Annotated in this window: 57 protein-coding genes, 1 tRNA gene and 2 pseudogenes (1 of these 60 only partly in view); 27 read left to right on the top strand and 33 right to left on the bottom strand. The window is 68.3% G+C overall.

Annotated elements, in window-relative coordinates:
* Positions 1–740, bottom strand: the 5' portion of a protein-coding gene (gene metX, locus U1703_RS12345; RefSeq protein WP_320453568.1) for a homoserine O-acetyltransferase MetX. It extends 421 nt beyond the left edge of the window; only the first 740 of its 1,161 coding nucleotides appear in the window; it begins with the start codon at positions 738–740; the stop codon falls past the left edge of the window.
* A gap of 64 nt (positions 741–804) precedes the next feature.
* Between metX and hisC the strand changes: the two genes are divergently transcribed.
* Together hisC and U1703_RS12335 are read left to right on the top strand one after the other, a co-directional pair.
* Positions 805–1,923 carry a histidinol-phosphate transaminase gene (gene hisC / locus U1703_RS12340; RefSeq protein ID WP_332785933.1) on the top strand — a complete coding sequence of 373 codons (1,119 nt, stop codon included), beginning with the start codon at positions 805–807 and terminating at the stop codon, positions 1,921–1,923.
* The gene (locus U1703_RS12335) at positions 1,923–2,834 is read left to right on the top strand and encodes a prephenate/arogenate dehydrogenase family protein (RefSeq protein ID WP_320453566.1); all 912 of its coding nucleotides are present in this window, start codon (positions 1,923–1,925) and stop codon (positions 2,832–2,834) included. Before hisC ends, U1703_RS12335 begins: the two co-directional genes overlap by 1 nt.
* Before the next feature lie 102 nt (positions 2,835–2,936).
* On the opposite strand, the gene U1703_RS12330 is transcribed toward U1703_RS12335, so the two are convergent.
* From U1703_RS12330 to ftsE, 4 genes are read right to left on the bottom strand one after another with little or no spacing between them, the layout of a single operon-like run.
* Complete coding sequence (locus U1703_RS12330) at positions 2,937–3,647, bottom strand: lysophospholipid acyltransferase family protein (RefSeq protein WP_332785932.1); 711 nt, start codon at positions 3,645–3,647, stop codon at positions 2,937–2,939.
* Positions 3,644–4,180 (bottom strand): YdcF family protein, encoded by a 537-nt coding sequence (locus tag U1703_RS12325; protein WP_332786012.1) that lies wholly within the window; start codon positions 4,178–4,180, stop codon positions 3,644–3,646. Before U1703_RS12325 ends, U1703_RS12330 begins: the two co-directional genes overlap by 4 nt.
* Positions 4,177–5,073, bottom strand: a complete 897-nt coding sequence (locus U1703_RS12320; RefSeq protein ID WP_332785931.1) for a cell division protein FtsX — start codon at positions 5,071–5,073, stop codon at positions 4,177–4,179. Before U1703_RS12320 ends, U1703_RS12325 begins: the two co-directional genes overlap by 4 nt.
* On the bottom strand, positions 5,070–5,816 hold the full coding sequence (gene ftsE / locus U1703_RS12315) for a cell division ATP-binding protein FtsE (RefSeq protein ID WP_332785930.1): 747 nt from the start codon (positions 5,814–5,816) through the stop codon (positions 5,070–5,072). Before ftsE ends, U1703_RS12320 begins: the two co-directional genes overlap by 4 nt.
* Before the next feature lie 200 nt (positions 5,817–6,016).
* Here ftsE and U1703_RS12310 point away from each other — a divergent pair, with 200 nt between their 5' ends.
* Positions 6,017–6,757 (top strand): MJ0042-type zinc finger domain-containing protein, encoded by a 741-nt coding sequence (locus U1703_RS12310; protein ID WP_332785929.1) that lies wholly within the window; start codon positions 6,017–6,019, stop codon positions 6,755–6,757.
* A gap of 26 nt (positions 6,758–6,783) precedes the next feature.
* Here U1703_RS12310 and U1703_RS12305 read toward each other — a convergent pair whose 3' ends face one another.
* Positions 6,784–8,178: an MATE family efflux transporter gene (locus U1703_RS12305; RefSeq protein WP_443025806.1), complete on the bottom strand. Its 1,395-nt coding sequence runs from the start codon at positions 8,176–8,178 to the stop codon at positions 6,784–6,786.
* A gap of 113 nt (positions 8,179–8,291) precedes the next feature.
* Here U1703_RS12305 and U1703_RS12300 point away from each other — a divergent pair.
* Together U1703_RS12300 and U1703_RS12295 are read left to right on the top strand one after the other, a co-directional pair.
* Positions 8,292–8,378, top strand: a tRNA-Leu gene (locus U1703_RS12300).
* Positions 8,379–8,524: 146 nt separating this feature from the next.
* A complete protein-coding gene (locus U1703_RS12295; protein ID WP_320453561.1) occupies positions 8,525–8,650 on the top strand; it encodes a hypothetical protein in 126 nt (41 codons plus the stop codon).
* A gap of 30 nt (positions 8,651–8,680) precedes the next feature.
* Here U1703_RS12295 and U1703_RS12290 read toward each other — a convergent pair whose 3' ends face one another.
* Positions 8,681–9,271 carry a PilZ domain-containing protein gene (locus U1703_RS12290; RefSeq protein WP_320453560.1) on the bottom strand — a complete coding sequence of 197 codons (591 nt, stop codon included), beginning with the start codon at positions 9,269–9,271 and terminating at the stop codon, positions 8,681–8,683.
* 183 nt (positions 9,272–9,454) lie between these two features.
* Here U1703_RS12290 and U1703_RS12285 point away from each other — a divergent pair, with 183 nt between their 5' ends.
* Positions 9,455–11,671 carry a transglycosylase domain-containing protein gene (locus U1703_RS12285; RefSeq protein WP_332785928.1) on the top strand — a complete coding sequence of 739 codons (2,217 nt, stop codon included), beginning with the start codon at positions 9,455–9,457 and terminating at the stop codon, positions 11,669–11,671.
* Here the strand turns inward: U1703_RS12285 and U1703_RS12280 are convergent.
* Genes U1703_RS12280 through U1703_RS12270 form a run of 3 tightly spaced genes read right to left on the bottom strand, consistent with a single transcriptional unit; the run spans position 11,647 to position 13,345 of the window.
* A complete protein-coding gene (locus tag U1703_RS12280; protein ID WP_320453558.1) occupies positions 11,647–12,315 on the bottom strand; it encodes a M48 family metallopeptidase in 669 nt (222 codons plus the stop codon). The two genes, U1703_RS12285 and U1703_RS12280, sit on opposite strands and share 25 nt — an antisense overlap.
* Positions 12,312–12,740 carry a YcgN family cysteine cluster protein gene (locus U1703_RS12275; protein ID WP_320453667.1) on the bottom strand — a complete coding sequence of 143 codons (429 nt, stop codon included), beginning with the start codon at positions 12,738–12,740 and terminating at the stop codon, positions 12,312–12,314. The genes U1703_RS12280 and U1703_RS12275 overlap by 4 nt, the downstream gene beginning before the upstream one ends.
* Positions 12,740–13,345: an SCO family protein gene (locus U1703_RS12270; RefSeq protein WP_332785927.1), complete on the bottom strand. Its 606-nt coding sequence runs from the start codon at positions 13,343–13,345 to the stop codon at positions 12,740–12,742. The genes U1703_RS12275 and U1703_RS12270 overlap by 1 nt, the downstream gene beginning before the upstream one ends.
* A gap of 93 nt (positions 13,346–13,438) precedes the next feature.
* On the opposite strand from U1703_RS12270, the gene U1703_RS12265 reads away from it, so the two are divergent.
* Entirely contained in the window at positions 13,439–14,053 is a 615-nt protein-coding gene (locus tag U1703_RS12265) for an ankyrin repeat domain-containing protein (RefSeq protein WP_332785926.1), read from the top strand.
* Between the two features lie 47 nt (positions 14,054–14,100).
* Here U1703_RS12265 and U1703_RS12260 read toward each other — a convergent pair whose 3' ends face one another.
* On the bottom strand, positions 14,101–14,505 hold the full coding sequence (locus U1703_RS12260; protein WP_320453555.1) for a DUF1489 family protein: 405 nt from the start codon (positions 14,503–14,505) through the stop codon (positions 14,101–14,103).
* Between the two features lie 87 nt (positions 14,506–14,592).
* On the opposite strand from U1703_RS12260, the gene U1703_RS12255 reads away from it, so the two are divergent.
* The 4 genes from U1703_RS12255 to U1703_RS12240 all read left to right on the top strand — a co-directional run bounded on the left by U1703_RS12255 (position 14,593) and on the right by U1703_RS12240 (position 18,263).
* Positions 14,593–14,892 (top strand): PadR family transcriptional regulator, encoded by a 300-nt coding sequence (locus U1703_RS12255; RefSeq protein WP_320453554.1) that lies wholly within the window; start codon positions 14,593–14,595, stop codon positions 14,890–14,892.
* Complete coding sequence (locus U1703_RS12250; RefSeq protein WP_332785925.1) at positions 14,889–15,521, top strand: hypothetical protein; 633 nt, start codon at positions 14,889–14,891, stop codon at positions 15,519–15,521. The genes U1703_RS12255 and U1703_RS12250 overlap by 4 nt, the downstream gene beginning before the upstream one ends.
* Before the next feature lie 23 nt (positions 15,522–15,544).
* Positions 15,545–15,991, top strand: coding sequence for a nuclear transport factor 2 family protein (locus tag U1703_RS12245; RefSeq protein ID WP_332785924.1), 447 nt, complete (start codon positions 15,545–15,547; stop codon positions 15,989–15,991).
* A 130-nt stretch (positions 15,992–16,121) separates the two neighbouring features.
* Positions 16,122–18,263 carry a TonB-dependent siderophore receptor gene (locus tag U1703_RS12240; RefSeq protein ID WP_332785923.1) on the top strand — a complete coding sequence of 714 codons (2,142 nt, stop codon included), beginning with the start codon at positions 16,122–16,124 and terminating at the stop codon, positions 18,261–18,263.
* A 218-nt stretch (positions 18,264–18,481) separates the two neighbouring features.
* Here the strand turns inward: U1703_RS12240 and rplT are convergent, their stop codons facing one another.
* Together rplT and rpmI are read right to left on the bottom strand one after the other, a co-directional pair.
* On the bottom strand, positions 18,482–18,847 hold the full coding sequence (gene rplT / locus U1703_RS12235) for a 50S ribosomal protein L20 (RefSeq protein ID WP_320453550.1): 366 nt from the start codon (positions 18,845–18,847) through the stop codon (positions 18,482–18,484).
* Positions 18,848–18,868: 21 nt separating this feature from the next.
* Complete coding sequence (gene rpmI / locus U1703_RS12230; RefSeq protein WP_007406658.1) at positions 18,869–19,072, bottom strand: 50S ribosomal protein L35; 204 nt, start codon at positions 19,070–19,072, stop codon at positions 18,869–18,871.
* A 176-nt stretch (positions 19,073–19,248) separates the two neighbouring features.
* Here rpmI and U1703_RS12225 point away from each other — a divergent pair, with 176 nt between their 5' ends.
* Complete coding sequence (locus U1703_RS12225) at positions 19,249–21,366, top strand: AsmA family protein (RefSeq protein WP_332785922.1); 2,118 nt, start codon at positions 19,249–19,251, stop codon at positions 21,364–21,366.
* Here the strand turns inward: U1703_RS12225 and U1703_RS12220 are convergent.
* Both U1703_RS12220 and U1703_RS12215 read right to left on the bottom strand, forming a co-directional pair.
* On the bottom strand, positions 21,363–21,848 hold the full coding sequence (locus tag U1703_RS12220) for a hypothetical protein (RefSeq protein ID WP_332785921.1): 486 nt from the start codon (positions 21,846–21,848) through the stop codon (positions 21,363–21,365). The two genes, U1703_RS12225 and U1703_RS12220, sit on opposite strands and share 4 nt — an antisense overlap.
* Before the next feature lie 45 nt (positions 21,849–21,893).
* The gene (locus U1703_RS12215) at positions 21,894–22,715 is read right to left on the bottom strand and encodes an inositol monophosphatase family protein (protein WP_332785920.1); all 822 of its coding nucleotides are present in this window, start codon (positions 22,713–22,715) and stop codon (positions 21,894–21,896) included.
* A 96-nt stretch (positions 22,716–22,811) separates the two neighbouring features.
* Between U1703_RS12215 and U1703_RS12210 the strand changes: the two genes are divergently transcribed.
* Together U1703_RS12210 and U1703_RS12205 are read left to right on the top strand one after the other, a co-directional pair.
* Positions 22,812–23,348, top strand: a complete 537-nt coding sequence (locus U1703_RS12210) for a peroxiredoxin (RefSeq protein WP_320453546.1) — start codon at positions 22,812–22,814, stop codon at positions 23,346–23,348.
* Positions 23,349–23,400: 52 nt separating this feature from the next.
* Positions 23,401–24,453, top strand: coding sequence for a GGDEF domain-containing protein (locus U1703_RS12205; RefSeq protein ID WP_332785919.1), 1,053 nt, complete (start codon positions 23,401–23,403; stop codon positions 24,451–24,453).
* A 364-nt stretch (positions 24,454–24,817) separates the two neighbouring features.
* Here U1703_RS12205 and U1703_RS12200 read toward each other — a convergent pair whose 3' ends face one another.
* Both U1703_RS12200 and U1703_RS12195 read right to left on the bottom strand, forming a co-directional pair.
* Entirely contained in the window at positions 24,818–25,438 is a 621-nt protein-coding gene (locus U1703_RS12200) for a YbhB/YbcL family Raf kinase inhibitor-like protein (RefSeq protein WP_332785918.1), read from the bottom strand.
* A gap of 11 nt (positions 25,439–25,449) precedes the next feature.
* Positions 25,450–26,451: a DUF1176 domain-containing protein gene (locus tag U1703_RS12195; protein ID WP_332785917.1), complete on the bottom strand. Its 1,002-nt coding sequence runs from the start codon at positions 26,449–26,451 to the stop codon at positions 25,450–25,452.
* Between the two features lie 118 nt (positions 26,452–26,569).
* Between U1703_RS12195 and U1703_RS12190 the strand changes: the two genes are divergently transcribed.
* Entirely contained in the window at positions 26,570–27,451 is an 882-nt protein-coding gene (locus U1703_RS12190; RefSeq protein WP_332785916.1) for a 3-hydroxyacyl-CoA dehydrogenase NAD-binding domain-containing protein, read from the top strand.
* Positions 27,452–27,590: 139 nt separating this feature from the next.
* On the opposite strand, the pseudogene U1703_RS12185 reads toward U1703_RS12190, so the two are convergent.
* The 7 genes and pseudogenes from U1703_RS12185 to U1703_RS12155 all read right to left on the bottom strand — a co-directional run bounded on the left by U1703_RS12185 (position 27,591) and on the right by U1703_RS12155 (position 32,883).
* A pseudogene (locus U1703_RS12185) lies at positions 27,591–28,657 on the bottom strand (carbohydrate porin).
* A 261-nt stretch (positions 28,658–28,918) separates the two neighbouring features.
* Complete coding sequence (locus tag U1703_RS12180) at positions 28,919–29,065, bottom strand: hypothetical protein (RefSeq protein WP_320453540.1); 147 nt, start codon at positions 29,063–29,065, stop codon at positions 28,919–28,921.
* A 289-nt stretch (positions 29,066–29,354) separates the two neighbouring features.
* Positions 29,355–30,614, bottom strand: coding sequence for a NupC/NupG family nucleoside CNT transporter (locus tag U1703_RS12175; protein ID WP_320453539.1), 1,260 nt, complete (start codon positions 30,612–30,614; stop codon positions 29,355–29,357).
* 149 nt (positions 30,615–30,763) lie between these two features.
* Positions 30,764–31,387, bottom strand: a complete 624-nt coding sequence (locus U1703_RS12170; protein ID WP_320453538.1) for a MarC family protein — start codon at positions 31,385–31,387, stop codon at positions 30,764–30,766.
* A 4-nt stretch (positions 31,388–31,391) separates the two neighbouring features.
* Positions 31,392–32,273, bottom strand: a complete 882-nt coding sequence (gene folD, locus U1703_RS12165; RefSeq protein ID WP_332785915.1) for a bifunctional methylenetetrahydrofolate dehydrogenase/methenyltetrahydrofolate cyclohydrolase FolD — start codon at positions 32,271–32,273, stop codon at positions 31,392–31,394.
* Positions 32,270–32,572, bottom strand: coding sequence for a DUF167 domain-containing protein (locus U1703_RS12160; RefSeq protein ID WP_332785914.1), 303 nt, complete (start codon positions 32,570–32,572; stop codon positions 32,270–32,272). The genes folD and U1703_RS12160 overlap by 4 nt, the downstream gene beginning before the upstream one ends.
* The gene (locus tag U1703_RS12155; RefSeq protein WP_056438920.1) at positions 32,572–32,883 is read right to left on the bottom strand and encodes a YggT family protein; all 312 of its coding nucleotides are present in this window, start codon (positions 32,881–32,883) and stop codon (positions 32,572–32,574) included. Before U1703_RS12155 ends, U1703_RS12160 begins: the two co-directional genes overlap by 1 nt.
* Positions 32,884–33,040: 157 nt before the next feature.
* Between U1703_RS12155 and U1703_RS12150 the strand changes: the two genes are divergently transcribed.
* Positions 33,041–34,849 (top strand): AsmA family protein, encoded by a 1,809-nt coding sequence (locus tag U1703_RS12150; RefSeq protein ID WP_332785913.1) that lies wholly within the window; start codon positions 33,041–33,043, stop codon positions 34,847–34,849.
* A gap of 89 nt (positions 34,850–34,938) precedes the next feature.
* On the opposite strand, the gene U1703_RS12145 is transcribed toward U1703_RS12150, so the two are convergent.
* Together U1703_RS12145 and tsaD are read right to left on the bottom strand one after the other, a co-directional pair.
* Positions 34,939–35,916, bottom strand: coding sequence for an NAD(P)H-dependent glycerol-3-phosphate dehydrogenase (locus tag U1703_RS12145; RefSeq protein WP_332785912.1), 978 nt, complete (start codon positions 35,914–35,916; stop codon positions 34,939–34,941).
* Entirely contained in the window at positions 35,913–36,938 is a 1,026-nt protein-coding gene (tsaD, locus tag U1703_RS12140; RefSeq protein ID WP_320453533.1) for a tRNA (adenosine(37)-N6)-threonylcarbamoyltransferase complex transferase subunit TsaD, read from the bottom strand. The genes U1703_RS12145 and tsaD overlap by 4 nt, the downstream gene beginning before the upstream one ends.
* 66 nt (positions 36,939–37,004) lie before the next feature.
* On the opposite strand from tsaD, the gene hemC reads away from it, so the two are divergent.
* The 6 genes from hemC (at position 37,005) to U1703_RS12110 (ending at position 42,843) form a co-directional block, all read left to right on the top strand.
* On the top strand, positions 37,005–37,916 hold the full coding sequence (gene hemC, locus U1703_RS12135; protein WP_320453532.1) for a hydroxymethylbilane synthase: 912 nt from the start codon (positions 37,005–37,007) through the stop codon (positions 37,914–37,916).
* A 5-nt stretch (positions 37,917–37,921) separates the two neighbouring features.
* Positions 37,922–38,605 (top strand): uroporphyrinogen-III synthase, encoded by a 684-nt coding sequence (locus tag U1703_RS12130; protein ID WP_332785911.1) that lies wholly within the window; start codon positions 37,922–37,924, stop codon positions 38,603–38,605.
* A complete protein-coding gene (locus tag U1703_RS12125) occupies positions 38,602–39,561 on the top strand; it encodes a hypothetical protein (RefSeq protein WP_332785910.1) in 960 nt (319 codons plus the stop codon). Before U1703_RS12130 ends, U1703_RS12125 begins: the two co-directional genes overlap by 4 nt.
* Positions 39,562–39,712: 151 nt before the next feature.
* Entirely contained in the window at positions 39,713–41,374 is a 1,662-nt protein-coding gene (locus U1703_RS12120; protein ID WP_332785909.1) for a sensor histidine kinase, read from the top strand.
* Complete coding sequence (locus tag U1703_RS12115; protein ID WP_332785908.1) at positions 41,374–41,979, top strand: response regulator transcription factor; 606 nt, start codon at positions 41,374–41,376, stop codon at positions 41,977–41,979. The genes U1703_RS12120 and U1703_RS12115 overlap by 1 nt, the downstream gene beginning before the upstream one ends.
* An 84-nt stretch (positions 41,980–42,063) precedes the next feature.
* Positions 42,064–42,843: a hypothetical protein gene (locus U1703_RS12110; protein WP_332785907.1), complete on the top strand. Its 780-nt coding sequence runs from the start codon at positions 42,064–42,066 to the stop codon at positions 42,841–42,843.
* A gap of 487 nt (positions 42,844–43,330) precedes the next feature.
* Here U1703_RS12110 and U1703_RS12105 read toward each other — a convergent pair whose 3' ends face one another.
* Positions 43,331–45,646: a DNA translocase FtsK gene (locus tag U1703_RS12105; RefSeq protein ID WP_320453526.1), complete on the bottom strand. Its 2,316-nt coding sequence runs from the start codon at positions 45,644–45,646 to the stop codon at positions 43,331–43,333.
* A 150-nt stretch (positions 45,647–45,796) separates the two neighbouring features.
* Between U1703_RS12105 and U1703_RS12100 the strand changes: the two genes are divergently transcribed.
* On the top strand, positions 45,797–47,011 hold the full coding sequence (locus tag U1703_RS12100; RefSeq protein ID WP_332785906.1) for a UbiH/UbiF/VisC/COQ6 family ubiquinone biosynthesis hydroxylase: 1,215 nt from the start codon (positions 45,797–45,799) through the stop codon (positions 47,009–47,011).
* A 285-nt stretch (positions 47,012–47,296) separates the two neighbouring features.
* Complete coding sequence (locus U1703_RS12095) at positions 47,297–47,779, top strand: MAPEG family protein (protein ID WP_332785905.1); 483 nt, start codon at positions 47,297–47,299, stop codon at positions 47,777–47,779.
* Between the two features lie 23 nt (positions 47,780–47,802).
* Here the strand turns inward: U1703_RS12095 and U1703_RS12090 are convergent, their stop codons facing one another.
* The 4 genes from U1703_RS12090 to gltX all read right to left on the bottom strand — a co-directional run bounded on the left by U1703_RS12090 (position 47,803) and on the right by gltX (position 50,887).
* Positions 47,803–47,970: a Trm112 family protein gene (locus tag U1703_RS12090; RefSeq protein ID WP_332785904.1), complete on the bottom strand. Its 168-nt coding sequence runs from the start codon at positions 47,968–47,970 to the stop codon at positions 47,803–47,805.
* Positions 47,967–48,572 carry an LON peptidase substrate-binding domain-containing protein gene (locus U1703_RS12085; RefSeq protein WP_332785903.1) on the bottom strand — a complete coding sequence of 202 codons (606 nt, stop codon included), beginning with the start codon at positions 48,570–48,572 and terminating at the stop codon, positions 47,967–47,969. Before U1703_RS12085 ends, U1703_RS12090 begins: the two co-directional genes overlap by 4 nt.
* 6 nt (positions 48,573–48,578) lie before the next feature.
* Positions 48,579–49,475, bottom strand: a complete 897-nt coding sequence (locus tag U1703_RS12080; protein ID WP_332786010.1) for a tetratricopeptide repeat protein — start codon at positions 49,473–49,475, stop codon at positions 48,579–48,581.
* An 86-nt stretch (positions 49,476–49,561) separates the two neighbouring features.
* The gene (gltX, locus tag U1703_RS12075) at positions 49,562–50,887 is read right to left on the bottom strand and encodes a glutamate--tRNA ligase (protein WP_332785902.1); all 1,326 of its coding nucleotides are present in this window, start codon (positions 50,885–50,887) and stop codon (positions 49,562–49,564) included.
* Between the two features lie 96 nt (positions 50,888–50,983).
* On the opposite strand from gltX, the gene U1703_RS12070 reads away from it, so the two are divergent.
* Positions 50,984–51,919 (top strand): ribose-phosphate pyrophosphokinase, encoded by a 936-nt coding sequence (locus tag U1703_RS12070; RefSeq protein WP_042487036.1) that lies wholly within the window; start codon positions 50,984–50,986, stop codon positions 51,917–51,919.
* Between the two features lie 182 nt (positions 51,920–52,101).
* On the opposite strand, the gene U1703_RS12065 is transcribed toward U1703_RS12070, so the two are convergent.
* On the bottom strand, positions 52,102–52,434 hold the full coding sequence (locus U1703_RS12065; RefSeq protein ID WP_320453521.1) for a pilus assembly protein PilZ: 333 nt from the start codon (positions 52,432–52,434) through the stop codon (positions 52,102–52,104).
* Positions 52,435–52,461: 27 nt separating this feature from the next.
* Entirely contained in the window at positions 52,462–53,010 is a 549-nt protein-coding gene (locus tag U1703_RS12060) for a sterol desaturase family protein (protein WP_332785901.1), read from the bottom strand.
* Between the two features lie 177 nt (positions 53,011–53,187).
* Here U1703_RS12060 and sucC point away from each other — a divergent pair, with 177 nt between their 5' ends.
* Positions 53,188–54,387 (top strand): ADP-forming succinate--CoA ligase subunit beta, encoded by a 1,200-nt coding sequence (gene sucC, locus U1703_RS12055; protein ID WP_332785900.1) that lies wholly within the window; start codon positions 53,188–53,190, stop codon positions 54,385–54,387.
* 153 nt (positions 54,388–54,540) lie between these two features.
* A pseudogene (locus tag U1703_RS12050) lies at positions 54,541–54,657 on the top strand (electron transfer flavoprotein subunit beta/FixA family protein); the annotation flags it as partial.

The raw sequence follows: 54,657 nt of genomic DNA, 5'->3' as shown, positions 1-54,657 counted from the left end.
AACTTCTCGGTCAGCCCCGCCTCGGACAGATAGGTGATGTGCGCCGCCATCCGCGCGACCGCCAGGCCGGCAGCGGGGGGATCGTTCGATTCGTAATAGGCCCCGCTGCGCCACTTCGGATCGGCCATGATCGCCTGTCGCCCGACCTCGTGAAAGGCGATGTTCTGCGCCGAATGCCGCGCGGTCGAGGCGACCATGACGCACGCGCGCACCCGCTCCGGATAGGTCGCGGCCCAGCTGATCGCCTGCATGCCGCCCATCGAGCCGCCGACCACGGCCTTCAACGGCCCGACGCCCAGATGGTCGAGCAGCATGGCCTGCGCGCGCACCATGTCGCGGATGGTGATGACCGGAAAGCGCATCGCCCAGGGCTCGGCGGTCGAGGGATCGATCGTCGCCGGGCCCGACGATCCCATGCAGCTGCCGATCACGTTCGAACAGATGATGAAGTGCCGCGCCGGGTCGATCGGCTTGCCCTCCCCCACCAGCCGGGTCCACCAGCCGGGCTTACCGGTGCGCGGATGGGGCGAGGCGACATGCTGGTCGCCGGTCAGCGCATGGCAGATCAGGATGGCGTTGGAGCCATCGGCGTTCAACGTGCCATAGGTTTCGTACCCGATCTCGACCGGGGACAGCAGCCCGCCGCCGTCGAGCCGAAGCGGCCCCGGCAGCACGACATGGCGCGACAGACCGAAACGCCGGTCGTCGCTATGAGATAAAGCGGAAACGGAAGCGGCCATGGAGGAATATCCGCTAGGCCGCGATGCTTGGCAACGCAAGGGCGGGGCCGCTATGGCGTTCGCCATGACCGAGCTCAAAGCCCCCGAACCAATCTCCTGGGTCAAGGCGATCGCGCCCTATGTCCCCGGCCGTGCGACGACCGATGACGGGCGCAAGGTCGTCAAACTCTCGGCCAACGAGAATCCGCTGGGCACCAGCGAAAAGGCGCGCGCCGCCTTCGCCGCCGCCGCCGCGCATCTGGAGCGCTATCCCGATCCGGGTGCGACCGCGCTGCGCGAGGCGATCGGCGCGGTCCATGGCCTGGACCCGGCACGGATCATCTACGGCACCGGCTCTGACGAGATCCTGCACCTGGCGGCGGGCGCGTTCGCGGGACCGGGGGACGAAATCATCCATGTCCGCTACGGCTTTGCGGTCTATGAGATCGCGACCCGCCGCGTCGGCGCGGAGCCGGTGGTGGTCGCCGACCATGACTATGCCACCGATGTCGACGCGATCCTGGCCGCCGTGACGGCCAAGACCAAGGTGGTGTTCGTCGCCAACCCCAACAACCCGACCGGCACCTATGCGGGCGCGGGCGAGATCGCGCGGCTCCATGCCGGGCTGCCTAGCCATGTCCTGCTGGTCCTCGACCAGGCCTATGCCGAGTATCTGGAGCCGGGCGAGGATGATGGCGGCCTCGCGCTGGCCGAGCGTGCGGGCAATGTGCTGGTGTCGCGGACCTTCTCGAAGATCCACGGCCTGGCCGCCGAGCGGATCGGATGGGGCTATGCCGCGGCCCCGATTATCGACGCGCTCCACCGTATCCGCGCGCCGTTCAACGTCACCATCGCCGGGCAGAATGCCGCGATCGAGGCGATCCGCGACCGCGCCTTCGTCGAGGCGTCGCGCGCGCACAATGCGAAATGGCTCGGCTGGTTCGAGGAGCAGATCGCGGGCCTGGGCAATGCGGGCCTGCGCTGCGTGCCGTCCAAGGCGAATTTCTCGCTGGTGCTGTTCGAGGGTGAGTTGACCGCCGAGTGCGCCTATCACGGGCTGATGGATGCGGGCTATATCGTCCGCTGGCTGCCCGGACAGGGTCTGGGCCAGGCTCTGCGCATCACCATCGGCGCCGAGGACGAGATGAAGGGCGTGGTTGCTGCGCTGCGTGCCATGGTCGGATCAGAGGGGAAGCGGGCATAATGCTGCCCTTCGCGCGGATCACCATCATCGGGCTCGGCCTGATCGGCTCCTCGGTCGCGCGCGCGACGCGCAAGGCGATGCCGACCGCGCGGATCACCGCCTATGATGCCGACCCGGAGGTGCGCGAGACGGTGCGCGCGCTCGACCTGGCCGACGACGTGGCGGACACGGCGGGGGCGAGCGTGATCGACGCCGACTTCGTCATCCTGTGCGTGCCGGTCGGCGCGATGGGCGCGGTCGCGGCCGAATTCGCCGACGACCTCCCCCAGGACGCGATCGTCTCCGACGTGGGCAGTTGCAAGGCCGCCGTCCTGACCGCGCTGGCCGAGGCGCTGCCCGGCACGACGATCATCCCCGCCCACCCCGTGGCGGGCACCGAGCGCAGCGGACCGGAGGCGGGCTTCGCCACGCTGTTCCAGAAGCGCTGGTGCATCGTCACCCCGCCCGAGGGCGCGGACGAACTGGCGGTCGAGCGGGTGGCGGAATACTGGCGACGGCTGGGCGCCGATGTCGAGCTGATGGCCCCCGACCATCACGACCGGGTGCTCGCCGTCACCAGCCATCTGCCGCACCTGATCGCCTATACGATCGTCGGCACCGCCAGCGACCTGGAGGAAGTGACCCAGTCCGAGGTCATCAAATATTCCGCCGGTGGTTTCCGCGACTTCACCCGCATCGCCGCATCGGACCCGACCATGTGGCGCGACGTGTTCCTGACCAATCGCGAGGCGGTGCTGGAGATGCTCCAGCGCTTCTCGGAGGATTTGAGCCAGCTGCAACGCGCGATCCGCTGGGGCAAGGGGGACGAGCTGTTCGAGTTGTTCAGCCGCACCCGCGCCATCCGCCGCTCGATCATCGACCAGGGCCAGGACGATGCCCGCGAGGATTTCGGGCGGAACCACGAGGGTTGAGATAATCCTCCCCTGCAAGGGGAGGGGGGCCGCCTCGAAGCGGTGGTGGAAGGGCGCCGCCGCGAGCGACGACCTGCATGGAAGCCCCCCCTCCGTCAGGGCTTACGCCCTGCCACCTCCCCGTGCCGGGGAGGATTCCAGCGCATTCATCGCCGCATGCACCTTCGCCTCCGCCTCCGCGCGCGGCAGGCCGGGGGGGATCACCTCACCGAAGCGCAGCGTCACCACGCCGGGCCGCTTGAGTCCTTTCCGCGGCCACACGATCCCCGAATCGGTCGCCACCGGCACCACCGGCATGTTCAGCATCCGATAAAGGCCTGCAAAGCCGGGCTTGAGCGGCGGCGTCTCGCCGGGCTTTACCCGTGTGCCCTCGGGAAAGATCATGATCGCGCGGCCCTGTTTCACCGCGCCCTGCGCATCGCGCATCATGCCGCGCATCGCCTTGGCCGAGGCGTTGCGATCGACGACGATCGCGCCGTATTTGCGGACCGTCCATCCCCAGACCGGGATATTGGCCAGTTCCCGCTTCAGCACCATTGCCGGGCCGTCCAGGATGCGTTGCAGCTCCATCGTCTCGAACATCGCCTGGTGCTTGGCGGGATACAGCGCCGGGGTCGTCGGCCGCGTCCCTTCCACCCTGACCCGGATACCCAGGATCCAGCGCGTGCACAGCCGATGGAATGTCGTCCAGGCCGTGGCCCAGTGCACCACCGCATGACGCCCGCCGACCGCGATCAGCGGCGACAGCAGCGCCATGACCGCCGACACCGGATAGAAGATCGCGACGAACATGATGTTGCGAAGAAGAATCACGCGCCAATCCCCGTCCAAAGCGCGATCCTGCGCAGGATCAGCTTGTTATATTCATTGACCAACGTGCCCATGCGCGGCTCCGACGGCACACCGTCGCCCAGCACCAGCACCTGCTTGTCGAGCGCGGCGATCAATTCCATCTTCGCGCGCGGCAGATGCCAGTCGGAGGTGACCAGCCGCACGGTGCGATAGCGATGCTGACGCACCCAGGTCGCCGTTTCCTCGGCATTGGAGCGGGTGTCGACCGCCTCGCCGCCCAGGTCGATGCAGCAGGCGAACAGCGACGGCGACGTGCGATAGGTCCGCGCCAGGTCGATCGGCCGCACGCCCGGCGCGACGCCGGTGACCAGCATCCGCTTGGCCTGATGCGCCTTGAGCAGCGCGATCCCGCGATCGATCCGCCCCGGCCCGCCGGTCGGCACCACGATCGCATCGGTGGTGTTGTTCTCCAGCGGGTGCGGCAGGGTCAGCATGAAGGCCGCGAAGCCCAGGCACCAGGCAAGCGCCGCCAGACCGATCAGCCGCAGCATCAGAGCATCCGCCGCATCTGGCGCAACACCGCCAGCCGCGCCGCGACAACCGCCAGCGCGACGAAGCCGAAGGGCAACGCGGTCAACATGCCCAGGTCGGCGACACCCAGTTGCAGGCCGCCGAGCAGTTCGGATTCGAGCGCGCCGACCTGCCGCGCGATCAGCAATATGGCCCCGCCCGCGATCACGCTGCCCGCCACCGCGCCGATCCCGGCATCGAGCGCGATCCGCCGCTGGAACAGCCGCGCCACCTGTCGGTCGGTCGCGCCCAGCATATGGATGACCTCGATCGTGGCGCGGTGCGCCTCCAGCCCGGCGCGCGCCGCCAGCATGACGACGGCCCCGGTCGCCACCAGCATCAGCAGGATGATCGCCCCGGCCAGCCAAGCGGCGGTGTCGAGCAGCCGCCCGACCGGCCCCAGCCAGGTCGCATGGGCATCGACCCGCGCCGCCGGGCTGGCCCGCGTCACCGCCGCCGTCACCCGCGCGATCGCGGCCGCATCGTCGCTGTTCAGGTCGACATCGACCAGGGCCGGGACGGGCAGGCCCGCCGCCTCGGCATCGGTGCCCAGCCAAGGCTCCAGCATCCGCGCCAGATCGGCCTGCGCCACCGGCGTCGCCCGCGCGACATCGGGCAGGGTACGCAGCACGCGCAGCACCTGCGCGGCGGCGGCGTCGCGGCGCTGCGCCTCGCCCTCGACGATCTGGACGGTCAGCCGCCCCGCCATCTGCCGGTCGAGCGCACCCGCCGCATGCGCGGTCGCCAGCCCCGCCGCGCCGGACAACAGCGTCAGGAACAGCATGATCGCGATGACCCAGCTCATGACATGCGCGCCGCCGCCATCGTCGAGCGCGCGCGCTTCCGCCCCGCCCCGCGTCGCTTTGGTCCGTGTCACAGGCCGCTCCGCACGATCGTCGAGCGCGGGGCCAGAGGGGCCGGGGGCGGAGCTGGTGTCGGCACCTCGGGCCATTCGGCGTCGACCAGGCGACCGCGTTCCAGATGCAGGTGGTGCGCACCCGGCACCCGTTCGATCAGGTGCCAGTCATGCGTCGCCATGACGACGGTGGTGCCCAGGCGGTGCAGCGAGCTGAACAGGTGAAGCAGCCGCTCGGCCATGGCGGGGTCGACATTGCCGGTGGGCTCGTCGGCGACCAGCAGTTCGGGCCGGGCGATGACCGCCCGCGCGATCGCCACCCGTTGCTGCTCACCGCCCGACAGGGTCGCGGGCCGCGCGCTCGCGCGTTCGGACAGGCCGATCCATGCCAGCATCTCGCGCACCGCGCGCGCAATCTCCGATTCGCTCATGCCCGCGACGCGCAGGGGGAGCGCGATATTGTCCGCCGCCGACAGATGCGGGACGAGCCGGAAATCCTGGAACACCACGCCGATCCGCCGCCGAAAGCCCGGCAGCCGGTCCCGCGGCAGGATCACCGCATCCTCGCCGAACAGGCGGATGATGCCCCGGCTGGGCCGCTGCGACAGATAGAGCAGGCGCAGGAGCGACGTCTTGCCCGCGCCGCTGGCGCCGGTCAGGAAGTGGAACTGGCCCGAGCGCAACGTGAAGCTGACGTCGCACAGGGTTTCCTCGCCCGCGCCGTACCGAAGGCCGACATTCTCGAACTGGACGATGTTCGCCATGCTCCCTCGGCCTTGGCATGGCCCGCCGCTCTCTTCAAGTTCCGCGCTTCATGCTTGCCACGGCTAGGGGCGGCGTGCTTACTGAATGGACGGGGGCCTGAACCGGATGGCCTCTCCGTCTGTGACCCGTCCTGTTCGTCCCCGTCCTGTTCGTCCCCGTCCTGTTCGTCCCCGTCCTGTTCGTCGAAGTGCCTGTCCGCATGATCCTGGAATGCCCTGAGTGCCGCACCCGCTATCTGGTGCCCGACAGCGCGATCGGGCTCGAAGGGCGGACCGTGCGCTGCGCGAATTGCCGACATAGCTGGTTCCAGTCGCCGCCCGAGCCGGAGGACGAGCCGCCCGTGATGGCGCCCCTGCCGCTGGGCGATGTCACGCACGAGCCCTTGGTCGAGCCGCCGGCCCCGCCCCCACCGCCGCCACCCGTGATCGCGCCGACGCCCGCGCCGCCGATCCTGGCGCAGGAGGATGCGGGCTTCGACGCCTTTGCCCATCGCCCGCCGTTCCGCGCCCGCCGCAACCCGGTGCGCCGCTGGACGATCGGTGCGGTCGCCGCCTGCCTGTTGCTGCTGCTTGCCACCGCCGCGATCATGTGGACGGGGATGCCGGGCATCGGCGGCTGGCTGGGCCTGGGCAAGACCGAGTCGGCGCTCGAATTGCGGTCCAATCCGATCGAACGGCGCGAGCTGGAAAACGGTTCGGAGCTGTTCGCGATCTCGGGTCAGATCATCAATCCCTCGGCCAGCGCCCAGCGGGTGCCCGACCTGCGCGCCGAGCTGAAGGATGCGCAGGGCCGCGTCGTCTTTTCCTGGGCGATCGCGCCGCAGCAGCGGACGCTGGGCCCCGGCGCCTCGATCGACTTCAACTCGGCCAAGCTGGACGTGCCGCCCAGCTCCAAGCGGCTGGACCTGAGCTTTGCCGGAGAGGGCCGCGCAACGAACTGATGCGGGTTGCCGGCGTGGGCTTCGGCCTACGCCGCCCGCAACCGCCGCGCGACGACCGCAAAGCGCGTCCCGTGCAGAACCGCCGCCACCAGCATCCCCAGACCCGATGCCCAGGCGAGCGCCGACGCCCCCCACCCGGCCGATACCAGCCACCAGCCCAGCCCGCCGGTCACCACGAAATAGGCGATGATGCTGTTGATCCCCGCCGCGACCTGATCGTTCAGCGAGCGCAGCGCGTAGACCAGCACGACCTGCACCCCGTCGAACACGATGAACGGCGCCCAGATCATCAGCATGGCGGCCGCGGCCCAGTGCGCGTCGGGCAGGGCCGGGAACAGGCCGACCACCGTCTGTGGTACGGTCCACAGCCCCAGGCTGCACAGGCCCATCGCCAGCGCCGCCATGCCGACCGCCAGCAGGCTGCGCGGCACGGCGGTGCGCGGCGCGCCCTCGCCCACCGCATTGCCCGCCCGCACACCTGCCGCCGATCCCAGCCCGATCGCCAGCGCGAAGGTGACGTTGTGCAGCGAGAAGACGATCTGGAAACCATGCGCGGTCGCATCACCCAGCCGCGTCGACAGCGCGATCAGGACAGCGAACCCGGCCAGCTCCAGCCCCGAGGCGATGGCGGGCACCGCGCCGAATCGCGCCAGCCCGGCCGCCCCGGCCAGCGTCGGGGCCCAGGCCGCCCGGTCCATCCGCCGCAGCCCTCGCGCCTGCGCACGCGGCAGGGTCACCGCGCTGGCCACCATCGCGACCGCCCCGATGGCCGAGGCGATGACCGTCGCCAGCGCCGCCCCCACCGCCCCGAGTGCGGGCAGTCCCACCTCGCCCCCCGCCAGCGCCCAGGCGAGCAGCGCATTGATCGGTAGGATCGACAAATTGACCATGGTCACGCGGCGCGGACGGCTGATCCCCTCCAGAAAATAGCTGGCGGCGATCATCACCATCTGGAACGGATAACCCAGCGCCATGACCACCACGACCCGCGCGCCCGGTGCGACCAGCGGCGGTGCCACCCCGATCCCGGCGAGCAAAGGTGCCGCCCCCAGCCCCAGGATCAGCATCGCCGCGACCCCCAGCATCAGTCCCAGCACCATGCCGTCGCGCATCGCCTGCCCCGTGGCGGGCAGGTCGCCCGCGCCGTCGGCCCGCGACGCGCGCACCAGCACCCCCGACAGCCAGGCCAGCCCGGTGACGATCGCGATATAGGTCAGCGAACGGCTCGCCGAGAGGGCGGCCACCTCATGCTCGCCCACCTGGCCGACCACGACCACATCGGTGACGTGCAGGATCGTCCAGTTCAGGCTGGTCAGCATCACCGGCCACGCCAGGCCGAGCAGATGGCGCACCTCTGTCCGGTAGGGGGTCCGATCGGGGGCCGGGGGCCGAACCCCATCGGGGCGGAGGTTTTGCGTCATGCCCCACACCTAGGAACGAAGAAGGTTGGACGAAAGGCATTGCGCAGTCCGTATCGCTTTGCTAGGGGCACCCGCCTACCAGCCCTCCGGCTTGCCGGTGGTGACTATCGAGTGCGGTCGTGGCGGAATTGGTAGACGCGCAACGTTGAGGTCGTTGTGGCCGAAAGGCCGTGGAAGTTCGAGTCTTCTCGACCGCACCAAATTTTCCAGAGCAGATAGGTTGATGGACGGCTCCGGCCGTCCTCCCCCCCTTTCCGGACGACCGGCGGAAGGATGATCCATGCCCTGTGCCGTCTGCGGCCGCGCGATTCCCGACAAGGCCCGTCGCTGCGTTCAATGCGGTGCCATGCAACCGGCGAACGATGGCGATGCGCCCGTACCGGTCAACCGGATCGGCCGCGCGATCGGCATCCTTCTGGCCGCCGCATTGATCCTGTTGGTCGTCCTTGGCCTGATGAACGCGCCGCGCTGACGCCGATCCCCTGCGGCTTGGCCTGGCGCATCAGTCCAGCGCGATGATCGCGGCGAGCGCGTCGATGCGCAGCGGCGAGACGAAGCGGAAGCCGAAGCGGCCATCCTTCACCCAGCAGATCGTGCCCGGGATCGCGGTACCCAGTGGGTGCACGACGATATGCCCGGCAAGCCCCGGCTGGACCGGGCCCGCCGCCTCCAGCTTGGCCCCGCCCGCCGATACGTCGATCATCGCGGCGGTGAATTTCCGATCGCCCAGGCGGACATCGGCGGTGCGCGCAACCGGGAAGCGCGGCGGGCGCGGGATGGTCCCGTCCTCATTCTCGTTCGAGAAAATCTGTTCATAGGGCTGGGGCGAATCGAACTGCACGCCCGCCTTCTGCCCCTTTACCCAGCGCACCGTGCCCGAGACGGGTGCCAGGCCGCGCACCTCGACGCAGATCGCATCGCCGACGGTCGGCACGTCGACGAACCGCGCCATCAGGCCATTGGCCGAGATATTGTGGACCAGGCACACGCCGGGCCGGTCGCCGCACAGCTTGCCCAACAGCAGGACCGCCGAATGCCGCCGGCCCGCCCGCCGCTCGGCAGACGTCCCTTGCTGCTGTTCGACCTGTTCCATGCCCGTCCTTTCGACCAGGATCGCCCCCGTGCGATTTCCGGTTTCGGGCCTGCTCTAACCCAACGGACCTAAAAAACCACCAACTTTGCGCGTCGCCCGCGCCGGTTCATCCTGCGCTCAGCCGCCCACGGGCATCGGCCGCTTGTGGTCATGTCCAAAGCCCTGTAATTCGCGAGCCATCCCATGCCTCGCGCGTCGTCCCCCCGGTCCTCCCGGCCCCGCTCCTCCAAGCCCCGCTCTCCCTGGCGGCGCCGGATCGTCGTAACCCTGCAGATCCTGATCGGCCTGGCCGTGCTGGCGGTCGGTGCGCTGGCGATCGCTGTCTTCGTCGCCAAGTCGCAGCTGCCCAGCTTCGACGAGCTGAAATCCTCGCCCAACGGCCAGATGATCCGCGTCCATGCCGCCGACGGGTCGGTGATCGTCTCGCTCGGGCCGAGCTATGGCGAGTGGCTGCCCTATGACCGCATCCCGCTGGTCATGCGCGACGCGACCATCGCGGTCGAGGATCGCCGTTTCCGCGAGCATCCCGGCGTCGACCCGATCGGCATCGCCCGGTCGGTCCAGGTCCGCCTGGAAAAGGGCCGGTGGAAGCAGGGCGGCTCGACCATCACCCAGCAGATCACGCGCACCATCTTCCTGAACAACCAGAAGAAGTTCGGGCGCAAGTTCCGCGAGGCGATCCTGGCGCTGGCGATGGAGCTGAAATTCTCGAAGAACCAGATCCTCGAGCTGTACCTGAACAAGGTCTATTATGGCGGCGGCGCGTACGGCATCGACGCGGCATCCCGCAAATTCTTCGGCCACGGCGCGGACCATCTGAACCTGTCGGAGGCGGCGGTGATCGCGGGCCTGGTCAAGGCGCCGTCCAACTATTCGCCGACCGCCGATGCCGAGGCCGCCGTGGGCCGCGCGGGCGTGGTGATCGAGCAGATGGAGCGCAACGGCTTCATCACCGCGGGGCAAGCCGCCGCCGCCGATCCGCAGGCGCTGAAGCTGGCCCCCGAGCCCAAGCAGAATTCGGTCCGCTACTTCACCGACTGGGCGCTGCCGCAACTCGACATGCTGATCGACGAGCAGACCGCGCCGCTCGACGTGTGGACCACGCTCGATCTGGGGATGCAGCGCGCCGCCGACAGCGCGATCCGCGCCGATGCGCCGCCGGGCACGCAAGGCGCGCTGGTCAGCCTGGACCGCGACGGCGCGGTGCGGGCGATGGTGGGCGGCCTCGACTACGTCTCGACCAATTACAACCGCGCGACGACGGCGGTCCGCCAACCGGGTTCGGCGTTCAAGCTGTTCGTCTATCTCGCCGCGCTGGAGGCGGGCCACAAGCCCGAGGACCAGGTGGTCGACGAGCCTGTCACCATCGACGGCTGGAGCCCGCGCAACGATTCGCGGCGCAATTCGGGCAACGTGTCCCTGCGCACCGCCTTTGCCTATTCGTTGAACACGGTCGCGGCCAAGCTGGGCCAGGAGGTCGGTTTCCAGACGGTCGCCGACATGGCGCGCCGCTTCGGTATCTCGACCCCGGTCAACACCCACCCATCGATGGTGCTCGGCACCTCGGAAGTGCGCGTGATCGACATGACCAGCGCCTTTGCCAGCGTCGCGAACAAGGGGGTGAAGGTCACGCCCTATGGCATCACCAAGGTGACCGCAAACGGCCAGACCATCTACACGCATGAGGTGGACCGCAGCCGGGTGCTGGTCGCGCCCTATGTCGCGGCGCAGATGACCGACCTGCTGCAGACCGCGGTCAACACCGGTACGGGGCGTGCCGCACAGATCGGGCGACCGGTTGCGGGCAAGACAGGCACGACGACCAGTTCGAAGGACGGCTGGTTCCTGGGCTTCTCCAGCGGGATCACCACCGGCGTGTGGATGGGCCGCGACAATGGCAAACCGGTCGCCGGGCTGCACGGCGGCACCGCGCCCGCCAAGGCCTTTGCCGACTATATGAAGATCGCCACCGCCAATCGCCCGATCGAGCAGTTCGAGACTCAGGTCACCCTGCCCGAATGGCAGCTGGAACCCGACGAGGAGAGCTATTTCGGACAGCCCGACGACGGTGTCCCGGCGGTCGATGCCGACGGCAACCCGCTGCCGCCGCCCACCGCGGCACAGCCCGACGACGGCAGCGAGGCGGTCGAGATCCCGACCCGCCGCGAACCCGGCAGCCCTGCGCCGATCCAGCAGCAGCCGGGTACGCCCGGCCAGCCGCAACCGGCCCCGGACCAGCAGCCCGCACCACAACAGCGGCTGGACCAGGCGTGGATCGACCGGGTGACCGGTCGCGGCAACGGGGCGGCCCCACGTGGTGACGGGCGCGACGGACGGATGCCCCCCGCGCCGCCGCGCGGTTCACCGCGTGAGCGTCAGGACGACCGACCGTACCAGTGAAGCCCCGCGCCATGCTGCCGCAACCAGGCGGTGGCGGGCGCCGGGTCCTCGCCCAGCAGCTCGGCGACAAGCGCGTGGAAGGCGGGGGCATGATTCATATGGACGCGGTGCGCGACCTCATGCGCCACCGTCGCGCGGCGTACCTGGTCGGGTGCCAGGATCAGCCGCCAGCTATACCGGATCGCGCCGGTCGAGGCACAGCTTCCCCAGCGCGCCTTGGGATCGGCGACGCTGACCTTGGACACCGCGACACCCGCGACGCGCGCGACCTCGGCCGTCTCGCGCGCCAGCACTTCCAGCGCCTGCCGCTTCAGCCAGGCCTCGACCCGACGGCTGAGCGTTTCCAGCGGGCCCGAGGCAATCAGCCGGTTGCCCTCGCGCTGGATCACGCGGGCGCGCCCCTCCGCCCATTCCAGGCGCAGCACGGCATCGCCGAACGGGATGTCCGATCCCGGCACGAACGGACGCGGCCGGGGCAGGCGCGCGCGCTGCTCGGCCAGCCAGTCCTTCTTCTCCTCCGCCCAGGCCAGCGCCTTGTTCAGCGCGGCGCGCTTGGGCACGACCAGACGCGCGGTGCCGGTGGCGGGATCGACGCTCAGGCGGATGGTCTTGGCGGTCGGATGACGGACGACTTCGTCGATCACAATTCGCGGTCCACGACATGGTTTTCGAAATCGCCCGCATCGTCCTCGCTGATCGTCCAGCCGCGCACCGACTGTCCGGCGCGGTGGACGGCCTCGCGGTCGCCGCAGACCAGGTAATGCCAGTCGGGCAAGGGCTCGTTCGCGGCGCGCAGGCGATAGGCGCAGGTGGTGGGCAACCAGTCGATCGAACGGACATTGCCCATGGTCAGCCGCACGCACTCGCTGACATAGGCGCGGCGATGGCGGTAATTGGAGCATTGCCCGCTGCGCCGGTCGAGCAGGCGGCACGCGACGTTGGTCGGGACCAGTTCGCCCGTATCCTCATCCTCCAGCTTGTGGATGCAGCATTTGCCGCAGCCGTCGCACAGCGCCTCCCACTGCGCGCGGTCGAGGCTTTCGATCGGCTTTTCCCAGAACCGCTCCATCAGCGCACCCACTGGTCCAGCGTCTTCGCCACCGCCTCGGGCCCTTCGTCCGCCGGGACCAGCGCCAGGGGCTTGTTGTCCGGGTCCATCAGATAGACCTGGCGGCTGTGGTTCACCAGATAGCCGCCGCCCGGCGCAGGGTCGCCCTTGGCCGACCAGATGGCATAGGCCTTTTTCACCGCGTCGATCTGGGTGGGCGAGCCGGTCAGCCCGACGATGCGCGGGTCGAAGGCGGCGGCGAAGCGGCCGACCACCGCCGCCGTGTCGCGCTCGGGATCGACGGTGACGAAGATCGGCACGATCGTCTTCGCCTTGGCCGGTGCGCGCTTGTCGAGCAGCTTCAGGCCTGCGGCGATCGCCTGCATGTCGGTGGGGCAGACATCGGGACAGAAGGTATAGCCGAAATACATGACGCGGTAGCGCCCGGCGAAATCGCGGTCGGTGACGGTTCTGCCCCGGCTATCGGTCAGCCGGAACGGCCCGCCGATCTTCGCGCCCGCAAGCGGCGCCCGCGCGTCGGGTTGCCCGCCGGAGGGATCGGAGGAGCCGCAGCCCGCGACCAGCAGGGTCAGTGATGCCAGGAGAGGCAGAAATAATCGGGTCATGACGCCGATAGCCTTGCTGTGATAAATCGCCCGTTGCAAGCCATGGGTCCTCATTCAGGCCCTCATTCGGGCCCCCTGTCAGGAATGCCGTTCATGCCCTTTCGCCCCCTGTTCGCCGCCGCGCTGTTGGCCAGTGCGCTTACCAGCGTTGTCGCCGCCCCCGCGTCGGCCCAGATGATGCAGTCGGAAAGCTACAAATTCCTTCAGGCGGTCCGCGAGGCCAAGGGCAATGACGTGACCAACATGCTGGACCGGCCGGGTGCCAGCATCATTAACACCCGTGACGTGACCAGCGGCGAAGGCGCGCTGCACATCGTCATCAAGCGCGGCGACGAGACGTATCTGCGCTTCCTCCTTCAGAAGGGCGCCGATCCGAACCTGCGCGACGGGCGCGGCAACACCCCGTTGCTGCTGGCGGTGGCGGGTGGCCAGCCCGACATGATCCGCGTCCTGACCGCGGCCAAGGCCAATCCCAATATCGGCAATTCGGGCGGCGAAACCCCGCTGATCCGCGCGGTCCAGCGCCACGATATCGGCATGGTCCGCGACCTGCTGGCCGCCGGGGCCGATCCCGACCAGTCCGACAATGTCGCCGGGCTGACCGCCCGCGACTATGCCCAGCAGGACGCGCGCAACACCGCGATCGCCAAGCTGTTCGCCGACACGCCCAAGAAGACGCGCGCGGCGGTGGCCGGGCCTAAGTTCTGACCCGAAACATCCTTCCCGGCACTCGGCACATCCGGTGCCGGGAGGGATCAGATCAGCCCCAGTTCCACCAGCTTGCCGACCAGCACCGGCGGCATCGTGTCGATCCCGCTCGCCGCGCCGTCCAGATCGGGCGGGGCGTCCGCCGCCTCCAGATAGCGCCAGCCCTGATGCGCACGGCGCGGCTGCGCCTGGACCAGCACCAGCGCGGGGTCGATATGGATCGCGCAGCGGCCGCCCTCCGCTTCGCCGAACGACAGGATCGGCGAGCGCGCGATCAGCTGATGCTTCAGGATCCAGAACAGCGAACCCTGCCCCGCCACCTCCTCGTGCCGCTTGGGCAAATAGCGCGTGGTCAGGAATAGCGGCCCTTCCTGCGCCCGCATCTTCAGCCGTTCCGCCAGATGATCGATACTGGTCGCCCCGAATGCGACCTTGGTCAGATGAAGCGCCATGTCGACGGGCGATGTGGGGACGGCGGCATCGAAACGCCAGACAAACCCGGCATTGACTCATAAATCTACATATGTGACCTTTCTTGGATGAAGCGAGCCCGCCGTCCATCCAAACAGATGCTGACCCTGATGGCGGCGCTGGCCGACCGGGGCGGGCAGTGGTGGCATGGTTATGACCTGATGAAGCAGACCGGGCTGCAATCGGGTACGCTCTACCCCCTGCTGATGCGCATGACCGAGCAGGGCCTGATCGAGGCCGAATGGCGCGCACCCGAACAGCCCGGTCGGCCGCCGCGCCATGCCTATCGCCTGACCGCCGCCGGGGTCGCCCATATCCGCGCGCACGCCGCGCCGATCGATGGCGCACTCGGGCTGGCCGGGGCATGAGGCGCGCGCCCGTCCGGATCGCGATGACCGCCGCCTTGGCGCTGATGCACGAGCGCGAGCGCGACTGGGCAGAGGCCATGGCGATCGAATTCGACCAGGCCGAACGCGACGGGCACGGCCTGGGCTTTGCACTGGGGTGCGTGACGGTCGCCTTGCGCCGCCTGGCGACCTCGTCCGCCGGGTGGCATGTGCTGACCCGCTATGGACTGGCGCTGGTGCTGCTGCTGCCCATGGCGCTGTTCCATCTGGGATGCGCGGTTCACGGCCTGCGGTACTGGCTGTTCGACACCGATCCCTTTCTGGCTATGCTGGAGGCCGGGAATGCGGGCCAGCGGATGATGGCCGTCGCCTATCGCAACTGGTCGCCGGTGATCATGGTCGGGCTGGTCACGCTGGGGACGCTCCATATCCTGATCGCCTGGTGGATCACCGCCTGCGACTGGCGGCGGGCGGGCCGGGCGATGATCCTGGCGATCGTCATCGTCGCCGGATTGATGTTCGCCATCGCCGCGATCCACCCGACCCCTGGGGGCATGGCGCTGCAAGGCATCGCGCTGATCGCCGAGATATTGGCCGTTCCGATCCTGATGGCATGGGATCGGCGGCAGACCCGCTCTCCCATCGGTTAGGCTTCTCAAACGGAGACGTTTTCATGAACCATCGTCATTTGACGGGATGGCTGTGCCTGGCGGCCGCCATCCTGCCGCTGTCGGCCGCCTCCGCGCGGACCGGTGATCCGCTGGCCCTGGTCGATCGATTCGAGACGGCGCGGCGCGACTTCGACCCCGTCGCCCTGGCCCGGACGCTGGCACCGGAATTCGTCGAGATTTCGCCGCGTGGCGAGGTCGATCCGCGCGACGCGGTACTGGATTTCTACACGCCCGACCAAAAGCATTCCGTCCCACCCATGGACAGCGACGAAGCCACCGTCCGGCTCACTGGCGACACCGCGCTGGTGACACGACGCCTGTCGATCATCCTGCCGGGCGCGGCCGGCAAGCGTTCGGTACGGGCGCTCTATGTCGCGCATCGCACCAAGGCCGGGTGGCAGCTCCTGTCGGCCCACTACACGCCGATACCGCCTGCCGTGTCGAAATAGGACGGTTAAGAGGGGGAGGCACCGGTCTTCCCCTAACCGCCCATAAAAACCCGATAGTTTCTGCTTTCGATACTGACTTGCAATAACACCACGCCGGTCATAGGAGGCCCCCATAACAGGGAGTTTCCGAATGCCGATCCTGATGCCGCTGATGGCCAGCGCCGCCGCCATCACCGCCCCGACGCCCGCTCCCGCGGCAACCGATCCGCAGGTCACCCGCGACGATATCGTCGTCACTGGCCAGCGTACCGAGGGCACGGACGACTATACGATCGAGGGGCAGACGACCGCGACGCGTATCCCGCTCACCCTGCGCGAGACGCCGCAGTCGGTCAGCATCGTCACCCGCCAGCAGATCACCGACTTCCAGCTGAACGACGTCAACCAACTGCTGACGACGGTGCCGGGCATCAACGTCCAGGCGAACGAGACCGACCGCGTCTATTACTCGGCGCGCGGTTTCGACATCCAGACCTTCCAGATCGACGGCATCGGCGTCCCCTTCGCCTTCGGTATCCAGACCGGATCGATCGACACCGCCATCTATGACCATATCGAGGTGGTCCGGGGCGCGCCCGGCCTGTTGTCGCCGACCGGCAACCCCTCGGCGGTCATCAACTTCGTCCGCAAGCGCCCGACCAAGGACCTGCAGGCCAGCGCCAGCGTGCAATATGGCTCGTTCAACAGCCTGCGCCTGGATGCGGACGTCAGCACCCCGCTGACCAAGGACGGCAGCGTGCGCGCGCGCGTCGTCGGCGTGCTGTCCGACGCCGACAGCTATCTGGATCGCTATTCCCTGCGTCGCTGGACCGGATACGGCGTGGTCGAGGCGGACCTTGGCCCCGATACCGTGCTCAGCGGCGGTTACGGCCATCAGGATCACCAGAGCCACGGTGCGATGTGGGGCGCGCTGCCGCTGACCTATACCGACGGCACCCGCATCGACATGCCGCGTTCGACCAATGTCGCGCCCGAATGGGCGGGCTGGAACGTGATCGACCGGCAGATCTTCGGCGACCTGACGCATCATTTCGCCGGTGGCTGGGTCGCGCGGATCAGCGCGGTGCGCCGCGCCACCAGCGAGGCGGACGAGCTGTTCTACGTCTATGGCAATCCGGTGCGCGGCGCGCCCAACGGCATCGCGCCCGACCCCGCCAATCCCGGCCAGTTCCTGGGCATCAAGAGCTATCCCGGTGCCTTCCGCGCGCAGACCCGCAACCTGACCATGGAGGCCTATGCCACCGGTCCTTTCTCGCTGTTCGGGCGCGAGCACCAGCTGATGTTCGGCGTCAACCGCAGTGCGCAGGATTACAAGCAGGGGTCGTCCTATGATTATTCCAAGGTCGGCCTGACCCTGCCCTTCCCGGACCTGTTCCAGGGCACGTTCCCCAAGGTCACGTTCCCGACACCCTTTTCGACCGACTATGCGTCCAGCCAGAACACCCAGACCCGTCGCGAGACCGCCTATGGCCTGGTCCGCTTCAACCTGGCCGATCCGCTGAAGCTGATGCTGGGCGGCAACGTCACCCATGCGCGCAGTGTCGGCTTTTCGTACGATGTCGACACCAATTACGACAATACGCGCTTCTCGCCGTTCGCGGGCGTCACCTATGACCTGAACCGGGCGCTGAGCGTCTATGCCAGCTATACGACGATCTTCAATCCGCAGGACGCCATCGGCCAGGACGGCCGTATCCTGGCGCCGATCAGCGGCAAGAATATCGAAGCGGGGATCAAGGGCGACTGGTTCGGCGGACGGCTGAACGCCAGCGCGGCGATCTTCCGCGTCCACCAGAACAATACCGCCGAGAGCATCGGCTTCGTCAATGGCCGCTTCGTGTCACGCGGGGTGAACGCCAAGTCGGAGGGCATCGAGCTGGAGGTCGGCGGACGGCTGGCCGAAGGGGTGCAGGTCACCGGCGGCTATACGTTGATGCGGGTCGAGGATCAGAATGGCGATGCGGCGCGCCTGTTCGTGCCGCGCAACACCGGGCGCCTGAACATCGTCTATTCGCCGCCCGCCCTGCCCGCGCTGAAGGTCGGCGCATCGGCTCAGTATCAGAGCGTGATCTATACCCAGACCCGCTCGGTACGGCAGGACGGCTATGCGCTGGTCGACCTGATGGCGAAGTACGACATCACCCGCCGCATCGCGCTGTCGGCGAACCTGCGCAACCTGACCAATGCCAAGTATCTGACCGCGTTGACCTTCGACGGCGGCTATTATGGTGCGCCGAGGTCGATCCTGGGGACGGTGACGGTCCGGTATTGAGGCACGGCCATTCCTCCCCGCACGGGGAGGTGGCAGGCCGACAGGCCTGACGGAGGGGGTTCGCCGCCAAGGGTGACCTATGTGGCGAGCCCCCTCCACCACCGCTTCGCGGCGGTCCCCTCCCCGTACCGGGGAGGATAATAGCAACAGAAAAAGGGCGCCGGTGGAAACCCACCGACGCCCTTTCCTGATTTCCGGCGCTAACCGTCAGTCGCGAATTACGCGGCCTGCGGCAGAGCGGACTTCGCCTGTGCGACGATCGCCTTGAAGGCTTCGCCCTCGTGCATGGCGATGTCGGCCAGGACCTTCCGGTCCAGTTCGACGCCCGCCAGCTTCAGGCCGTGCATGAACTGCGAATAGGTCAGGCCCTCGGCCCGGACACCCGCGTTGATGCGCTGGATCCACAGACCACGGAAGGTCCGCTTCTTAACCTTGCGGTCGCGATACGCATATTGACCGGCCTTTTCGACGGCCTGGCGAGCGATGCGGATGGTATTCTTGCGACGGCCATAATAGCCCTTCGCCTGTTCCAAAATCCGCTTATGCTTCGCCTTGGTGGTCGTGCCCCGCTTGACGCGTGCCATATCTTTCTACCCTTCCAGAAATCAGTTCAGGCCGTAAGGCGCCCAGGCCTTCACGGTCTTGGTGTCGGCATCGGACAGGACCGAGGTGCCGCGGTTCTGGCGGATATACTTGCCGTTATGGCTGATCAGGCGGTGGCGCTTGCCGGCGACGCCGTGCTTGAGCTTGCCGGTCGCGGTGAGCTTGAAGCGCTTCTTGACGCCGCTCTTGGTCTTGAGCTTGGGCATTTTTTTCCTTTCGCTAGAGCTAAGGCAGAAACGGCCGCGGCAGCCCTGATGGCCGGGCCGTTCGTGACACCTCGCTCGGGAAGCGGGCCGCTTAGACGAAGCGGCTCCGGATTGCAACCGATGGCCGATGGAATCGCCCAAGGAACCAGCGCCTCGCTCGGGCGCTTGAAGGCGCCATGGATCAGGCGCCAGCGGCCGACAGTTCCACGCATACCGACGCTGCCCGTGCGGGGTGGCGCCGCTGGGCATTGCGAATCGCCATCGGTCTGACCACCGTCCTCGCCGCAATCTGGCTGGTGCTGTTCGTGACCAAGGGGCGCTTCCTGCGCCATTCCTTCGAATCGGTCGTTGGACGGCTGACCCACCGGACGGTCAACGTGGACGGCGACTTCCAGCTGTATTTCGCACCGTTGCGGATCAAGTTCGTCGCCGAGAAGATCGCGGTTTCCAACCCCGCCTGGGCGACCCGGCCCAATTTGTTCACCGCCGACCGGATCGATTCGCGGATCGCTCCGCTATCGCTGCTGTTCGGCAAGCGACGCTTTACCTGGCTGGCGTTGACCAATGGCGCGGTCGATCTGGAATGGACGCCCGACCACCGCACCAACAGCTGGACGTTCAGCGAGAAGAAGGGCGGCAAGCCGCTCGAATTTCCGCGCATCGATACCGCCGAGATCAACGGGACCACGATCCGGTATCGCGATCCCCGGATGCGGGTGACCGCCGACCTGACGCTGGCCGATTTCCGGTCGCAGGACGCCCGTATCGGCCGGGCGGTGGGGGTGCGCGGCAAGGGCGTGATCCGCGAGACGCCCTTCACCGTCACCGCGCAGCTGCTGTCGCCCGACGCCACCGCCAATCGTGGCAAGAACGAACTGGTCGCCCGGATGCGCGCAGCGGGCAATATCGTCGACGTGACCGGCACCCTGCCCTCGATCGCAGCGGTCGAGAATGTGCCGTTGCGCACCCGTGCGCGCGGCAAGGACCTGTCGACGCTGCTCGAGGTGATCGGCGTCGTCATCCCGCGCACCCGTACCTATGACATCCATGCCCAGCTGGTGAAGGACGGTGACGTCTATCGCTTCACGGGCATGAAGGGGACGTTCGGCGACAGCGACCTGACGGGCAAGCTGACCGTCACGCATGGCGAGCGGCTGCACCTCGATTCGGTGCTGGCGACGCAGAAGCTCGACATCATCGATGCCGCGCCTTTCATCGGCTACAACCCCGATATCGTCGCGACCAAGGGCGCGGAGGCCGCCGCCGCCGCTACGGGCGTGGGGCCGCAGCGGCTGTTGCCCGACGCGGCGCTGCCGGTCGCGACGATGCAGCGCTTCGACGCCGATCTGAAATGGACGATCCGCACCGTGCGCTCGCGGCGGGTGCCGATCTCCGATGTCGACCTGACCCTGGCGCTGGATCGCGGCAAGCTGACCCTGTCGCCGCTGAAATTCGCCATGGCGCGGGGGAATGTGTCCTCCGACCTGCTGTTCGACACGCGCCAGCGGCCCAGCCTGGTGCGCTACGACATCCGCCTGGCGCCGACGCCGCTTGGCCGCCTGCTCGCGGGCTGGGGCGTGGCGGAGGCCGGGACGACCGGCACGGTCAAGGGCCGCGTCCAGCTGACGGGGCGCGGCGACACCATCCACGATTCGCTGGCCAGTGCGAACGGGCGCATGGCGTTCATCCTGCCCGCAGGTTCGCTATGGACCCGCAATGCGCAGCTGGCCGAACTCGATATCGGCACCTTCGTTCAGAAGATGTTCGAGAAGCAGTTGCAGGAGCCGGTGCGGATCAACTGCGGCCTGATCGCCTTTACCGTGCGCGGCGGCGTGGCGGCGGCGGATCCGATCCTGATCGACACGTCAAAGAACGTGGTCACCGGGCGCGGCGGCTTCAGCTTCCGCAACGAGGCGCTCGATCTGGCGGTGCGCGCCGATGCCAAGACGTTCAGCCTGTTCTCCGGCCAGTCGCCGGTCGGCATCACCGGGACGTTCGCGCATCCCGGCATCAACCCGATTAGCGGCGACCTGGTGGCACGCGCCGGGGCCGGGCTGGGGCTGGCCCTGGTCGCGACGCCGCTGGCGGGTGTCCTGGCCTTCGTCGATGTCGGCGACGCGAAGGCGGCGGCCTGCGGCCCGGTCCTGTCCGGCGCGCGGGCGAGCGCCCAGCGGACGGTCAAGGGCGCGCCGCGCAATGATGTTGGACGCGGCACCACGGCCAAGGCGGAGGACGGCCGGAGAAATCCGGGCGAGGCGAAGGCACAGCGGAAGAAGTTTCTGGGGATTTTCTAAAGAGCGTAGCGAACCGTCGACCAGCATGGTTTCAGCATCTTGAATGTCCTGCTGACCCAGGCCGCGAGTGGCGTGCCCGTGTTCGATCGTAATTCCATCGGGAAGCCCAATTCCAGGCCATAGCGGGCTTGAAAGCGCACGCGGTAACCCACACCGTCCAAGATGATTTCGCCCTGATCATCCGGCAAGACCGGGTCGGGCATCGGAATGGACCGTAGATTGCGGACCGCATCAGCCGCCACGGGGCACGTTTGGCTATTGGCCCACTGAATACGCGGCGCTTCGCCGTGACGTCGCGAGACAAGCCGCAAGGCGACACCGCTCGTGTCCCCACGGCCTTCGGTGCGAAGTATTTCAATCGTCTCCGAAACACCGGCAAGGGACGCCGAGTAGGAAAGATCAGCCCACACGTCCCCAGGCAAGGACAATGAATCAGCGGCTTGCAGAAACAGGGCGATTATCAGGTAAACGTCCTCATCCATGCGAAACGATCAGGCCTCGGGCCTGTCGCAACGTCTTCTCAGAACTCAATGATCATGATGGTCATGCCCATGCGGCACGTTGCGCAGCGCCTCCAGCACCTCTTCGGTGCGCGCCGGGTCGCCGATCGCGAGCACATGGCCCGCGCTGTCCGCCGTCAGGGGATCGCCGTTCCAGTCGCACATGCGCCCGCCCGCGCCCTCGACCACCGGCACCAGCGCGGCGAAGTCGTGCAGCTTCAGCCCGGATTCGCACACGATATCCATATGCCCACTCGCGAGCAGGCCGTAATTATAGCAGTCGCCGCCATAGACCGGGCCCTGGCGCGGGGACTGTCCGCTGACCGCGGTGACCAGTGCCATGAAGTGCGGCACATCCCCGTCGTCGAACAGATGCGGGCTGGTCGTGGCGATCGTCGCGCCGCCCAGCTCGCGACACGCCCGGGTCCGCGCCGGCTGTCCGTTGAACAGCGTCGGCCGTCCGGCGACGCCCAGCCAGCGTTCGCCCGCAATCGGCTGGTCGATGATGCCCAGCACCGGCCAGCCATTCTCGACCAGTGCGATCAGCGTGCCGAAGATCGGACGCCCCACGGTGAAGCTGCGCGTCCCGTCGATCGGGTCGAGCACCCATTGGCGCCCTGTCACGCCGTCCTTCACGCCATATTCCTCACCGTGAATGCCGTCGCCCGACCGCTCGGCATCCAGGATACGGCGCATTGCCGATTCGGCCTCGCGATCGGCCAGCGTCACGGGTGATCGATCGGCCTTGATCTCCAGCCCCATTTCTCGGCGGAAATACGGACGGATGGCGGCACCGGCGGCATCCGCTAGCCGGAGGGCAAGGTCGATATCGGTCGCATGTACGGGCATCGCGTCATTGATAGAATAGCGAGCCCGTATCAGCAATGGACGCCGTCGCTGGGACACGATAGGCGTCAACGTGGTTAATTGGAGAGGACTGGCGCAATGAAGGCTTGGGTAGGCATTCTTTTGGCGGTGGCGGCGGCAATGCCCGCGTCGGCCGCGTTGCGGCCCGGCACGACTGCCCCCGACTTCACCACGCGCGGCGCGGTGGCGGGCAAAGTCTTCACGCTGCACCTGAAAGACCAGCTGAAGAACGGTCCGGTCGTCCTGTATTTCTTCCCCGCCGCCTTCACCAGCGGGTGCAGCGCCGAGGCACGTGCCTTTGCCGAGAAGATCGACGCCTTCAAGGCTGCAGGGGCTCGCGTGATCGGCATGTCGGCCGATCCGGTGGACAAGCTGGCCGCCTTCTCCAAGGCCGAATGTGCGGGCAAGTTCCCGGTGGCCAGTGCGGGCCCCGCGATCGTCAAGGGTTATGACGTCGCGCTGGGCCGTCAGATCGAGGGTCGCGACATCACCTCGCGCACCAGCTATGTCATCGACCGCAACGGCCGCGTGGTCTTCGTGCACGACGACATGAACCCGGCCGAGCATGTCGCCACCACCCTGGCGGCGGTGCGCGACCTGAAGACGCGTCGCTGATCCAGGGATCCGGGGCGGAGACATGACCTTGGGGGGCCAAACGGGCGGAAAAATGCAGACGGCGGCGCAAGGCGCCGGTGCGTCCGATCGGCTGTACGATCGGATCGGCCGGTTCCTGGACGACCATCGGCTGTCGCCCGATCCGGCGCATTATGCCTTTGTCCACGCGATCCTGACGGATCCGAACGGATCCTTGGCGCGCGCGGTCGAGGCGTTGATCGACGGCGGCGTGCGGCTGCACCGGGACGACATCGCCCGGCTGGGCGGCCCGGCGGACGCCGTCCGCCCTGCTTCGGCGTCGACCGCGCGTCCCCCCGTCGCGCGCAAGATCGCCCCGCCGCCCGAGGCGACCCAGTCCGACGCCCTGGCGGAGCAGACGCAGAACCAGGTCGAGACCTTTGCCGCCGTCATCCGCGCGATCCAGGCCGGTACGTCGGAATTCGGCGCCGATCTGGCGCGCAACGCCGCGGTGATCTCCCGCGGCGAGAGCATCGGTCTGGCCACGCTGGCGCAACTGACCGGCGAGATGCTGGAGCGGGTCGATGCAGCCGAGAACCAGATGAAACAGGCGACGGCCGAGGCGGAATCGCTGCGCGAGAAGCTGGCCGAGGCGCGGGCGACCGCGCGGCGTGATCCGCTGACCGGGCTGGCCAACCGCCTGGCGTTCAACGAGGCGCTCGTCCACTGCTTCCAGGCCGGGCATGATTGCCACCTGGCGCTGTGCGATGTCGATCGGTTCAAGCGGATCAACGACGAACTGGGCCATGCGGTCGGCGACCGGGTGCTGCATTCGATCGGTGCCATCCTGGCCGAAGAGGGCAAGGGCCATGTCGTATGCCGTCACGGTGGCGAGGAGTTCGCCATCCTGATGCACGGCCTGTCGAACGCGGAGGCGACCGCCCTGATCGACCGTGCCCGCGATTCGGTGCGCGAACGGCGGATGCGGGTGCGCGAAACCGGTGAGCCCGTCGGGGAGATCACCTTCTCCGCAGGGATCACCGCCTTTCGCCCCGGCGATACGCAGGAAACGCTATTCGCCCGCGCCGATCTGCTGCTCTACCGCGCCAAGAACGAGGGTCGTGATCGCGCCTTGAGCGACGGGTGATTTTCCCGCCATGTGATGGCGGGAAACACTTCGGCCCAGTGGCGGATTTTCCCAATTTTTACGCGCCGAAAAACAATATCCCGGTAAATCAATAGCTTAAAGAACTGGCACGGACCCTGCAAAGTCCCTGGCATCGGACGCCAAATGGTTTGGCGACCGGGTCAACCAGGGAGTTACCACCATGTTCGCTTCGTTCCAGACCCGCCAGATCCTCGTCTCGGTCGTCGGCGCGCTCGTCTTCGCCGGCCTCGCGATCACCTCGGCCGCCCCGATCTTTCCGATCGCCTGAGCGCGATCGTGCGCCATCGCCTGTACGGCCGGGCTATCCCCTGATCCGGATGCCCGGCCGTTTGCGAGACGGATTTCAGGCGGTTGCGACCGCCCCGACCGGCCCGACCGGCGCCTCTTCATCCCGCGAATAGGTCCCCGTCAGCACCCCGGCGGCGAGCACATGGCCCGCCATCGCCTCAACCAGCGAGCTGCGGCCCGGCGTCTCTCCGCCGATATCGACCGCCGCATCCAGTGCGAATAGCTGAAACACGTAACGATGCTCGCCATGCCCGCGCGGCGGATCGGGCGGCAGCCAGCCTTCGCTCAGATAGGAATTGCGGCCCACATCCCCGCCCTCTGCCGAGCCGGGTCCGTCGGCGACGATCGCCCCTTCGGCCAGATTCCCGGCGTGCGGCGGCAGGTTCCAGACGATGGCATGGACCAGCGGCTGCGGCGTCGGTGCATCGGCATCCTCGACCAGCAAGGCCAGCATCGCCGTACCCTCCGGCGGATCACCCCAGACGAGCGGCGGCGACACGCCCGCCCCATCGGCGGTGAAGCGTTCGGGCAACCGCGCCATGTCGCCAAAGGCCGGGCTGTCCAGCCGCATCGCGGCGGGAGGAGTCAGTTCGCGGCGGACCACCGCGATCGATTCGACCCCGGCGCGCCAACCGCTCATCGCCTTGCCCAGCCAGGCGGGCAGGTGTTCGAGCATCGTCTTCTCCTCTATCGCGGCGCGACGGGTTCGACCCGTGTGCGCCATACGGTCAACGTGTCGATTGCCCCCCGGCATTCGGTCATCCGGGCCGCTTCGAGCAGGCGGAAGCGCGTGCCGTCCCAGCCGAACGTCTGGGCATCGCCGCAATCGCCCAGCCCCCGGCCCTTGCCCCAACTGGACAGGCGACCGGCAGGCGACCAGGTGACGTTGACCAGGATTTCGGGCTGGCCGGGATCGGGGGTTTCACCGAAATGATAGGCGAAGTCGAAGCTGGCGGGCGTCAGTCGCCCGTCGCGCCAGATCAGCGGCTTGACGAGATAATTATAGGCCCCCGCGCCGCAGGACATCAGGACGAGGGTCGATCGCCGGTCGAGCCGGTGCGCGTCGGCGCTGAACGGACTGCCATCGTCCACCACGCAACCATAGCGACGGCGCGCTTCGGCGATGGCGGTGGCGGGAACACTGGCCGCGCCGCGCGGGGGCGTGACGACATGCACCAACGGTAAGGCGGGCGCCGTGCCGCGATGGCGGGCAGAGCCGCGTGCGATCAGCGCGGTGGTCGTGCCCGCGCGCTTCTGCCGGTCGTCCATATAGCGCAGGGCCGCGGCCGCACCGTTCAGCGAGACGCCATGACTGGTCGGGGTCAGGATCGCGGCGCGCCGCCCCCGGCCGATCGCCGCGACCAGGGCGGTGGCGGGCGCGCCCTGCCACATCCCCTCGCCGTCGCGGTCGAGCGTGGTCGAGGCGACCGTACGTCCGTCGACCCGGAGGCTGGCGGTCTTGGCGCGGCCGGTCATGTCGCGCACCCGCACGGTCACGCGCCCCGCGCCGTCGCGCGCGACGATCAGACCGACATCCTGAAGCGCGCTGTCCTGCGTGGCGAGCGACGCGCTCTCGCACGCCCGGCCATTGTCGCAGGCGACGATCCAGTCGCGAAACAGCTTCAAACCGCCCGGACGCGGCGAACTGTCCGGCGCGGCGGCGACGGCGGGTGCCGCGATCAGTGCCATCCACAAGACAGGGCTCGTACGAATCATCCCCGATCAACCCCTTTGCTGGCGATCCCGTTCCGAACCGGATAGGGCAACGCTAAACGGCTTTGTGCCAAAGAATCAGGAGAGTGTCGCCATGCAGTCAGTGGGGAAATCGGTCGGCGTGATCGGCGCCGGACAGATGGGCGCCGGCATCGCCCAGGTGTCGGCGGCGGCCGGCTATGCGGTGAAGCTGGCCGATGTCTCGCTCGACCGGGCCGAGGCGGGCAAGGCGGGTATCGCCAAGGCGCTCGACCGACTGGTGACGAAGGAAAAGACGACGCGCGAGGACGCCGACGCGCTCCTGTCGCGCATCGAGCCGGTCGGCACCCTGTCCGCCATGGCCGGGTGCGAGCTGGTGATCGAGGCGGCGACCGAGCGCGAGGCCATCAAGCGCGCGATCTTCGAAGAGGTGGGCAAGGGCATGTCCGACACCGCGATCCTGGCGACCAACACCTCGTCCATCCCGATCACCCGGCTGGCGCAGGCCGCGCCCGATGCGGGGCGATTCGTCGGCGTGCACTTCTTCAACCCGGTGCCCGTCATGGGCCTGATCGAGCTGATCCGCGGCCTCGCCACCGCGGACGAGACGGTGGCCAGGGTCGAATCGTTCGCGCAGGAACTGGGCAAGCGCGTCGTCCATGCCAATGACGCGCCGGGCTTCATCGTCAACCGTGTGCTGATGCCGATGATCAACGAAGCGATCTTCGCGCTGGGCGAGGGCGTGGCGACGATCCCCGATATCGACGCGGCGTGCCAGCTGGGGCTCAACCACCCGATGGGCCCGCTGACGCTGGCCGATTTCATCGGGCTCGACACCTGCCTGGAGATCACCCGCGTGCTGTTCGAGGGCACGGGCGATCCCAAGTTCCGGCCCGCGCCCCTGCTGATCAAATATGTCGAGGCGGGCTGGTATGGCCGCAAGACCAGGCGCGGATTTTACGATTACACCGGCGCCGAGCCCGTACCGACGCGCTGACCCGCCAAATCCTCCCCATCTCCGATGGGGAGGTGGCAGGGCGAAGCCCTGACGGAGGGGCCTCGCCGCAGACGAGGTTGCCCCACCACCACCGATTAGCGGCGGTCCCCCTCCCCAAGTGAACTTGGGGAGGAGTAGGCTAGAATGCCCCGTGCACCCGCAGTGCGAGTATCTCGGCGGGCCCACGATCGCGATTGTACCCCGGATTTTCCACGAACTGCGCGTCCAGAGTCACCGCGAGCGCCCGGGTCAGCCCGACATCGTAATAGGCCTCGGCAATCTCCTCCGCCCCCGCATTGGGGAGCTTGCCGTCGCCGACCAGCACGCCCAGGCCCCCGCCGCCAGATAGCGGCGATGCTCGGCCGAAATGCCGTTGGCGATCAGCGCCAGCCCGATCCGATCCTGCGCGCGGCCCCAGTTCCTGCCGTTCAACGACGCGCCCAACTGGGCGGTCCGGTCGATATCGGTGAAGTCATAGGGCTCGATCGACCCGTCGCTGACCCCGATCCGCGCGAACAGGCCCAGCGTATCGGTCAGCGCCTGGTCCATGTTCATATAGCCGCCGACCCGCGTCATCCGCCGCCGGGTGAAGGACGGATCGACCGCCCCCCCATTGGCGGCGGCATAGGCCAGCGCCTCGTCGAAGCGGCTGAAATTGCCCCGGTTGCGGAAGAAGCCGACACGCACCGATCCGGGCCGCCCGGCAAGGCTGTGGCGATGCTCGACCTCGGCGTCGAGCTGATACTGGCCGAAACCATGTTCCAGCCGTTCGCCATTGGGTACGGTGGACAGGTTGAACAGGCCGGTGCGGAGCGTCCAGTCGCCGCGATAGAGTTCGGCCGCCAGCCCGGTGGTATAGCCCCAGGCATCGGCGGCATAATCGAAGCTGCCGGTATCGACCGCCGACCAGTTCAGGAAATCGCCGCGCGGGTCATGCGCATAAGGATTGGTGTCGAACATGTCGCCGACGCCGAACTTGCCGATGGTCAGGACGACGCGATCGACCGCACGCGACCCGCCAAGCTGGTTGGCGACGCCCGCCACCGCCTCGCGCCCGCCGCCCAGCCCGATGGTCTGGCGGAAGAATGCGCGTTGCAGCCGGAAATAGGGTTCGGCCTTGCCGACCTTATAGGCCTCCGCGCTCGGAAAGCCCGCGACACCCAGCGTGTTGGACAGGCCGAAGCCCTGGTCGATTTCCGGATTCACCCACAGTTCGCCGCCGTTCCACGGCCGCGCGCCGATGAAGGCGGTGACGTCGGTGGTCTCCCTCACCTGGCGCGGGGTCAGGCTGTTCGGGCCGATATAGGGCGAGGCAAAGCCGCCCACCCCTTGCGCGACGAGGGTGGCCTGGCCGTGGATCGCGAAATCCTCAGGCTGGGTGTCCTGTGCGAAGGCGGCACGCGCGACGAGGAACAGGCCGCACACAGCGGCCCGCGAAACGATACGGATCATGACGCTATTCCCGGATCAGGCCGACGGGCGGGTGCGGCGCATCGCCTGCGGCCGGGTGGACGCGACCAGGCGCAGCAATCGTGCGCGTTCACGGGGAACGCTCGCCATGACGGTGGCGAGGGAATGGGCGCGGACATGCGCGCGGAACAGGGTACGGGTCATGGCAGACCTCCTTCGGGTTCGTGTGGTCGAGCCCGGCGGAAGGTCGGCGAGGAACGGCGTTAGCGGGCCGACATCGTCGACCCCGTCAGGCCCGTCAGACGGTCGGCAAGAACATGGACGCCGAAGCGTCTACTGTCCTCGTCGCCGGACAAGGGACTAGATCGGGGCATTATGATCCTGTGTAGTGAGTCGGCCACGAGCGCGGCCGACAGGGCGCCCATAGCGCGCTTGTGATGGGGATCAACCCCGGAAAACTCTATTCCTCGCCCTTGCAGGGGAGGAAAGAGGCTTAACCGATGAGCAGGCCCGCCAGCGCCGCCGACATCAGGTTGGCGAGGCTGCCCGCGATCAGCGCGCGGATGCCCAGGCGGGCGATCGTCGGGCGCTGGTTCGGGGCGAGACTTCCCGTCACCGCCATCTGGATCGCGATCGACGAGAAATTGGCAAAGCCGCACAGTGCGAAGGTGACGACCGCGACGGTGCGCGGCGACAACTGCCCGGCCTGCTTGCCAAGGTCGATATAGGCGACGAACTCGTTGAGCACGATCTTCTCGCCGAACAGGCCGCCCGCGATCCCCGCCTCGTTCCACGGCACGTTGAGCAGCGCCATGATCGGCTGGAACACATAGCCCAGCAGCGCTTGGAAGCTGAGGCCGGATATGCCGACCAGATTGCCCAGACCACCCAGCAGGCCGTTGGCGAGCGCCACCAGCGCGACGAAGGCCAGCACCATCGCGCCGACCGCGACGGCCAGCTTCACGCCGGTCTGCGCACCCTGCGCCGCCGCCATGATGATGTTGGCGGGCTTTTCCTCGTCGTGCGTGGCCTCGGCCAGCGCGATCCGCTCGTCCTCGATCACGTCGCCCAGCGGCAACTGGCCCGCGGGCGGCTCCATCCGGTCGGGCATGATGATCTTGGCCATCAGGATGCCGCCGGGTGCCGCCATGAAGCTGGCCGCCAGCAGATATTCGATCGAGATCCCCATCGAGGCATAGGCCGCCAGGATCGTGCCCGCCACGCCCGCCATGCCGCTGGTCATCACGGTAAACAGCTGCGCCGGGGTCAGCCCCGCCAGATAGGGGCGGATGACGAGCGGCGATTCGGACTGGCCGACAAAGACGTTGGCCGCCGCGCAGAGCGATTCGACCTTCGATACGCCGATCACCTTCTCGATCGCGCCGCCCAGCCAGCGCACGACCAGCTGCATGATGCCCAGATAATAGAGGATCGAGACGAGGGCGGCGAAGAAGATGATCACGGGCAGCGCCTGGATCGCGAAGTTGCGGCCCAGCGGATCGGATGCCAGCGCGCCGAACAGGAACTTGGTCCCCTCATTCGCATAGCCGAGAAGGCCCGCGACCCCGCCCGACAGCCATTGCAGCACCCGCTTGCCCCAGGGGACATAGAGGACGAGGACCGCGATCCCCGCCTGGAGTGCGAACGCCGCGCCGACGACGCGCAGGCGGATCGCCCGCCGATCGGTCGACAGGGCGACCGCGATCGCCAGAATGACCAGAATACCCGCGATACCGATGGCAAAACGATTCATGCGCGCTGCTTAACTATCCCGCTTGGGGCTGAGACCATGACGCGGCCCCCCGGCTGCGCGAAGAACGATCATACGCATGGAGCGGCACGACCGCCATAGTTTTGATCGGAGGGCGGTTTATGCCGCCATGCGCCGCAGGCGGGGTGGCGTCAGCGCAGGCTGACCGTCACCCCGTCGATCACGAACTGCACCGCCAGCGCGGCGAGTAGCACGCCCAGCACGCGGGTGATCACCGCCTCGATCTTGGCGCCCAGCAACCGCATCAGCGGCCCCGCCGCCAGTAGCGCGACGAGCGTCAGCAGCAGGATCGACACCATCGCCGCCAGCACCACGATCGAGGCCTGGAGCCCCGAATTGCGGCTCATCAGCAGCATGACGGTCGCGATCGAGCCCGGGCCCGCGATCATCGGCATCGCCATCGGAAAGATCGACACGTCCTCCGCCTCGTGCGGATCGTCGGCGACCTTGGCCGCACGGTCCTCGCGCCGTTGGGTGCGCTTCTCGAACACCATTTCCAGCGCGATCAGGAACAGCATGATACCGCCCGCGATGCGGAACGCCGCCATCTCGATGCCCAGGCCGTGGAGCAGCGCCTCGCCGAACAGGGCGAAGACGAACAGGATGACCGAGGCGACCATGACCGCGCGGATCGCCATCGCCCGGCGATGCTGCGGCGTCGCCCCTGCGGAAAGGCCCGCATAGATCGGTGCGCAGCCCGGCGGATCGATCACCACGAAGAAGGTGATCAGCGAGGAAATGAAGAGTTCGAGCACGACCTTACAGCGCCGTCTGGTCGATCGCGACGCCCTCGCGCCGTCCGGCCGAGACCAGCGTGTTGCGCAGCAGGACCGCAATCGTCATCGGCCCGACGCCACCCGGTACCGGGGTGATCGCCCCGGCCCGCTGCGCCGCCGTGTCATATTCGACGTCGCCGACCAGGCCCGTCTCGGTACGGTTGATGCCGACATCGATGACGCTCGCGCCCGGCTTGATCCACTCGCCCTTCACCAGCCCCGGCACGCCGACCGCCGCCACGACGATATCGGCGCGGCCGACCACTTCGGCCAGGTTGCGGGTGCGGCTGTGCGCGACCGTCACGGTGCAGCTTTCGCCGAGCAGCAGTTGCGCCATCGGCTTGCCGACGATGTTGGAGCGGCCGACGACGACCGCATCCATGCCCGACAGGCTGGGATGGATGCTCTTGAGCAGCATCAGGCAGCCGAGCGGTGTGCAAGGCACGAAACCCTCGCTGCCCGTCGCCAGCCGCCCGGCATTGACCGGGTGGAAGCCGTCGACATCCTTGTCGGGGTCGATCGCCTGGATCACCGCCTGCGCGTCGATCTGGCCCGGCAAGGGCAGCTGGACGAGGATGCCGTCGACGGCCGGATCCTGGTTGAGCTGTTCGACCAGCGCCAGGAGCGTCGCCTGGTCGGTATCGACGGGCAGGCGATGCTCGATGCTCTCCATGCCCGCCTCGCGCGTCGCCTTGCCCTTGGAGCGGACATAGACGCTGGAGGCCGGATCCTCGCCGACCAGCACGACCGCCAGGCCCGGCGCGCGGCCTGCCTGTTCGCGGAAGGTCGCAACCTGGGTGGCGATGCGGGTGCGGAGGGCGGCGGCAAACGCCTTGCCGTCAATGATCGTGGCGCTGGTAGTCATGGCTGACCGCCATAAAGCGCCTGCGCGATACGCGCCAGTGTATGCGGGTCCCCCGCGACGTGCAGCCGCTTCAATCGCGCGGTTTCGCCCGCGACAATGCTGACGGCGCGCTTGGGCACCCCGAAATGCTTCGCGACCAGCGGGATCAGCGCCGCATTGGCCGCGCCGTCGACCGGCGGGGCCGACAGGCGCGCGGCGAAATGATCGTCCGTGCCCGCGCTCAGCGCATCGCGCCCACCACGCGGCGTGACCCGGACCGCGATCCGGATCCCGTCATCGCAGGGGCTCCATGCGGGCATCAGCCGACGACGACCGCGCCCCCGTACATCGCATTGGCGATGGCGGTATCCAGGATCTTGCCCAGGATGATCACCGCCAGCAGCACGACCATCGGCGACAGGTCGAGCGCGCCGAAATCGGGCAGGATGCGCCGGATCGGGCGATAGAGCGGATCGGTCATCTTCTGCAGCGCATACCAGACCGACCGGATGAAGTCGTTCGAGGTGTTGATGACGTTGAACGCGATCAGCCAGGACAGGATCGCCTGCACGATGATGATCCACCAGACGACGTTGAGCAGAATCTGTAGAATCTGAAGGATGAGGACCAACGCAGGGAGCTCCCATTTGCAATTCGGCCATATCTAGGGCGCGGGGAGCCCGGGGGCAACAATCGTGCGCGGTGGTCCTGACGCAGGCGGAACGAAGTTCCGATTCGCGCGTCGGACGGGGATGACACGGGAGAGGGGATGGCCGCGCCGGACGCGGGTGTTGGTCGGGTTGCTGGTTGGGCTCCCCTTGCTGTTCCTGTTGATCCTGGCGGTGTTTCCCTGGGGTATGCTGCGCGGCGCGGTGTGTCGCGCCGCGACCGAGCGGTTCGGACGACCGGTGACGATCGGCTCGGTCCACCGCGTCGACGGCATCGGCTTTCACCCCACCATCGCGGTCGAGGCGCTGAAAATCCCGCAGGCCGGATGGGCCGGACGGGGCGATTTCGCGGCGGTGGAGCGGGCCGAGATCCGCTTCTCGGTCTGGCCGCTATTGCGCGGGGCGTTCGTGCCCGAAGACATCCGGGTGTCGGGCCTGCGGCTGGCGCTGGTCCGCGACAAGCAGGGCCACACCAACTGGTCGCGCCCCGGCGAACCCGAAGAAGGTGGCAGCGCGACCGATCTGCAAGGACTGACCGTCACCGATGGCGTGGTCCGCTACCGCGACGCCAAGGAGGATCGTGAGGCGATCCTGAAGGTCGCCGCCGACCCGGATCGCGGCGTCCGCGCCGAGGGGGAGGGCCGGGTGCGCGGTGCGCCGGTGCGGATCGCCTTCACCGGTGCGGCGGTGAAGCCCGGCCCCTGGCCCTTCACCGCCAACATCACCGGCGATCAGCTGGCCATGAAGGCCGTCGGCACGATGGACCGTCCGCTCGACACCGATGCGATGTCGCTGGACCTCTCCGCAAAGGCGGACGACCTGAAGCGGATCGACGCGGTGATCGAGGCCGGGCTGTTCCAGACCCGCGCCGTCCAGTTGACCGCGCATGTCCGCCACGAACGCCTGCGCTGGACGATCACCGACCTGAAGGGTCGGATCGGCCGCTCCGACCTGACCGGACGGCTGACCGTCGACAAGAAGGGCGGACGCACGCTGCTGGATGGCGACGTGGCGGCCGGGCAGCTCGATTTCGACGACCTGTCCTCCGCGCAAGGTCGCGCCGAGGCCGCCGCGCTCGAACGCCGGATCGGGCCGCGCCTGGTGCCCAACACACGGATCGATATCGGCAAGATCGACACCACCGACGGTACGATCCGGTTCAAGGCGGGCCGGGTGGTCAGCGCGCAGGGTGCCTCGCCGATCACCGGCCTGTCAGGGCGGATGACGATGGATCATCAGCGGCTGACCATCAGCGACATTCGCCTGGCACTGCGCGAAGGCGTGGTGACGGGACAGGCGGTGGTCGACCAGAGCGGTGGGGCGAAGATGCCGCGCCTGTCGGTCGACCTGCGCCTGCGTGGAGCGAGCGTGTTGTCGCTGTCGGGCGAGACGCGGATCACCGGCCGGGTCGCGGCACGCGCAGTGCTGGCGGGCATGGGCGAGACGGTGCGCGCAGCGATCGGGCGGGCGGACGGGCGGATCGGACTGGTCGTCGCCAACGGGACGCTGCCCGATCGTTATGCGACCGCGCTGGGCTTCGACGCCGGTGCGGCCTTCATGGGCGATGGCGGCCAGGCGAGCCTGCGCTGTCTGGTCCTGGGCGTTGCGATGACGAACGGCACGGGACGCGTCGCGCCGCTGATCGTCGATACCTCGCGCAGTCGGCTGGACGGGACGGGGACGGTGCACTTTCCCGACGAGCGGCTGGCCCTGCGCCTGACCGGTGCGCCGAAACAGGGCGCGACGCTCCGGCTGGCAGGGGCGGCAACGGTGGGGGGCACGCTGCAGCAACCCGATCTGGTGATTCCGAAAGAGGTGAAGTCGGTCGGCAACATCTTCAAGTCGATCGGCCGGGCGATCACCGGTGACACCGGGCCGAAGGCGCAGAATGCGGCGTGCGGGGCGCTGGCGCGGCAGGTGTTGCGGTAACGCCTCGATGCTCCATTCGGCCTATTTCCCCGCGCGGTTCAGGCTGACCCTACCCTCCGCTCAGGCGGAACGGAGGGTGGGAGTGGGGGTCATTTACCCTCAGCTTTAAGCGGCCGGGCCAATAGCGCCCCGATCACCTCGCCGACGCCCGCGCCTTCGAGCAACCGGCACACCGCCTCGCACACCGGCATGTCGACCCCGGCCTCCGCCGCCGCCTGGCGCAGGACGGGCGCGGTAAACGCCCCCTCCGCCACGGTCCGCCGGTCGGCCAGCAGTTCGGCGGCGGATCGCCCCTGCCCCAGGCCGACGCCCAGCGAGAAATTGCGCGAGGCGGTCGACGAACAGGTCAGCACCAGATCGCCCAGGCCCGACAGTCCCGCCAGCGTCTCGGCCCGCCCCCCGCGCGCCAGCCCGAACCGTGTCATCTCGGCAAAGCCCCGCGCGATCAGGGCGGCGCGGGCATTCTGACCCAGCCCGGCACCCTCCACGACGCCGCAACCGATGGCCAGGACATTCTTGATCGCCCCGCCAATCTCCGCACCCGTGACGTCGTCGGTGGCATAGGGCCGGAAATGCGGCGCCGCGATCCGCTGCGACAGGGCTTCGCGCAAACCCGCTTCCTCGCACGCCAGCGTCACCGCCGTCGGCAGGCCCGCCGCCACCTCATGCGCGAAGGTCGGGCCGGACAGGACCGCGATCGGCGCATCGGGGTGGATCGCCCGCGCGACCTCGCCGACCAGCCGCCGGGTGCCCGCCTCTATCCCTTTTGAACACAGGACCAGCGGCCTGGACCCGACCGGCATCGTCGCCAACACCGCGCCCACCGCCTGCGCGGGCGTCACGACCAGCAGCGCGTCCATGTCCGCCATCGCCGCCGGATCGCTGACCGCCTCGATGCCGGGCGAGAGCGCGATGTTCGGCAGATAGAGCGGGTTGGTGCGGGTCGTGTTGATCGCCTCGGCCACCGCCGGATCGCGCGCCCAGAGGCGCACCGGACGGCCTCCATGCGCCGCCACCTGCGCCAGCGCGGTGCCCCAGGCCCCCGCCCCGATCACCCCGATCCTCATGCCTTCACCCCGGCGCCGCGCACCGCTTCGGCCGCCGGATCGAGCGGCCAGCGCGCGCGGGCGGGCGTGTCGAGCGGATCGGTCAGCCCCGCACGGAACCGCTCCACCCCCGCCCAGGCGATCATCGCGGCATTGTCTGTGCACAGCCAGAGCGGCGGCGCGACGAAGCGAAGCCCATGCTCGGCGGCAAGTCCTTCCAGTGCGCCGCGGATCACGCCGTTCGCCGCGACCCCGCCCGCGACGACCAAAGCCGTCACCGGCGGCACCTCGGCCAGCGCCCGTCGGGTGCGGTCGATCAGGCAGTCGACCACCGCCTGCTGGAACGAGGCGGCGATATCCTCCGGCCGGTGATGCCCGACCGCGCGCGCCACCGCCGACTTCAACCCGGCGAACGAGAAATGCGGCTCGGCCGAGCCCTTTAGCGGGCGGGGCAACGGCACCGCATAAGCGTTACCCTCCCGCGCCGCCGCCTCGACGCGCGGTCCGCCGGGATAACCCAGCCCGAGCAGCTTGGCGGTCTTGTCAAACGCCTCTCCCGCCGCATCGTCGATCGTCGTCGCCATCCGCCGATAACGCCCGACTCCTTCGACCAGCAGCAGCTGGCAATGCCCGCCCGATACCAGCAGCAGCAGATAGGGATAGGCCAGCTCGCGGTCCGACAGGCGCGGCGACAGGGCATGGCCCTCCAGATGGTTGACCGCGATCAGCGGCTTGCCCGCCGCATGGGCCAGCGCCTTGCCGGTGACCAGCCCGACCATCACCCCGCCGATCAGCCCCGGCCCCGCCGTCGCCGCGATCGCGTCGACATCGGACAAGCGCACGCCCGCATCGGCAAAGGCGGCGGCGACCAGCGGCTCCATCGCCTCGACATGCGCGCGCGCGGCGATTTCGGGGACGACGCCGCCGAACGGGGCATGCGCCGCCTCCTGCCCGAGCAGCCGGTGCGCCAGCACGCGGCCGTCATCGGTGACCAGCGCGGCGGCGGTCTCGTCGCACGAGGATTCCAGTCCCAAGATCAGCATGAACCATCCCATACCCGCCCGTTGCCAACTTGTCGAAGGGGGGCGTGTTGCGGCAAAGGCATGTCCATGGTTCGTTTTCGGCTCGGTACGCGCGGTTCGCCGCTGGCCCTCACCCAGGCGCAGATGGTGCGCGCGGCGCTGGCGCAGGCGCAGGGGTGGAGCGAGGACGCGGTCGAGATCGTGCCGATCAAGACCACCGGCGACCGGGTGCAGGATCGTGCCCTGGCCGAGATCGGCGGCAAGGCACTGTGGACCAAGGAACTGGACCGCGCGCTGTACGACCGCGAGATCGACGCCGCGGTCCATTCGATGAAGGATGTCGAGACGATCCGTCCCGACTGGCTGCACATCGCCGCCATGCTGCCCCGCGCCGATGTCCGCGACCGGCTGATCGGCGCGGAAACCATCGCCGAGCTGCGCCCCGGCGCGGTGATCGGGACCAGCAGCCCGCGTCGCCGTGCACAGATGCTGTCGCATCGACCCGACCTGACCATCACCCTGTTGCGCGGCAATGTCGACACCCGCCTGGCCGCCGTGGCGAATGGCGATATCGACGCGACGCTGCTCGCCGCCGCCGGGCTGGACCGGCTGGGGCGCGAGGTCGGTCACGCGGTGCCGACCGACCAGATGCTGCCCGCCCCTGCGCAAGGCGCGGTCGGGATCGAGACGCGGGCGGACGATGCCGCCGCCACGATGCTGGTCGCCTCGATCGACCATGCCGAGACCCATGCCTGCGTCATGGCCGAGCGCGCGCTGCTCGCCGCGCTGGCCGCCGATTGCCACAGCCCGGTGGCGGCGCTCGCCTCGCTCTCGGGCGAGATGCTGACGCTGCGCGGCGAATTGCTGGCCGAGGACGGGTCGTCGCGGGTCAGCGGTTGGGTCGAGGGCGCGCTCGACGAGGAACTGGGCCCGCGCCTTGCCGTCGACCTGCTCGAACGCGCCGCACCCGAAGTGCGTCGCCTGTTCGCCGGGGGCTGACCCGCATGGCCGTCGTCGTCGTACGGCCCGCCCCCGGTCACGGCGCGACGATGGCCGCGCTGCATGCGGCGGGACTGACGGCGCGGTGGATTCCCCTGTTCGAGGCCCGAGCGGTCGAATGGACGCCGCCCGATCCGGATATGGTCGACGCGCTCCTCCTGACCAGCGCGCAAGCCGTGCGGCTGGCCGGGCCGGGACTGGATGACCTGCGGCACAAGCCGGTGGTCGCGGTCGGCCCCGCCACCGCGGCGACGGCGCGCGCGGCGGGGTTGTCGGTCGTGCTGACCGGCACGCGCGATGCCGCCGCCGTGGTCGCCGAGGCGAAGGCGGCGGGATTGACCCGCCTGTTGCATCTGGCGGGGCGCGACCGGGTGGAGACGGGCGCGATGGTGCGGACCGTCTATGCCGCCGACCCCTGCGCCATCCCCCCCGAGATCATCGGCACACTGGCGGGCGAAACCGTCCTGCTCCACTCCGCCCGCGCCGCACAGCGCCTGGCCATGCTGCTCGACGAAGCGGGGCTCGCGCGCAGCATGGTGACCCTCGTCGCGATCAGCGCCAAGGTCGCCCAGACGGCGGGCGCGGGCTGGGCCGATGTCGTGGTGGCCGACGGACCGCGCGACGACGCGGTGGTGGCGGCCGCGCGGGCGTTGACCCGGACAGCCGCCACGGGGATAAGCAGCGCATGAACGATTTCGCGCCGATCGACCGACCGCCCCCGCGCGGCGCCCGTACGGGCGCCATCATCGCGCTGTTTCTGATCGCCTTTGTCGCAGGGTGCCTGCTGATGGCCTATGCGATGCGCAACATATCCTGGTTCGGCGGCACGGCGGCCACCACGCGCCAGGTCGCGACCACCAAGCCCGGCACCGGCACCACCCCGGCAAGCGACGCGGCGCGCACCTCCGCCGATCCGGTCGCACTCGCCAGCCGCGAGGCGACGCTGGCCGCGCAGTTGGCCGTGCTCGAGACGCGGGCTGCCACGCTCGCCACCGACACCGCGACGGCGGGGGCGCAGGCGGGCCGCGCCGAATCGATCCTGGTCGCCGCCGCCGCGCGCCGCGCGGTCGATCGCGGCCAGCCGCTCGGCTATCTGGAGGAGCAGTTGCGTATCCGGTTCGGCACGACCGCGCCCAGCGCCGTGTCGGTCCTGATCGCGACGTCGCGCCAGCCGGTCACGATCGAGGCGCTGCGCCAGGGGCTGGACGATCTGGCGCCCGATCTGGTGGTCAACGGCAATGACGGCTGGTGGGAAGGGCTTCGGCAGGAGCTGGGCCGCCTGATCGTCATTCGCGAGGCCAGCGCGCCCTCGACCAACCCCGTCGAGCGGCTGGCACGGGTTCGCCGCCTGCTCGACGGCGGCCAAGTCGATGCGGCGCGGGCCGAGGTCGCGCGCCTGCCCGGTGCCGATGGCGCGCGTGCCTGGCAACATGCCGCGCAGCGTTACCTGCTGGCGCGCCGCGCGCTCGACGTGATCGAGAATGCCGCGCTGGTCTCCGCCGCCACGCCGTCGCCCGCGCAAGCCCCGACCCAGCCCCCGGCACAGGTCGCCCCGCCCATCGTGACGACACCGATGGCGGACGCGCCGCCCGTACCCGACGCCGCGACGACGCAGGCCGCTCCCCAGGGCACGCCGACGATCTGAAGCCGACTTTCATTCGTGTCTTCTTTCCCTCTCCCCTGGACAAGGGCGAGGGAAGGCAAAGCGATCATGAACGCCGATGGGCTGTAACCACCGTCCATCCGGAAAATTCCCGGATGCCGCGATGGCCCCGACCGGTCCAGACAGCATGGCGATGACACCCTCCCTCCCCCTCGCCGCCGGTCGTGCCCGGTCGGCCATTCATGGGGAGGACCGCGCGCCGCGGCGGCGCTGGCGGCTGGACCGGGACGACTGGATCGCGCTGGCGCTCTACAGCCTGGCCTTTGCCGCGACCCACCGCTTTTCGCAGTTGTGGAGTGGTTCGGGTTTCTACTCGCTCTGGTTTCCGGCGGCCGGGGTCCGCTTGGCGCTGATGTGGCGGATGGGCGCGCGGCTGACGCCGGCGATCGCGGTGATCGAGATCGCGGACAATGTCGTCTTCGGTTTCGTGACGCTGACCTGGGCGGGTTGGGGCATGACGATCTGGGGGATTACGCGCCCGGTCCTGGCCTACGGCCTGACCGTCACCGGCATCCGCTATCTGGCGAGCCATCGGCTCGGCACGCTGCTGACTGCGCCGATGCCGTTCGGGCTGGCCGCGACGCTGGCGCCGTTGGCGGGGGCCGCGCTGGCGGTGCCACAGGCGCTTTACAATCCCGAGCTGACCGGTGTCACGAACAGTCACGAGGTGATCCTCTCGCTCTCCGCCTTCGTGGTCGGCGACCTGCTCGGCACGCTGTTCGTCGCGCCGCCGCTGCTATGGATCGCCGAGGCGCTGGTCGGGCGGACAGGCGGGGGCGGGTCGTATCGATGGCCCAACCCGCTTGCGCTGGTCGAGGCGGCGGGGGTGCTGGCGCTCGGTATGGGGCTGGCCTGGATGCTGGCGGAGGCCGGGCTGGGGATGCAGCCCGCGCCGGTGCTGGTTGCGGTCGCGTGGATCGGGCTGCGGTTCGGGCGGACCTTCGCCTGGCTCGCGCTGCTGGTCGTCGTCCTGCTCGTCCTGCCCGACACGGCGGGTGCTATGGATACGCCCGAGCGGTTGCAGCGCCACCTGGCGCTCGCCACCATCGTCGTCGCGGGGTATCTGGCGGGCAGTTTCGCCGATGCGCAGGCGGCGGCGCGTGCGACGCTGGAGCGGCGCGACCGGCTGCTCTTCCAGGCCGAGCGGCTGAAGACGTTGCGCGCCATGTCGGTGGCGGTGATCCACGAGATCAGCCAGCCGCTGTCGACCCTGGCGATCGAGGCGCGCCATTTGCACAAGCTGACCGCGACGCGCGACGACGCGATTGCCGAGGGAGCCGCGCTGATCGATCGCAAGGCGGATCACCTGGCCACGCTGATCCGGCGGCTGCGCCGCTTCGGCGGCCATGCCGAAGGCGGGCCGCAGCCGCTGGCGGTCGCCGTCCTGGTCGAGATGGTGGCGGCCATGGCGCGGGGCGAGGCGCGCGAGGCCGGGGTGGCGATGACCATCGCTCCGGTCGATCCCGCCTGGACCGTGACGGCGCATGAGGTCGAGCTGGCACAGGCGCTGATGAACCTCGTCCGCAATGCCATCCAGGCGGCACGCGAGCTGCCCGCCACCGCCTCGACCATCCCCGTCGCCCTGAGCGTCACGGTCGAGGGTGAGCGTGTCGTCATCCATGTCCGCAACCCCGCCGCCGCCGATCGCACCGGGCCCAAGGACGGCGGCATGGGCATCGGCACCCATGTCGCGCGCGCCATTGTCGAGGCGCATGGCGGCCATCTGACCCGGATGCGGGACACCGATGGCCTGGTCCACGCCACCCTATCGCTTCCCCTGATCGAGACACGCTGATGCCTTTTCGTCCCGCCCTTCCCGAACCCGCCGCGCCGGGCACCGTCCATGTGCTGGACGACGATGCCGACCTCGCCGCCTCGGTCGCGCGGATGCTGGCGCGACACGGATTCGTCGCGCGTGCCTTTGACGATCCCGCCGCCCTGCTCGCCGCCTATCCGCACGCCGCCGCGCACGCCGTGGTCACCGATGTGATGATGGGCGACTGGCATGGCTTCGGCTTTGCCGAGCGGCTGCGGACGCTCGACCACCATGTCGCGATCCTGTTCATGACCGCCTGGCCGAGCGCGGCCCATGCGGTGGACGCGGTGCGGCGGCATGGCGGCATCGACTATCTCGACAAGCCGATCGACGAGGACCGGCTCTGCGCCTCGCTGCGCGAAGGGATCGCGTGGTCCGGTGCCGCGCGCGCCGCCGCCGCCCGGCTGGGCGACCTGTCCCCGCGCGAGCGACAGGTGTTCGACCTGATGGTCCAGGGGCATGGCAACAAGGCGATGGCGACGCTGCTCGGCCTTTCGACCAAGACGATCGAGGATCACCGTGCCGCGGTGTTCCACAAGACCCAGACGCAGAGCGTGGCGCAGCTGATCGCCCTGTCCCGCTAACCTCGGGCGGGGGTTCGGGGCGAGAGGGAGCCCGGGCGGCGGGCAATGCGTTGATCGCCGTCAGCCCTGTCGGAGATTCGCCCCGTGAAACCGCTTGCCGCCCTTCTGCTCGGTCCCCTGATCCTGCCACTGGCCGCCTGCGGTGGCGGCGACGGCCGTGATGGTGAAGCACCGCGCAACATCGCGGCGAACGTTCCGGCTTCGACCCGGGAAGCGGACGCCGTCGTGCCCGACACGGCACCGAACGCATCGCTGCCCGCGCCGATCAAGCGGTCCGCCCCGACCGACGCGGATGCCGTGCTGTCCTGCGCGGCGGAGCGCGGCCAGGCGGCGGCGCAGCGGTTGGTGAAGATCTGCACCTCGGTATCCCCCGCCACCCATCCGCCATGCAATGCCGTGAACAGCTGCGCGATCATCGAGGACGAGATCGCCCGAAGCTGCGCCCTGATCGGTGACGATGCCGCGAACATCCCGGGTTGCGCGGTCGATCCCCGGAGCAATGCGGCGGCCGCCGCCGTGGTGCGCCGCTATTACTCGGCGATCAACGCGCATGACTACAGCACCGCCTGGACCCAATGGGGCCCCGACGGCCGCCCCGGCCAGCGCTTCGCCGATTTCCAGAAGGGGTTTGCCGACACCCGTGCGACCCGCGTGACGATCGGAACCCTGCCGCCCAGCGAAGGCGCGGCGGGATCGACCTATGCGACGATCCCCGTGACCGTGGATGCGCAGCTGAACGACGGGCGGCAACAGCGCTTCGTCGGCCAATATGTCGTGCGCCGGGTCAACGACGTACCCGGTGCCAGCGCCGAGCAACGGCGGTGGCACATCGATTCGGCGACGTTGAAGCCGGCCAAGGGGTAGGTTCAATGGTTTGGCACGGCTGCAGGGCGTGCACTTCGACTTCGCTCAGTGCGAACGGGTTTTGGAGTTAGGCGCGACCCGATTAGGCCCAATTCATCCCCACCCAACCAGAGTTTGATCCACCTGCCCTGAACTGTTACCTGACCACCCCGGCGAAGGCCGGGGTCCAGTTGCGGAGGCCTCAGCGATGAAGCGCACCGGATCATCACAACCCCATCCCTAACTGGACCCCGGCCTCCGCCGGGGTGATGCTTCGGCTTTGGCTGGATCAAGCTCCAAACCTCCGTTCCGCCTGAGCGAAGTCGAAGGCCACGGAACGAACGTGGTCAAAGGGGATGCTCCGATGCGCGCCCCCCTCGGTGTAGAAGATCAGGAGCGGCCCTCCCGAACCGCCCCGCCCCGGGGGGCCGCGTTCACCCTTGGCCTTCGACTTCGTTCAGGCTGAACGGAGGGTGGGGGCACTCCCCCTCAGATCACACCGCACCGCTTAAATCGGATGCCCCTCGGTATCGCGCAGCACTTCGCGCCGCCCGACATGGTCGGGCCGTCCGACGATGCCGTCCGTCTCCATCCGCTCGATCAGCCGCGCCGCCGAATTGTACCCGATGCGCAACTGCCGCTGGAGCCAGGAGGTCGAGGCCTTCTGGCTCTCGCACACCAGCTGGATCGCGGCGCGATATTGCTGGTCCTCGGCGGTGTCCTCGCCGGTCGGTGCGCCGTCGAGCGCGAAGCTCTCGGCCGGTTCCTCGGTGACCGACGAGATGTAATCGGGCTGCCCCTGCGCGCGCCAGTGATCGGCGACGCGGTGCACCTCGTCGTCCGAGACGAAGGGACCGTGGACGCGCACGATGCCCTTGCCGCCGGGCATGTAGAGCATGTCGCCGCGTCCCAGCAGCTGTTCGGCCCCCTGCTCGCCCAGGATGGTGCGGCTGTCGATCTTCGAGGTCACATGGAAGCTGATACGGGTCGGCAGGTTGGCCTTGATGACGCCGGTGATGACGTCCACCGACGGGCGCTGCGTCGCCATGATCAGGTGGATGCCCGCCGCGCGTGCCTTCTGCGCCAGGCGCTGGATCAGGAATTCGACCTCCTTGCCCGCCGTCATCATCAGGTCGGCCAGCTCGTCGACGATCACCACGATCTGCGGCAGCGGCTCGTATTCGAGCTTTTCCTCCTCATAGACCGGCTGGCCGGTCTCGGGGTGATAGCCGGTCTGGACCTTGCGACCCAGGGGCTGGCCCTTGGCCTTGGCTGCGCGCACCTTGTCGTTGAAGCTGGCGAGGCTGCGCACGCCGACCGAGGACATTTGGCGATAGCGGTCCTCCATCGTCTCGACCGCCCATTTCAGCGCGCGGACCGCCTTGGCCGGGTCGGTCACGACCGGCGAGAGCAGATGCGGTATGTCGTCATACATCGACAATTCCAGCATCTTGGGGTCGATCATGATCATCCGGCACTGCTCGGGCGTCAGGCGATAGAGCAGCGACAGGATCATGCCGTTGAGGCCGACCGACTTGCCCGAACCCGTCGTACCTGCGACCAGCAGGTGGGGCATGGGTGCCAGGTCGGCGACCACCGAGTCGCCCGCGATATTCTTGCCCAGGATGATCGGCAACTGCGCGGCCTGGTCGGCAAAGCTCTGCGAGGCGACCAGTTCGTGCAGCGACACCATCTCGCGCTTGGCGTTGGGCAGCTCGATGCCGATCACGTTGCGCCCCGGAATCACCGCGACGCGCGCTGAGATGGCGGACATGTTGCGCGCGATATCGTCGGCCAGCGCGATGACGCGGTTGGCCTTGATGCCGGGTGCGGGCTCCAGTTCGTACATGGTGACGACCGGGCCGGGGCGCACCTCGACGATCGCGCCCTGGACGCGGAAATCGTCGAGGACGTTCTCCAGCAGGCGGGCATTGCGCTCCAGCGCCGCCTTGTCGATCGTGCCCGCCGGAGACGGCGGCGCGGGCGTCAGCAGGTCGAGGCCGGGCAGCTGGTACGGCGCGTCGCGGTCCGCCGCCGTCTTGGGCTTGGCGGGGGCGGGCGCGACCTGGCGGTCGGCGATGACGGGGGCGGGGCGATCCTCGCGCACCGGCACCGCCTTGCGCGCCAGGGTCAGCGGTTCCTCGTCCTCCTCGTCTTCGTCATAGAGCGCCTCGTCCTCATCGTCCCAGGGCAGCGCCTCGCCATCCTCGCTCACCGCACGGCGGCGGCGTAGCCGCGCGAGACCGCGCTCGGCCAGGTCGAGTTCCAGGCTGCGTCCCCAGATCAGCGCACCGCCCAGCCCGAAGGCCAGGCCGATCGCCACCGATCCCCAGGTGACGACCGCCGCCTGTCCGGTGAAGCCCAGCGCCCAGTCGACCAGGCTGGCGACCGACAGGCCGATCACCCCGCCCCATCCCGCAGGCAGGGCCAGCACCGCCGAGTCGGACACGAAGGACAGGGCGCACGCCATCAGGGCCACGCCAATCACCGCCTGGCGCAGCATCCTGACCCAGTGGCCCGCCGGACGATCACGCCACAGCCGGGTCGCGATGATCGGTCCGACCGGCAGGATCAGCGCGACGGCGGGCCCGAACAGGGTCAGCGCGATGTCCGCGATCCACGCGCCGGGATGCCCCATCCAGTTGGCGGGCACCGCACCCGAGGCGGTGTTGAGCGCCGGGTCGCTCGCCCGGTAGCTGGCCAGCGCCAGCACCAGCATCAGCGTCACGCCGAACAGGATAAGCGCGGCGACCAGCGCACCGCTGCGCACCGCCCCCGCCTTCACCGTCTCGCGCCATAGAACCGGCTGCGCGCGGCTGGCCATGGGTGTTGTCCTTCAGAAAATGTCCGAAAATACGGGAAAAATCCCGGAAAAATTATCGTCTCTGGCGGTTCCCACGTCAAGGCGCGGCGACCCCCTCTATTATCGGGTCGCGCATTGTTTGGCGGATCGTGAAGGTCTAGGAGCATGGGCATGGATAGCGACGTCATCATCCTCGGCGGTGGCCTGGTCGGGGCCACTCTGGGTGTCGGTCTGGCCGCGCATGGCCTGTCTTCGATCATCGTCGATCCCGCCGATCCGGCGGTCACGCTGGCCCCGGGTTTCGACGGGCGCGCCTCGGCGGTCGCATCGGCGAGCTGGCGGATGCTGGACGCGATCGGCATCGGCGCGAAACTGGCGGGCAAGGGCTGCGAGATCCGGCATATCCGGGTCAGCGACGGGCTGGAGCCGGGCGCGCTCGACTTCATCCCCGATGCCGATGACGGCGCGCTGGGCACGATGTTCGAGAACAAGTTGCTGCGCCGCGCGATCAACGAGGCGGCGATCGAGGCCGAGCTGGTGGACCTGCGCATGCAGACCCGCGCCACCTCGGTCGAGCGCGGTCCGGCGGGGGTCACCGCGACGCTCAGCGACGGCACCACGGTACGCGCCCCCCTGCTGGTCGCCGCCGAGGGTCGCCAGTCGCCGACGCGCGAGGCGGCGGGGATCAAGGTCGCGCGTTGGAATTACGACCACAAGGCGATCATCAGCGCCTTCCACCACGAGGTCGCCCACGAGAATATCGCCTTCGAGATTTTCTATCCCAGCGGCCCCTTCGCCCTCCTGCCGCTGCCCGATGACGAGATCGGGCACCGCTCGGCGATCGTCTGGTCGGTGCCGGGGCGTGACGGCGATGCGATGCTGAAGCTGTCCGACCGCGCCTTCCTGGTCGAGGCGGAGAAGAGCATGGGCGGGTTCCTGGGCACGCTGTCCCATGCCGCCCCGCGCTCTGCCTATCCGCTGGGCTTCCACCGGGCCGCGACGATGACCGGCGAACGGCTGGTGCTGGTCGGCGACTCGGCGCACGGTATCCACCCGATCGCGGGCCAGGGCGTGAACCTGGGCTACCGCGACGTCGCCGCGCTGGTGGAGGTGCTGGTCGAGGGCAAGCGCACCGGCATGGACTTGGGCGATGCCGCGCTGCTCCAGCGATATCAGCAGTGGCGCGGGCTCGACACGCTGATGGTGTCGGTGGCGACCGACAGCTTCAACCGCATCTTCAGCGTGCCCGGCAAGACCGCCAGCGCGGTCCGGCGGCTGGGCATCACCGCGATCAACCATATCCCGCCGCTGAAGAACCGCTTCATGGCCGAGGCGCGCGGCGAAACCGGCGATTTGCCGCGCCTGTTGCAGGGCGTGATGGTTTAGTTCGGAGGGGCTGGTCCATAGAGTACCGTTCCCTCCCCCTCCCCTCCCGCCTGCGGGAGGGGCGTGCCTGGAGGCGCGCGCAGGGCCAACCAAAGACGCCCCCCTCCCGCAAGTGGGAGGGAATGGGGGTGGGTACGCCCCAAGCGACCCGCTTGAAATGATGCCAAACGGGATCCCAAATCCCGTTTTGACGTTTCACAAATCATGACCCCTGGGCCTGATCACCCCACTCGTTCCGTCCGAACCCCGATCCGCGACCGCCGCCAACGCGGCGTAGCGCGTGGCATGGCCGCCGCATTGGTGGTTGTGATGCTGACCCTGCTGGTCGGATGGGGCATCGGGCATCCGCTGTCCCCGACCGACCGGGTCCTGCGTGCGGTGGCGGCCTCGACCGTCGCCGCGCTCTGGCTGGCGGCGGCGATCGGTCATGTCGCGGCGCTGCGGTTCGAATCACCCGCCGACATCGACGCGGCGGCGGATGGCAGCCCCGATTCACCGCATATCGCCATCGCGCAGGCGGTGTTGCGCAACACGCTGGAGCAGGTGGTGCTGGCCATCCCCGCCTATCTGGGGCTCGCCTGGGTGGTCGAGGGGTCGAGCGCGCTGATCCCGCTGCTGGCGGCGCTGTTCTCGGTGGGGCGGACGCTGTTCTGGGCCAATTACGCACGCGGCGCGGTGGCGCGGGCGTTCGGCTTTGCGCTGGGCTTTTATTCCAGCGTGGCGGCGCTGGTCATCGTGCTGGTAGCTCTGGTCGGGCGGCTGATCTGATCCTCCTCGTGCCGGAGAGGATTTTAAAGCTCCCGCGCTTCCTCCACCAGCATCACCGGCACGCCGTCGCGGATCGGATAGGCGAGGCCCGCCGCCTCCGACACCAGCTCCTGGGCGGCCTCGTCATAGCGCAGCCGCGTGCGCGTCACCGGGCACACCAGCCGTTCGAGCAGCCACGGGTCCAGGCTCATTGCAGCGTCACCCGATCCTCGCCGTCATGGCGACCGAAGAATTGCATCAGCTGGATGATCAGTTCGGCACGCTGTTCCAGGTCCACCGCCTCGAGCAGCGCCTGCTTCGCCGCCACGTCGAACGGCGCGATCTGGGCGATGCCGTTGACCAGGCTCTCGTCATCCAGTCGCCCGACCGCGTCCCAGTCGACCGCATAACCCTGAAGCTCGGCGAAGCGGCGCGATTCCTGTTCCAGCGACGCCCGGCGTCCGAGCGACAGCAGATCCTCATCGATCACCGGCAACAGCTCGGCCTCGACCTGGCGGAACGGCGTCGCCACTTCCAGCTCGCGGATGATGCGGAACAGCGAGACACCTTCCAGCACCAGATTATAGCGGCCGTCCTCCATCGCCTCGACCTCGGCGATGCGGCCGACACAGCCCATCTGGTAGAGGCTGGGCGTATCGCCCTCGCCCGAGGGCTGGACCATGCCGATCCGCCGGTCGCGCGCCATCGCGTCGGACACCAGCGCCCGGTAGCGCGGCTCGAAGATGTGCAGCGGCATCGGCATCCCCGGAAAGAGGATCGCGCCCGCCAGCGGAAAGATCGAGAGCCGCGCCACCTCGCCTTACCCGAACAATATGGCGGACAAGCGCCGCCGCTGCTGCGAGACCCAGGGATCGGTCATGCCGACCACCTCGAACAGCTTCAAAAGCTGCTGGCGCGCGGCATCCTCGTTCCAGGCGCGATCCGCCGCCACGATGTGGAGCAGATTGTCCGCCGCCCCGTCGCGGTCGCCCGCCGCCATCTGCGCATTGGCGAGGGCAAAACGCTTTTCGTGATCGTCGGGGTTGGCCGCGATTTCGTCGGCAAGCCCCGCATAGTCCGCCGCCGGGGGAGCCGAGCGCGCCAGCGACACGGTCGCGATCGCACGGTGGATGGCGGGATCATTGGCGAGCCCCTCGGGCAAAGCCTCGGTCGCGGCTTCGGCTTCCTCGATGCGGCCCGCACCCAGCAACGCACGGATATGCCCCGACAGCACGGCGGGATGATCGGGCGCCATCTCGAGCAGCTGCTGGAAGATGGACAGCGCCCGCTCGGCGTCGCCCGCGTCCAACACTTCCTCGCCCATCGCGATCAGCGGTTCCAGCTCGGCCGCCGCGTCCGCCGCCTCCGACTGGATCGGCAACTGCTTGAGCAACTGGTCGAGCATGGTGCGCAGCGCGCTGTCGGTCCGCGCGCTGGTCAGGTCGGCGACCAGCTGGCCCTGGAACATCGCATAGACGGTCGGGATCGAGCGAATCTGGAATTGGTTGGCGATGAACTGGTTCTTGTCGGTGTCGATCTTGGCCAGCACGACGCCCTTGTCGGCATAGGCCTCGGCGACCTTCTCCAGCGTCGGGCCCAGTGCCTTGCACGGGCCGCACCATTCCGCCCAGAAATCCAGGATGACCAGCTTGGTCATCGACGGCTCGACGACATCGCGGCGGAAGGCGGTGACGGCTTCCTTGTCGGCGGGCGACATTCCCAACGTGGCCAAAAGACGCTCCTTTACGTGTTGCCCGCCTTATGTGGGCGAGGCGGTGCGGTAATGAAAGGCCGTACGGTAAATCAGGCGGACAGCCGCGCGATCGTCCGATTCCGCCCGATCAGCGGCAGCAGCGCGGCCATGTCCGGCCCCTGCGCCCGGCCGGTCAGCGCGAGTCGCAGCGGCAGGAACAGCGTCTTGCCCTTGCGTCCCGTCGCGTCCTTCAAAGCGGCGGTCAGCGTAGCCCAGGGATCGTTCGACCAGTCGATGGCAGCCGCCACCTCGGCGGCCTGGGCCAGATAGGCGCGGTCGTCCTCGGCCGGCGCGGGCGCGTCGACCGGCCCCTCGATCACCTGCCACCAGTCGGCGGCCTCCGCCACCGTGTTGAGGTTGGGGCGCACCGCTTCCCACTCCGCCTCGCCCATGCCGGTCGGCAGGCGGTCGGCAACCGCCTCGAACGGTGTCTGGTGGAGGATGCGCGCGTTCAGCTGCGCCAGTTCCGCCTCGTCGAAGCGCGCAGGCGCACGGCCGAAGCGCGTGAAATCGAATCCGGCGATCAGCGGCGCCATGTCGGCGACCGGCTCGACCGGATCGCTGGTGCCGATCCGCGCCAGCAGCGCGCGCACCGCCTGCGGTTCGATCCCGATCTCACGGAAGTGATCGACACCCAGCGAGCCGAGTCGCTTGGACAGCTTGCCCTCATTGCCGGTCAGCAGCGCGGCATGGGCGAATCGCGGCAATTCCGCGCCCAGCGCCTGGAACATCTGAATCTGCAAGGCGGTGTTGGACACGTGATCCTCGCCGCGCACCACCTGGGTCACGCCCATGTCGATATCGTCGATCACCGAGGGCAGCATGTAGAGCCATGTCCCGTCGGCGCGGCGGATGACGGGATCGCTCATCGTCGCGGGGTCGAAACGCTGGGGGCCGCGTACCGCATCGTTCCATTCGATGGGCGCACCATGGTCCAGCTTGAACCGCCAGTGCGGGCGGGTGCCCTCACCTTCCAGCTTGGCGCGATCGTCCTCGGTCAAGGCCAATGCCGACCGGTCATAAACGGGGGGAAGCCCGCGCCCGAGCTGGATCTTGCGCTTCAGATCGAGTTCCTGCGCGCTCTCATAGGCCGGATAGACATGGCCGCCCGCCACCAGTTCGGCAAAGCGCGACTCGTAGAGCGCGAAACGCTGCGACTGGCGCACCTCGCTATCCGGGATCAGGCCCAGCCAGGCCAGATCCGCCCGGATCGCATCGACATGGCGTTCCTCGCTGCGCTCGGCATCGGTGTCGTCGATGCGCAGCAGGAAACGGCCGCCGGTGCTGTGCGCGTACATCCAGTTGTGCAGCGCGGTGCGGATATTGCCGACATGCAGCCGCCCGGTGGGCGAAGGAGCGAAACGGGTCACGGTCATGCCCGCCGCCATAATCGGGGAATCACCTTTGCGCTATTGTGACAGCGCGATTAAAGGGGCCGCGACTAGGGACTGTCTGCGGGGACGGGATACAGCATGAAATTGATGACCGGCAATTCGAACCTGCCGCTGGCGAAGGCGATCTCCTCCTATCTGGAGGTGCCGCTGACCGAGGCGCTGGTACGCCGCTTCGCCGACGAGGAGATCTTCGTCGAGATTCAGGAGAATGTGCGCGGCGAGGACGTGTTCGTGATCCAGTCGACCGGCTATCCGGTCAACGACAACCTCATGGAATTGCTGATCATGATCGACGCGCTGAAGCGTGCGTCGGCCAGCCGCATCACCGCGGTGATCCCCTATTTCGGCTATGCGCGCCAGGACCGGAAGCCCGGTCCGCGCACGCCGATCTCGGCCAAGCTGGTGGCGAACCTGATTACCGTCGCGGGTGCCGACCGCGTCCTGTCGGTCGACCTGCACGCCGGGCAGATCCAGGGATTCTTCGATATCCCGACCGACAATCTGTATGCCGCGCCGGTCATGTCGGCGGACATCCTGGCGCGGTTCAAGAACGACAACCTCATGGTCGTGTCGCCCGACGTCGGCGGCGTGGTCCGCGCGCGCCAGCTCGCCAAGCGGCTGAACAACGCGCCGCTCGCCATCGTCGACAAGCGTCGCGAGCGTGCGGGCGAGTCGGAGGTGATGAACATCATCGGCGACGTCGAGGGACGCTTCTGCATCCTGATCGACGATATCGTCGACTCGGCGGGAACGCTGTGCAACGCGGCCGCCGCGCTGCGCCAGGCCGGGGCGGAGGATGTCGTCGCCTATGTCACCCACGGCGTGCTGTCGGGCGGCGCCGTGGCGCGAGTCGATGGTTCGGAACTGCGCGAACTGGTGATCACCGACTCGATCGGCAATCACGAGTCGATCAACACGACGGGCAAGATCCGCCACCTGCCCATCGCCCCGCTGCTGGGCGAGGCGATCAAGCGCATTGCGGACGAAACGAGCGTGTCGAGCCTGTTCGACTGATTGTGGGGTAAGCTGGCCACGAGCGTCTGACTCGTGGCCTAGCCCCCACCCCAAACCCCTCCCCCCTGCCGGGAGGAGGGGCTCAAAAGGCGCAAGCGGATCGAACGGGGCACGCCCCTCCCGCAGGCGGGAGGGGATGGGGGAGGGCTTTACCTCCCGCAAAAACGCCTGAAGCCTATGCCTCAGCGATTCCCCAGGCTGATGATGTGCTCGAACACCGCCGGGTGGAGCGGCTTCGAAAAGGCACAGCCATATTTGAAGCGGTCACGCCAGGCGATCACCGCCTCGAGCGGCGCAAGACCGGGTACGGTCAGCCAGACGATCGTGCCGGGCCATAGCGTGAAGCCGGTTTCGGCGCGAAACCCCTCGGGCGACAGGTCGACCACGTCGATCTCGAAGCGGGTCTGCCCCTTGTCGCGCAGATGCGCGCGCATCCGCACGGCATGCCGCAGCGAGCGGCGGAGGTCCTGGCCGGCGATCGGCTCAAATGGCGGTGTGAAGACCGGGTTATCCATAGCGCCCCCTCCATAAGGGAAAGAAGGTTACTTTTCCGCCAACGCCTCATGATCCTGACGCGCTCCCACCGGGCGGCGGACTCCGGCATGGGCGCGACGCTTCAACTCGGCTTTCAGCTCCTCGGGCCTGGGGGCGATCAGAAAGCCGAAGCTGACCGTCCCCTTCTTCGTCTCGACGACGTGATGCAGCCGGTGCGCCTGGATGATCCGCTTCATATAATCGGACTTGGGCAGATATCGGCTGGGCAGTCGCTTGTGGACGATAACGTCGTGAAAGCCGAAATAGATCGCTCCGTAAGCGGCGATTCCCGCGCCGATCCAGACAAATCCGCTCCACCAGCCCAGTTGCGCGCCGCCCAGGAGCATCACGAACGAGGGCACCGCGAAGATCGCGGCGTAGAGGTCGTTCCATTCCCAGTTGCCGGTGCGTGGCCGATGGTGGCTTTCATGCAGGAACCAGCCGGGGCCGTGCATGATCCAGCGATGCGCCGCATAGGCGAATCCCTCCATGAAGATCACGGTGCCGACAAACAGGAGAATACCGAAGGTCCAGTGCATCGCACCGATATAGCGCATCTGCGGCCGATTTGCGCGTATTTCCCTTCATCGTGCTGATCGAACGACTCGCAGCACAGTCAAACGCACCTGCGATGCATTTGCAATAACGCCGTTTCGGGGTGGATTTGTGTGCCAGCCTGTGCTTTAGCCACACCCAATTTCCCTAGAACCACCCGAGAGGCGGAAGGCTAGCGCATGAACATCCACGAGTATCAGGCCAAGGAATTGCTCGCCAAGTTTGGCGTGCCCGTCCCCGCCGGCTTCGCCGCGATGACCGTCGAGGAAGCCGTCGAGGCATCGTCCAAGCTCCCCGGACCGCTCTACGTCGTCAAGGCGCAGATCCATGCGGGCGGCCGTGGCAAGGGCAAGTTCAAGGAACTCGGCCCCGACGCCAAGGGCGGTGTCCGCCTGGCCAAGACCGCCGACGAAGTGCGCGCCGCCGCCACCGACATGCTGGGCAACACGCTGGTCACCATCCAGACCGGCGATGCGGGCAAGCAGGTCAACCGCCTGTACGTGACCGACGGCGTCGACATCGCGAAGGAATTCTACCTCGCGCTGCTCGTCAACCGCGCGACCGGCCGCGTCTCGATGGTCGCCTCGACCGAGGGCGGCATGGACATCGAGACCGTGGCGCATGACACGCCCGAGAAGATCCACTCGATCGACATCGACACCGCGACCGGCTTCATGCCGCATCACGGCCGCGCCGTCGCCGCCGCGCTGGAACTGACCGGCGACCTCGCCAAGCAGGCCGCGAATGTCGCGTCGAAGCTGTACGCCGCGTTCCTGGGCACCGATGCCGAGCAGATCGAGATCAACCCGCTCGCCGTCACCGAGGACGGCAAGCTGATGGTGCTCGACGCCAAGGTCGGCTTCGACGGCAACGCCATGTTCCGTCACAAGGACCTGATGGAACTGCGCGACACCACCGAAGAAGACGCGATGGAGCTGGAGGCGTCGAAGTACGACCTGGCGTACATCAAGCTCGACGGTGACATCGGCTGCATGGTCAACGGCGCGGGCCTCGCCATGGCGACGATGGACATCATCAAGCTGAACGGCATGTTCCCGGCCAACTTCCTCGACGTCGGCGGCGGCGCGAACAAGGTGAAGGTCACCGCGGCGTTCAAGATCATCCTGAGCGATCCGGCGGTGAAGGGCATCCTGGTCAACATCTTCGGCGGCATCATGCGTTGCGACATCATCGCCGACGGCATCGTCGCGGCGGCGAAGGAAGTGAACCTGCAGGTTCCGCTGGTCGTCCGCCTCGAGGGTACGAATGTCGAGAAGGGCAAGGAAATCCTCGCCAATTCGGGTCTCGCCATCGTCCCCGCCAACGATCTGGGCGACGCCGCCAAGAAGATCGTCGCCGAGGTGCAGAAGGTCGCCTAAAGCGCACCTTCGGCCCTGACGGACCGATTTGAAGGGGCTCGGGCGGAAACGTCCGGGCCCCTTTCTCGTTGGTCCGGCTGAATGCTTGCGATGCACTCGCAAGGCCGCTTAAGACGGCGGCATGACAGGCCATGAGGCTGGGAAGGAATCGCGATGAAGATCGTCGTGCCCGTGAAGCGGGTGTTGGACTATAACGTAAAGCCGCGCGTGAAGGCGGACGGAACGGGCGTCGATCTGGCGAACGTGAAGATGTCGATGAACCCGTTCGAC

The sequence above is a fragment of the Sphingomonas flavida genome, assembly GCF_036663655.1.
Classification (GTDB): domain Bacteria; phylum Pseudomonadota; class Alphaproteobacteria; order Sphingomonadales; family Sphingomonadaceae; genus Sphingomonas.
This window is presented reverse-complemented; position numbering and strand designations above follow the sequence as displayed.

Bases quoted from the DNA above. Each gene is read 5' to 3' on its own strand.
- hisC (WP_332785933.1), top strand. From the start codon at position 805: ATGACCGAGCTCAAAGCCCCCGAACCAATCTCCTGGGTCAAGGCGATC.
- U1703_RS12335 (WP_320453566.1), top strand. From the start codon at position 1,923: ATGCTGCCCTTCGCGCGGATCACCATCATCGGGCTCGGCCTGATCGGC.
- ftsE (WP_332785930.1), bottom strand. From the start codon at position 5,816: ATGGCGAACATCGTCCAGTTCGAGAATGTCGGCCTTCGGTACGGCGCG.
- U1703_RS12310 (WP_332785929.1), top strand. From the start codon at position 6,017: ATGATCCTGGAATGCCCTGAGTGCCGCACCCGCTATCTGGTGCCCGAC.
- U1703_RS12305 (WP_443025806.1), bottom strand. From the start codon at position 8,178: ATGACGCAAAACCTCCGCCCCGATGGGGTTCGGCCCCCGGCCCCCGAT.
- U1703_RS12295 (WP_320453561.1), top strand. From the start codon at position 8,525: ATGCAACCGGCGAACGATGGCGATGCGCCCGTACCGGTCAACCGGATC.
- U1703_RS12290 (WP_320453560.1), bottom strand. From the start codon at position 9,271: ATGGAACAGGTCGAACAGCAGCAAGGGACGTCTGCCGAGCGGCGGGCG.
- U1703_RS12285 (WP_332785928.1), top strand. From the start codon at position 9,455: ATGCCTCGCGCGTCGTCCCCCCGGTCCTCCCGGCCCCGCTCCTCCAAG.
- U1703_RS12275 (WP_320453667.1), bottom strand. From the start codon at position 12,740: ATGGAGCGGTTCTGGGAAAAGCCGATCGAAAGCCTCGACCGCGCGCAG.
- U1703_RS12270 (WP_332785927.1), bottom strand. From the start codon at position 13,345: ATGACCCGATTATTTCTGCCTCTCCTGGCATCACTGACCCTGCTGGTC.
- U1703_RS12265 (WP_332785926.1), top strand. From the start codon at position 13,439: ATGCCCTTTCGCCCCCTGTTCGCCGCCGCGCTGTTGGCCAGTGCGCTT.
- U1703_RS12260 (WP_320453555.1), bottom strand. From the start codon at position 14,505: ATGGCGCTTCATCTGACCAAGGTCGCATTCGGGGCGACCAGTATCGAT.
- U1703_RS12255 (WP_320453554.1), top strand. From the start codon at position 14,593: ATGAAGCGAGCCCGCCGTCCATCCAAACAGATGCTGACCCTGATGGCG.
- U1703_RS12250 (WP_332785925.1), top strand. From the start codon at position 14,889: ATGAGGCGCGCGCCCGTCCGGATCGCGATGACCGCCGCCTTGGCGCTG.
- U1703_RS12245 (WP_332785924.1), top strand. From the start codon at position 15,545: ATGAACCATCGTCATTTGACGGGATGGCTGTGCCTGGCGGCCGCCATC.
- U1703_RS12240 (WP_332785923.1), top strand. From the start codon at position 16,122: ATGCCGATCCTGATGCCGCTGATGGCCAGCGCCGCCGCCATCACCGCC.
- rplT (WP_320453550.1), bottom strand. From the start codon at position 18,847: ATGGCACGCGTCAAGCGGGGCACGACCACCAAGGCGAAGCATAAGCGG.
- rpmI (WP_007406658.1), bottom strand. From the start codon at position 19,072: ATGCCCAAGCTCAAGACCAAGAGCGGCGTCAAGAAGCGCTTCAAGCTC.
- U1703_RS12225 (WP_332785922.1), top strand. From the start codon at position 19,249: ATGGATCAGGCGCCAGCGGCCGACAGTTCCACGCATACCGACGCTGCC.
- U1703_RS12220 (WP_332785921.1), bottom strand. From the start codon at position 21,848: ATGGATGAGGACGTTTACCTGATAATCGCCCTGTTTCTGCAAGCCGCT.
- U1703_RS12215 (WP_332785920.1), bottom strand. From the start codon at position 22,715: ATGCCCGTACATGCGACCGATATCGACCTTGCCCTCCGGCTAGCGGAT.
- U1703_RS12210 (WP_320453546.1), top strand. From the start codon at position 22,812: ATGAAGGCTTGGGTAGGCATTCTTTTGGCGGTGGCGGCGGCAATGCCC.
- U1703_RS12205 (WP_332785919.1), top strand. From the start codon at position 23,401: ATGCAGACGGCGGCGCAAGGCGCCGGTGCGTCCGATCGGCTGTACGAT.
- U1703_RS12200 (WP_332785918.1), bottom strand. From the start codon at position 25,438: ATGCTCGAACACCTGCCCGCCTGGCTGGGCAAGGCGATGAGCGGTTGG.
- U1703_RS12195 (WP_332785917.1), bottom strand. From the start codon at position 26,451: ATGGCACTGATCGCGGCACCCGCCGTCGCCGCCGCGCCGGACAGTTCG.
- U1703_RS12190 (WP_332785916.1), top strand. From the start codon at position 26,570: ATGCAGTCAGTGGGGAAATCGGTCGGCGTGATCGGCGCCGGACAGATG.
- U1703_RS12180 (WP_320453540.1), bottom strand. From the start codon at position 29,065: ATGACCCGTACCCTGTTCCGCGCGCATGTCCGCGCCCATTCCCTCGCC.
- U1703_RS12175 (WP_320453539.1), bottom strand. From the start codon at position 30,614: ATGAATCGTTTTGCCATCGGTATCGCGGGTATTCTGGTCATTCTGGCG.
- folD (WP_332785915.1), bottom strand. From the start codon at position 32,273: ATGACTACCAGCGCCACGATCATTGACGGCAAGGCGTTTGCCGCCGCC.
- U1703_RS12160 (WP_332785914.1), bottom strand. From the start codon at position 32,572: ATGCCCGCATGGAGCCCCTGCGATGACGGGATCCGGATCGCGGTCCGG.
- U1703_RS12145 (WP_332785912.1), bottom strand. From the start codon at position 35,916: ATGAGGATCGGGGTGATCGGGGCGGGGGCCTGGGGCACCGCGCTGGCG.
- tsaD (WP_320453533.1), bottom strand. From the start codon at position 36,938: ATGCTGATCTTGGGACTGGAATCCTCGTGCGACGAGACCGCCGCCGCG.
- hemC (WP_320453532.1), top strand. From the start codon at position 37,005: ATGGTTCGTTTTCGGCTCGGTACGCGCGGTTCGCCGCTGGCCCTCACC.
- U1703_RS12130 (WP_332785911.1), top strand. From the start codon at position 37,922: ATGGCCGTCGTCGTCGTACGGCCCGCCCCCGGTCACGGCGCGACGATG.
- U1703_RS12125 (WP_332785910.1), top strand. From the start codon at position 38,602: ATGAACGATTTCGCGCCGATCGACCGACCGCCCCCGCGCGGCGCCCGT.
- U1703_RS12120 (WP_332785909.1), top strand. From the start codon at position 39,713: ATGACACCCTCCCTCCCCCTCGCCGCCGGTCGTGCCCGGTCGGCCATT.
- U1703_RS12115 (WP_332785908.1), top strand. From the start codon at position 41,374: ATGCCTTTTCGTCCCGCCCTTCCCGAACCCGCCGCGCCGGGCACCGTC.
- U1703_RS12105 (WP_320453526.1), bottom strand. From the start codon at position 45,646: ATGGCCAGCCGCGCGCAGCCGGTTCTATGGCGCGAGACGGTGAAGGCG.
- U1703_RS12100 (WP_332785906.1), top strand. From the start codon at position 45,797: ATGGATAGCGACGTCATCATCCTCGGCGGTGGCCTGGTCGGGGCCACT.
- U1703_RS12095 (WP_332785905.1), top strand. From the start codon at position 47,297: ATGGCCGCCGCATTGGTGGTTGTGATGCTGACCCTGCTGGTCGGATGG.
- U1703_RS12090 (WP_332785904.1), bottom strand. From the start codon at position 47,970: ATGAGCCTGGACCCGTGGCTGCTCGAACGGCTGGTGTGCCCGGTGACG.
- U1703_RS12080 (WP_332786010.1), bottom strand. From the start codon at position 49,475: ATGTCGCCCGCCGACAAGGAAGCCGTCACCGCCTTCCGCCGCGATGTC.
- gltX (WP_332785902.1), bottom strand. From the start codon at position 50,887: ATGACCGTGACCCGTTTCGCTCCTTCGCCCACCGGGCGGCTGCATGTC.
- U1703_RS12070 (WP_042487036.1), top strand. From the start codon at position 50,984: ATGAAATTGATGACCGGCAATTCGAACCTGCCGCTGGCGAAGGCGATC.
- U1703_RS12065 (WP_320453521.1), bottom strand. From the start codon at position 52,434: ATGGATAACCCGGTCTTCACACCGCCATTTGAGCCGATCGCCGGCCAG.
- U1703_RS12060 (WP_332785901.1), bottom strand. From the start codon at position 53,010: ATGCGCTATATCGGTGCGATGCACTGGACCTTCGGTATTCTCCTGTTT.
- sucC (WP_332785900.1), top strand. From the start codon at position 53,188: ATGAACATCCACGAGTATCAGGCCAAGGAATTGCTCGCCAAGTTTGGC.